Genomic DNA, 56,239 nt, shown 5'->3' with positions numbered 1-56,239 from the left:
TAATACTCATTAGCTTCCTTTAGGAGTTTAATCAGTCTTTCTTTCTGCTCTTGAGACAGATGATTTTTAGCTGGCATATCCTGGCGACCGCGCTCTTTACCTTGTCTTTATATTATACAATTAAGCTGCGTAGCAGCTTAGAGAGGACGATACAAGCGCGATCGCACGGGTGTCCGACTATTTAGGTCGAATGGCACCATCAGATGAGGCTGGTGGGCGGTGCCCACCCTACGGTAAAGGAAATTTTTCAGGGTTATCCGTCAATTGGGCAGAGGTTGTACGGGACAATCCTTTGAGCAGTACACTTCGACAAAACGAATCGTTGCTGTATCCTTATACTCCTTCGTCTGGTTAAATTCCTTTTGGGGTGAGGGATAGACTCCAGCCAAACTATCATCATTCGCTACACCCAGCCGGAAGGCAATGTCTGGAGACGGATGTTGGGAAAACTTGACGTATTCCCGCGACTCGTTAACAGTGTTATAGGTAAGAGTCGCCTCTGCGTAAACGTCTTCTGCTTGCTTCAGGGGGGTTCCAGGTCCAACACCCTCAGCCGTTTGATAATTGGGATTATCTGTAACTAACGCCTCGATGATATCGTCATCACTCATGGGTATTCCCGCCGGATACAAGATGTAGTATTGGGGTTTACCCTCTTGAACGATCGCGATCGCATCAAAATCGACCATAAAGGGTGACTTCACCTGAAACTCAGCTTGATCTGCCAATAATTTTTTCAGTTCACCCAGCGTCATCCCAACTTGCGCCACTCCAATCCCCTTTGCAGATATCCGTTGGGTTTGAGCCGATTGAGTGGATTTAGACGGATCAACTGGGGAACGTTCGCCCGGTGAGGTACGAGGGGATGATGGCTGCGCCGATGGTGCATCTTGAGAAGAGACAGATGATGTATCTGTCGGGTTTGGAGAGTTGTTCTCGCAACTGACGAGTAGGCAAAAAATAAACGTGATCAGAGGAATTTGTAGTTGGCGCATGATTGACTTAACCCGTTTTAACTCACATCTTGCACCATCCCAGGCTAAGCTGATTTTATTTCGGCTTCTTCCCTAATAGTGGAACACCTATTCCCACAGCACCGAATGCAAGCAAACCTAACACCGAAACGGGTTCAGGAACAACCGCCGCTACAGCGCTCTCGGCTTGAATTAAACCAAAACCACTATCAAAGTCAAAACCAGGACTCTCCATATCCAAAGCAGTTGTTTCCAATATACGATAAATTTCAGTTGGGCTAGTACCGGGCGCTGCTTGCAAGATTAGAGCCGCCACAGCCGCCGCATGGGGAGCCGCCGCAGACGTACCAAAGAAGTTGGGAAAACCATCACCTTCGGGATCTCTGGGATCTAAGAAAGGAAGTGGGAAAAATGTTGTATTTGTTCCATCAACAGCAATAATCTCTGGCTTTAAGCGAATTTCCGGATTTGCCAAGCGATTACCCGCCCGATCAAACAGAATCGGAGTCGGTCCTGCTGAGGAGAATGGCTGTAATTGAGGTGGAGCAACACCAAATTCGGGTGTGTCTTGATAAAACGCCGCGCCAACTGCCTCTGCTCCCCTAGCATTAGGATGCCCAAACACCGTTCCACTAGCCGTATCATACTCATTCAGCGTACCATTGCCAAACAATATGTACTTCATCAATCCAGGATCTAAACCCTCTACCTTTGATATAGCTAGGTTAAACCTATCTGTCCCTAATAACCCATCATTGAAGAACGAGAAAAATTCAACCGCATCATTGCCCACATTTTGATTGATGCTGCTCGCCAATATATTCGTTCCTGACTCATCAAACAGGAAAATATCCAAATCATTAGGAGAACCCGCACCACCACTCACCGAAAAGAAGGGTGAATCCCACTGAAATGAAATGCCAAATCCACGGTTCACAGGAATTGTCAAACTTTGGAAAATATCAACTCCTGCACCTGAATCAAAATCATGAAATTCACCGCCGACTAAAGGTTCAAACAGATTACTGCCATTAAACGCACTTTCGTAGGAGTTTCGAGCATCGTTACCCGCCGCCGAGAAATAGGCAACACCCTGAGCAACGACAGTATCAACGGCTTGAGCAATGATTCCATCCTGGAACATTGGCTCAGTCGGGTAAAAAGCATCGTCTACAATAATGTCAGCACCCGCATTGGCAAGTGCCAGAACCCCTTGAGCAAAATCCGCTTCATTAAAAGCCGCCGTGTGAAACGCTAAATTAGCACCTGGAGCCACATCATGAATCAGTTGCATCATGGCACGACCTTCATCAATACCAAAGATATCACCTAAACTCTCGTCATTGGGTAAATCTTTCAGCACGTTGATACCCGATGGCAAATCTCCACTCGCCACATCCTCTGCGGCTGTGCCTAAAAAATTAAAGCTATCTGATAATACCCCAATCGTAACCCCTTCTCCATCCACACCAAACCGATTACGCGCTACATCTGCACGTAAGGCGACATTCGCCTGACTGGTTGTTTTGCCAACATTGGTTATGGGTTTATAAGCTGGCTTAGCGAATTTTAAGCTTTCTAACTGTGCCATAGAAGCGAGAGCATCAATCGGCAGCATCCCTGACACAAAGGAACCAAACGTCGAAGCATTTTGCCATCCCAATCTTTGTAAATCAGATAAGAGCGAATTGACATCACTCGCGGCAACAGCATCAATAACCACGTTGTTATTGTAGGTCTGCAATAAAGATGAGGTATTCTGCCCATAAAACTTGCCTTTATTAACAGCCATCGGCGCTAAATCAAACATCAGCTTACTCAGGGAACCTTTTTTGCTGGCGCTAGTTTCAATAGAGTTTCCTCCACTATCAAATGTGATTGCCTCTGCTCTATTGGGTAGATAGCTATTCGTCGCCGTGGTCAGAATGGTAACTGATGCAACGATTTGAGCGAGACGTTTCATCTTTTCGTCCTGCCAATAAAATTATTACGTATCTATCCTAGAATAAATCTATTTAAATTAAATAGGTGAGATATAGCTTTCTCTTTATCAAGAATTTATTTTTTTAAGTTAATATAAATTTTTATCTCTATGAATATTTTGTAAAAAATTGAACACTTGGATGGCAGTTTGCTTATCCAAGTGTTAGAATGTATTAGTTGTTATAAAATCACGATAAATCGTTACTGATTGTTGCGATATCTCTCAGTAAGAGGCAAACAGTATAGTATTGATTCCTGACTCAGCTATTTTTATAGCAACCGCCATAGCGGTTAGGACACATCATTTGTTCACGTCGGGGATAGGGCGCACCTCGGTGCGCCCCTACGGTTTGGCTTGCCCTTGAATGGGGCAAGATGTGGGTTAAAAGCTAAAGGTGGTGCGGATACTGCCGATAACAATGTCCTTATTATCACTATCGTGATCAGGTGCAGTGAGCCAGATGATTCCTGGTGTGATGGCGATGTTATCGGTTAGCTGATACTGATAAAATGCTTCAATGTGGAAAGACGTATCCTTATCCTCGGTATTGATCCCGGCAATATTAACGCTAGAATCAGTAACTTTCGGTTCCATCCCCACCAAAATCGCGGCGACATTTCCTTCTTTGCCTAAATCCGGGAAGGCTAAGCTAACCGCCCAATTCCAAATATCTAAATCACCGCGATCAATTTGTCCACCTAACGTCGAAAGGGTTGTGGTTTTGGTGTAGCCTAGCCAACCGCCAAGGGCGAAGCGATCGCTTAACCGCCATGATAGTTCTACACCATAGGCATTGCTAGACGTGGGAACGGCATTATCGAGCAAATCTTCAGTAAAACTGCGAAAATTGGAGCGTCGGCTTCCAGTGTCGGTGTCTCGATTGTAGGCGTGAATATAGGTTAATCCAATATCAAGTCTATCGCTCGGCTTAAACACGATCTGGGCAAGCGCCCCATAGGGACCATTGAATATGCCATTATCCTCACCGGGATCAGCCGCCTCACTCGCTAAATAGCCGACACTGAATTCCAGTGTGTCACCGAAGGCGTGATTAATCCCAATGCCAGCACCATCCAGATAATAATAGATAGAATGCCTTGTCCCAAAGCGAGACAGCGCCCCACTACCCCCGTCACCATCCAGGAAAGGATTAACCGTACTGGCAAAGTCATCAGACGCACCAGCATTGGCTTCAATGACAACCCGGGTATTTTCACCCAAGGGGAAATCATAGAGTAACGCATCAACGACGACATCACTATCCGTTGCACCGGCAAAGAAAAGATTGCCTTCTTGTGTAATTGTCTGTTCTGTCAGAGCACCTAAACCTTCAGATTGCAGTCGGGTTCTGAGTACATCTTCCCCGGTGAAACTGGTATTTAATTCCAGGCGGGTGCGATGACCAAAAATGGTTACATTCTCGATATCATTTCCATTAGCATCCTCTCCCGCCGCTATACCTGCTAAACCAAAGATGACTTCGCCCGATAGTTTGGTGGTTGTGGAAAACTGATTATCCTCTAAAAACGCGACTCGTCCTTCTAAATTATCTACCCGCGCTCCTAGGGTGGCGAGTTCGGCTTCAAATTCTTGGATTAACCGTTGCAAGGTTTCCAAGTCACCCCCGTCAACACCGTTAGTCCCTGCTATTAAGCGTTCGATTTGCTGCAAACAGGCATTTAACCCTGCGGCAAATTCATAACGAGTCATGGCACGATTCCCCCGATAGGTGCCATCGGGATATCCAGCAATACAACCATAGCGTTCAACGAGCGATCGCAAGGCTTGATACGCCCAGTCTCCGGGAGATACATCCCGTAACTGAGAGACATTCGTTACTTGCTCCAAAGCGTTCGTCTCGTTGCTGTAATGGTTAATTTGTTCCCAAATTTTCTCACTGGAATCGCCACCTTCAACGAAGTAAGGTGGGGAGGATGTCAACTGAGGTGAATTCACTTCTGTTGCGATCGCACTAACCCCCACGCCGACTATTGCCACCAAAATTGTCGGGCTAACCACCCCATAGTTCCACAGTAGACTCGATTGTTTCATGTCCTCACACCCATGACGTAATAGTTGGGAATTGATGATCCCTGGACTTAATCACAATAATGATTTTCATTATTAAAACTAAGTGGGATTCCGTCAATCCCCGTACCGGGGACATGACCAGTTTCTGGGCAACAAAAGGGGCCACCCTTGCCGTATTGCCTCTAAGCAAACTGCATGAAGGGTTAGCTGGCAATCGAGTAGTTCAACGTCTTCATCCCTCGCTTGTTTTTGACTAATCTTTAAAATGGAAGGATCTTTAAACTCAATCGTTTGATGACACTGAAGACATACAAGATGATGGTGGTGTTTTAAACCTGAATAATTCAGCTCATAGTGCTTATGTCCTTCTGCCAGTTCTAGTTCTCGCAGTATACCGATGCGAACCATTAACTTAACGGTTCTGTATACGGTGGATAAACTGACATTTTTACCAAGACTCTCTAAACAATCATGCAAATCCTCGACACTAAGATGCTCACCGGGGGGAAGTTCTTGAAACACTTGCAGAATCGTCTCTCTCTGGGGAGTCATCCGCAAATTTCTTCGGTTGAGGGCTAACTTGAGTGAGTTTGCCGTTAAGACTTCACGCATTCAAAAATTCGTCTTATGTTTATATACTGTAGGGTGGGCATTGCCCACCCTTCTTAAGTCTGTGACATTCTACTTAAGATGGGGACGAGGAAATGGTTTGACTGGTATTCGCTGGTTAACCGTTAGCCTCTGGCGTTGAGGGATTGGGCGCTTGCGGGTTGCCACAGCTTGTCAGGGCAATCAGAGTCGCTGCTGCACCCGTGATCGACAAAAAACGAACCGATGACATTGTTAGGAATTTTTAGCAATAACTGGTTTATGCGATCGTTCTCAGTCTACAGCTATTGATAGTATTTTGCAATAAATAACAAAAAATAAACTGAAAAGCGTACAGTTTCTGATCGCCGAAACCCTTGATATACCGTAGGGTGGGCATTGCCCACCATCCTGGCAGAAGCGTGCTATTATATCCTAAGTGGGTGAGAAAATGCAAGGGCGGGGATCATCATTTGTCTTTTGTAAGGGTTTGAGGAATATTTCCACCAACCTACTTAAATATCTGCCAAAGGTTCACGATTCAAAATGTCTCGACATTGCCGCCACTGGGGTAAATACTGATCCATGTAGGCGTGGAAGCGTTCGTTATGATAGCGTTCCCAGAGATGAACTAACTCATGAACTAGCACATATTCTAGGCATTCTGTCGGTTTTTTAGCTAACTCTAAGTTTAACCAAATGCGGCGATCGCGGATATTACAACTACCCCATTTAGTTTTCATTCTCTTAATCCCCCAATCTGCCACTTGTTGACCAATAATCGGTTGCCATTGGTTGAGTAAATCGGGTATTCTGGCTTTGAGTTGTTCGCGATACCATTCGGTTAAAACTACGGCGCGATTTTGGGTAGAAGTACCGGGATTAACGAAGAGTTGTAGGGTGTTATTATTCGCGATCGCGACTTCGTGACGCCCCTGTCTTTCGATTACTTGGAGTTGATAGGAATCGCCAAAGATATAATGGTTTTCCCCGGATATCATTTCCCGTTTCGGTTGGCGGGGTTGGGCGGCAAATTTGGCTTGTTGTTTCTGAATCCAAGAGAGTTTAGAAATGACGGCGAGGCGGATGTTATCATCACTCAAGTGTAAGGGGGCTGCAACGCGAACGCGCCCATCGGGGGGATAAACAGCTAGGTGGAAGTTTTTGATCGGCTTGCGCTCAATTTGGATGGGAATGTTTCGGATGATTACGGTTAGTTCCGTCTCTGGGTTATTGATACTCATCTTGATTCTTGACTAATTCTAATATTTCCGCTATATTAATAGTAGTATCGCCGATCGCGGTGCGAATCGCTCCCTCGATTTCCCGTTCCTTAAACCGATTGCCGATCCACCCTTCTTTTTTGGTGCAGCGGACTGCGGTATCGATAGACAGCGCCAGGGCTTTATTTTGTCCTAAGTTATCGTAGAGCGATCGCTTGGCGGCGGTGTCGAGGGAGGGGGGATAATTTGACCTAGCTGTGCTTTCGGGTTGCACCAGTTGTTCTGCCAGTTGTTTGACGTTTTCTAGGTAGTCTTGATAAGTAGTGGCTTGCTGTCGCCGTTGTTCAATTAAATCATCCAGTAAGTTTGACATTTCCTGGTAGTATTTGGGATTGACGGGAGTCTCATCAATGATGATTCTCCGCATATTATTCTCGATGGTTTCCGCGACGGCGTCTTGATTCTGTTGTAGGGTATCGGGGAGGGTTTCCAAGGCGTTCACCCCGTTTTTAACAATCAGTTGAATTAAGCCTAAATTCTCAAAATTCGAGATAACTTGGCTGGATTCGGCGCGGATATAGGTGTCGAGGAGGTGGCGCATGGCGGGTTGGTAGAGTTTCATGTCTACAGAGTCTCCACTGGCGATTTTTACCTCATCGCGCATCTGGCTGTAATGGTTAACATCGGCTTTAATTTGGTTGGCTTCCTGGGGGGTATACCCAGCTTCTGTCATCTCATTGGCGAGGTGGGAATAGGCGCGAATTAAGGCGTTGACGGATTGGTAGAGGGCGACTCGTTTCGGTTCATTATTGGCGATCGCGTCTTGATCGCGGGTGTCGGCGGTGCAGAAGTAATGCAGGTAGTCGGAGGTGTGGCGGGGAGGGGAAACGGGTTCACATAGCGCCTTGACGGTTTCCAGGGTTTCTGAGAGGCGATCGCGCCCTTTTTCCAGGCGATTTTTCAGTAATCCGGCTACGTCGTCAGGATCGTAGCCGTCAAATGCGCCACTGGTGTAGTCGGTAACTGCGCCTTCGAGTTGTTTAAATAGGTCTTTATAATCGACGATATAGCCATAGTCTTTATCCTCCCCATCCAGGCGGTTGACGCGACAGATGGCTTGGAATAAGCCATGATCTCCCATGGTTTTGTCGATGTAGAGGTAAGTCGCAGGAGGCGCATCGAAGCCAGTCAGGAGTTTATCCACGACAATTAGCAGGCGCATTTGTCCAGGTTGTTTGATAAAACGTTCTTTAACTTTTTCCTCGAATTCTTCTACTTGAGACATGGCTTTGTCTTCGGGTTGGTTGAAAAAGTCTGCCAGCATTTTTCGGTATATTTCATACTGGTGCAGTTTCTCGGTGGAGCCTTCTCCGGTTTCTTGTCCTTTGATATCAGATGGGGCGGGTTTATAACTGGTAATAATCGCGCATTTTCCGGCTAAATCGGTTTGGCTGAAGAGGTGGTAAATTTTGCAGGCTTGGTAAATACTGGAACAGACTAACATGGCATTACCGCGCCCGTCCATGAGTCGGGGTTTGGTTTCCATGTCGAGGAGGATATCATCAACGATTTGTTCGAGGCGAGATTTGCTAGAGAGGAGGTTTTGCATGGTTCCCCACTTGCGTTTAAGTTGGGTTTTGGCGGATTCGGTTAAGCCGCGAGTTTTTACCTGAAACCACTGGTCGATTTTTTGGTGTGAGGTAATAGTTTGGTCAATATCGCGGGCTTCATAGCGCAAGTCGAGAACAATACCATCGGTGACGGCTTGATCGAATTTATAGGTGTGGATGTAATTGCCGAAAATATCGATACTTTTTTGTTTATCTTTTTTGAGGAGGGGTGTACCGGTAAAGCCGATAAAGATGGCATTGGGGAGGATGGATTTCATCGCCTTGTGGAGTTTCCCGGATTGGGTGCGGTGACATTCATCGACGAAGACAAATAGATTTCCTTTAATTTCGCGATCGCGGGAATAGGCGGCGGCTAATTCTGCTACAAATTTATCAGTAGGGTGTTCTGAATGGCTGCCAAATTTATGCATTAAGGCACAAATCAGCCAGTCTTCATTGGTTTCTAATGTAGCGATGAGGGCAGCGCCGCCGTTACTGTAGTGTTGTTGGCGAATTTGTCCTTTTTCTTTTATCGTACCATTAAGAATCCGGATAATGTTTTCATCAACGCCTAAAAAAACGCTTTCAATTTGGTCATCGAGTTCCGTGCGATCGGTGAGAATTAGAACTCGCGCATCGGTGATGTTTTCCCGTATCCATTTAGCTAGCCACACCATGGTTAGGCTTTTACCGGAACCTTGGGTATGCCAAATAATGCCACCTTTGCCGTCTTTTATTTGGGTTTGGGCGGCTTTGATGCCAAAGTATTGATGGGGGCGACAGGTTTTTTTGATGCCGGTGTCGAAGATGATGAAGTTGTGGAGAATTTCCAGAAAGCGGGTTTTGTTACACAGACGAATTAGGGCGCAATCGAGGGGATTATTGGCGGTATCACAGTCTGAGTTGGAGAGATATTGTCGAGTGTTGGTATCGGTTTGGGGATTGTAGTTAGGGTTTTCTTCTTTCCATTCCAGATAATATTTTTCTGGGGTTTCGATGGTGGCGTAGCGGATTCCTTGGGTATCGTTTCCCGCCATAATTAGTTGTAGGGTGGTGAAGAAGGGGCGGATAAATTCCTTTTTTTGGTTGTCTAGGTTTTGGCGGATGCCTTCACTTATGGAAACGATGGAACGTTTGAGTTCGAGGATACCCAGGGCGATTCCGTTGATGTAGAGGACGATATCGGGGCGTTTTTTATTGTGTCCTTTTATGGTGACTTCTTCGGCGATGGCAAAGGTATTCTGTTCGGGATGTTCCCAATCAATTAACCAGATGGTTTGGTTTTGTTCTCCTGCACCTGCTTTAACTTTGACGCCGTAGCGGAGGAGATGATAAACGGCTTTATTGGCATCATAGAGGGTTTTATCACCGAGGGCGGCGGCTTGTTCGAGTTCACGCAGGGTTTTGGTGATTAGGGTTTGGTTAATGCCTCGGTTGCTTAACCATTGGGTTAAATGTTCGGGTTCAATGTTGCGGTTGTTTTCTCGACGGTGCCAGTTACCTAGGTAAGTGTAACCGAGTTGGGTTTGGAAGAGTTGGATTACTCGGTTTTGGGTGATTCGTTCTTTTTGTCCGACATTGCTCACAATAGTTTTTCCCTCTAATGACTACTGTTTGATAACTGGATGAGGATACTTAAAATTTAGCCTATTTTTCTTATCGGTTTTGGGTAGAAAGTTTAGGATTATCGTCAACCCACCAGATCCAGATATGCGTGTCTAGGATAATCAGGCTAGGGATTCCCAGTCTTCTAAGTCTACGGGTTCATAGGGATTGTCATAGCGAACGACTTTCCCTCGCAGGGGGTATTCCTCAGAGGGAAGTGGTTGAGAGGAAGTTGAGCGCATATCGTTTTTAACGGTTTGCAGAATTGCTTCAATGATAAGTATACGCTCTTCGATAGATGTGCCTTGTAATTGGGTGAGTATTTGAGATTGATTCATTGTTTTACTCGGTTAATTCTTGTTAGGCAATATTTCATTTAGTGCGGATGTTGCACCTGCAATTTTTCAGTAAACCCGCCACGTCATCAGCATCGTAGCCGTCAAAGAAACTACTCAATAATTTCATCGTATTGATTGATACCGCTGTCTCGATACTGTTTCATGGAGAGTAGAATCTCCTCTAATGGCGTTTTGTCTTGCCACTGATGGCGTTCTTTGGTGTAATCGCCTTGACCTGGGCTAAAGTATTGAATAAACCGGATGGTATCAACGACTCCCAAGGAATCGATTAAGGCTTTATATCCTTTTTTAATAACTTCCTGCTGAGTATTAGTCATGGGGTTGCTCCTATTTGTCAGTAACGCTCATTAGCCATTGAACGGGATTATTAACGGGGACATTGATAAGCTGAATATGTCGAATTGTTCTCTTAATTAGACGGTCATCTGTGGATAAAAATATATCGGCACGGCTTCGTTCAGCACTGGCGATGTGGGTGGCATCATATCCAGAGAATCCTAATTGGACAAGTTCTCTAGAACGGTTTTCTATCAATTGGCTGCTGATTACCTTAATTTTAGCAATACTCAGGATTGCCTTGACGTTCTTGAGTTTTTCAAAATCGGGAGTTTGAGCAAGTTCTGCATCTAAGGCGGCGCTAGTGATGAGTTTCCATTGTCCTGATTGGCATTGGCTCAAGATAGAGAGGATGGCTTGAGTTTCTAAGGCGATTCTGGGCTGGGTTTGGTCGTCAAATGGGCGATTGAGGCAGCAAGCATCTAGATAAATTCTGTAACTTTCACTCATATTAACCGCGTTCTCCCAGTTAATAGTTCACTCCGAACCATCAATCGTTAATTGTCCATTAGCAACGATTAATTGCTTCACCTTCGTCTTCGTCACCTTCCCCCCATCCGTCTGAGCATCACTCAACGCCCCATCTTCCCCACTATGCTCCTCAATTAACCCCTCCAACTCCTGCGTCACCCCATCCAAATCCGCCTGTAACCCATCAATATACGCCTGCTTATCGGCAAAATACCGCGCCACAATCAATCCGGGGGGTATCAAATCCGCCTTATACTTCTTCTTCCCAATCAGCAAATCCGGCGTTTCCCTCAGCTTCTCCCCCTTCTTCACCACCAACTCCCGCAGCACCTTCCCCACTTCCCAGCCATCCTGCACCAGCACATAGACATCATCCTGCATCGTTTCCGCCCAGTAATCCATCAAAAGCTGGTAAATATCATACTTATCCAACAACTCCGCCTCAGCAAACCGCGCCAACAAATCCTCGGATAAAACCCTAATAACTTCTTTCGGTTTATCCCCAATCCCAATCTCCTTTAATCGCCCCTGATGATACTGTCGCCACTCCTGATAAAGTGCCAACGTACTATCAGCAAACGCCTTAAATTCCGGATGATTAAGAATCGTCGCTTTCACCTGACTCGCTGCCACCAAACCCTGACTATAGCCCGGACGGTGACTCGGCGCAAATAAAGCACTTCGCACCTGGGGAAATACCCGCCAATACTCCCCTAACGCATCAATATCCGCCTGGGGAATCCCCCCATTCAGATGAGCGCTCAAGTCATGAATATCTTCCGGTTCGCTAGCATCAATATAACGGGGAATATTCAAGTTATAGTCATTCGCGGCAATTTCCGCCAAACTCACCCGGCGACTATAACCTGACAACTCCATTTGATGAGTAAACACATCCACAATCTTATGGATATCCTGACTGCGGAGGCGATTCTTATTCCCATCCTTGATAAACCCCTGACTCGCATCCACCATAAACACCCCCTGGCGGCTATCGGCGTCAGCGTTATCAATCACCAGAATACAAGCCGGAATTCCTGTGCCATAAAACAAGTTTGGCGGTAAACCAATAATTCCCTTAATATACCCTTTCGTAAGCAAATTCTGGCGAATCCGCGCCTCGGCATTGCCGCGAAACAGTACCCCATGGGGCAGAATCACCGCCGCTTTCCCCCTAGGTTTCAAGGATTTAAGAATATGCAGCAAAAACGCATAATCCCCATTTTTATCCGGTGGCGCACCATATTCAAACCGATTAAACTCATCCTTAATAATATTGATGCCATGACTCCACGACTTATAGGAAAAAGGCGGATTCGCCACGGCAAAATCGAAGGTTTTCAGACTCCCATCGGGATTTTTCCAATAGGGCGACGCCAGTGTATTCCCCTTCCAAATATCTGCAGTCGGATAATCATGGAGAATCATATTCATCCGCGCCAACGCCACCGTCGCGTTATCCATTTCCTGCCCATAAATCGTCAACCCATTGGGTGCTTCATCTGCCACTTTCAACAACAGCGAACCCGAACCACAGGTAGGATCATATACCGTCGCATCCTGACGAGTTTCCGGCGTAATTCCCACCACCTTCGCCAACACCCGCGACACCTCCGCCGGCGTATAAAACTGCCCCTTACTCTTCCCCGACTCCGTAGCAAAATGGCGCATCAAATACTCATAAGCATCCCCCAGTAAATCATCCCCCTCGGCACGGTTAGCGCTCAAATTCAAGCCGGCAAAGATGCCCACCAACTTAGAGAGGCGATCAACCATTTCCTTCCCCTTGCCGAGTTTATCCTCATCATTAAAATCGGCAACATTAATCACCCCATCCAAGCCATTTTCTTTTGCCAAATTGCCGATAATTTGATTAATCTTATCGCCAATTTCCTTATCCCCTTTCAACGCCTCCAAATCCTGAAAAGAAGCCCCATCCGGGACAATAATAATCCCATCCGGATCACCGGCGTACTTATCCGAGACATACTTCAAAAACAACAACGTAAGGACATAATCCTTATACTGAGAGGCATCCATCCCCCCGCGCAATTCATCACATCCCGCCCATAACGAGCGATACAGTTCAGTCTTTTTAACTGCCATTACTCGACTCTCATTAACCTGCCATCACTGAGTAAACTTTAGCATTTTGCGTTTTGCGATCGCGTCAGACATTACCCAGGGTGCAAGCCTTCATTGGTGTCAATTTAAGGTAAAAACCAAGATAGGGGGAGCTTTTCACCCTCATCTCCTAACCCCCCTCTTTATCCCCATTTTCCCTTATAGATCCCCCTTGCTCCCCCTATAGATCCTTAGTTTTCACGGGAAACCTAGAAACCTGCATCGGGGCGGGTTTAGTCACTTATGGATGCAACCGAAAAGATAGTAGTGAAACCCGCCCCTACACCTTTTTGTTCCATGGGGGAAGCCAGAGGATGCGGGAGCTTTTTTGCACGGGGGGAACCAGAAATTAATCAAAGTCCCCCTTTAGATCCCCCTTCCGTCCCCCTTAAAAAGGGGGAGACCAGCGGATGCTTCGCTTTTTTTGCACGGGGGATTTAGGGGGATCTAAACTTTGAGCGCTAGTCATAAAAGTCTTAAGTTGACACGGATGCAAGGATGGTGCCCCTACAGTTTTATTGCTCGTCCAATACTTAGCTTCAAAGCATAATTATACCTACTTTTTAACCGCCCTGTCATCCCCAGAAGTTCGCCAGTTTTCTCGATAGAAATTCGGCTGAGATTCAACCCATAACCTTGCCCCCGATTCAATTAATTCTTGCTCAATTTGTACAGCATCCTCGACTATCGCCGCTGTCAAGTTCATCGCCTTAAGATAAACATTATAAGCCGCGACAGGCACATTTAAAACAGCACTCCAGGCTTCCTCTTGTTGGTGAAATGCCTGAAGTTCTGGCTGTTGTTCCGTGACTCCCTTTCCTATCTTCAATCCGCCTAACTCAATTTCTGACGCCGATGGTACTTCATCAATTAAACCATGATAGTAATCTCCCACATTCAGCAATAAATCATAAACCTCTCTAGATAGCCGTTTACCAATAGGATGAGACAAATTACACCTCAACATTGGCAGTACATGCCACGTTTGAGCCAGCAAATCTTGTCCAACGCCAGACAGATTAGTGGGAATCAGTAGATCAACAGAACTCAAAAAATCCGTATTTAGTGAAAGAACCATAACTGAAACAACTTGCCACTCCTCGGCGGCGACAGGAGATTCCGGTTCCTTAACAATCATCACATAGCGCGGTGGCGAATTTCCCGCCAGAAACTGTCGTGCTGAATCAGGAAATAGATTCTGTTGCTCCTGCCAAGAAAACTCCAGAGGGCTATCCACCGAGCGATTAACCTGCCAAATTTCTCCAGGTTGAGGGGGTTGCTGGTTTAATCTTGAACCCTGAGAAAACCTGTATTCACTATAATTTATACGCATTAGCTTATAGCTCCAGACAATACGATACTCTACTCAAATGAGAAAGCAAACAGCCTGAAACCTAGCCTACTCTAAATTACACCAAACTGCGTATATAAATCGAGCAATTTTACCAAAACTTCAAATCCTTAGTTAAGTTAAGGTAGATACACCTCATCGGCTGATAATTGTTTCAACCCGCCTCATACCGAGTTGCGCTCAAACATAGTAGATAGGGGAAGCAGGGGAAGCAGGGGAGGCAGGGGAAGCAGGGGAGGCAGGGGAAGCAGGGGAAGCAGGGGAGGCAGGGGAGGCAGGGGAAGCAGGGGGAGAGAAAGTTATATCTTTGAATGCAACTTGGTATCAAACCCTCACCCATGACAAATAACAAATGACGAGCCTTACCAACCTTGAGTTGAGCGCACTCGCTGAACCTTTTCACGGCTTGTCGCTTTGATTTCGGCTTGAATCGTTGCCGATTGCACCAATCCTAACTCCTCAGCAAGGCGCTCTAATAATTCGCCCCAACGTTTTGAGACAGCACTTTGAGTTTTTACGCCCAAATCAGCCGCCAGTTGCACTTGGGTTCTGCCCTCTACCTTACCATACCAGAGTTTTTGATAACCCCGATTCGGATGGCGTTTATCCAGCCTTGAAACCGCATCAATGGCGCGGCTGACTAAATCAGCACGCTCTACAGTATCCAATAAATCCAACTCATCCTGTATCGTTTCTAACAAAGGCAAATCCGTTCCGGGAATGGTTTGATCTAAACTGGTACAGTGTTGTTTTTTCTCTTTCCGAACCAAATCAATAATCGCAAAACGAGCCACCATTGCCGCCCAGTGATAGAAGTCTTGGACATCCCCTTGGTGGAACTTTCCAGCCATGACAGCTTGAAACACTTTAGCATGGGCAGTTTGGGCAGCATCTTCCCAGGAAACAGCCGTACCTCTGGTATTTTTCCGGGCAATTCTTTCAATTGTCCGTTGATGTTCCAAGTGGCTCAGAAGTTGTCCAAAAACCAGACAATCTCCCTTGAGACAGCGTTTTATTGGGGCTTCAGGAAGAAGAGCGTGATTAAATTGCTGAGTCATATCCAGTCTGGCTAAAGAGTATATTATGTGCCTTGTTTGGTCAAATGGGTTGACTGTGTAGAAAAATTCACGGGGAAAAGAGACTCCTACACATCTGTGTACAAGTCATAGATGAGCTGAAAGCATTACATCATAGCAAAGGTATGGAAAGGTTGATAGGGAAATAACCCCACCTGCGGCTAACTAGGTGGAAAAACCTATGACTACAGGCGGGGCGTTGTTGTTCCAGTTTTGGCGTAAGCACCGGGTTCTAATCGCAACGACTTAACTGACAACAAAAGTTTTTTCGGGGATTTCGGAATAGTTTGCTTTGAGGATTCGTTACAGATAAACTCAGAATAGCTTATTCAGCGACTCATAAACCCAAATCAACAAGAAGAAGACGGTTGGCTTAAGTCCACGCCCTAAAAAATGTATTATCTTCCCAAGCCTGTGCTGTGCGCTGTTCAATCGCCGCCAACTCCATCTCATCCAAGGGCTGAAAACGGCTGGCTACGTCCACATTTGACTCTAACTGTGGCACATCTTCCGCCGCAATCACGGCGCAGTGAACCCCAGATTGAGAAAGGGTATATCCTAGCGCCTGGTGCATCCCCTCTAAGACACCGGATTTAAACAACCGCCCATAGGCGGGAACTTTCATGGCAATCACACCCACCTTTCTCCTTTGAGCAACGGGTAAAACCGTGGGGATAAATGGACGGGGGTGGTGCTTATCCGCCGCATTAATACAAACCAGAGTAGTATCAAAGGGATAACGCTGCAATCCTGCCGCAATCACATCAGGTTCGTGGTGTCCGGTAATCCCACAGTATTTAATCAAGTTTTGGGCTTTGGCTTCTTCTATGGCTTGAGCCGCCCCAGTTGGGCTAAAAATAGTATCAAGTTCTTCGTGAAACGAGACGTGGTGCAATTGCCACAAGTCCAAATAATCGGTATTCAAGCGTTTAAGCGATCGCTCCAACTCCCGCCACGCCCCATCGCGATCGCGGGCGGCGGTTTTACTGGCGAGAAATACCTGCTGTCGGTAGTTTGGTAAGATTTTACCGAGATAGTCTTCACTCGGTCCATAACTCGCTGCTGTATCAAAGTAACGAATCCCCAATTCTAACGCCCGTTGAATAATCGCCAACGCATCCGCTTCCTGGTTGGGCTTGGATAAGGGTGTTTTCCCTGCCCCTCCTAAGCCTAAAATAGGTAAAGAAACCCCCGTATTCCCTAACATCCGTTCCGGCATTGTGGTGGTTCTAGAGACTGACATGGCGATGGTTGACCCTGACTGCACCTGGGAAGCTGAGGGTTGATTTTGTTTCCACACCGCACTCCCCACTATTCCTCCTGCTACCGCCATACCCGTGAGTAGAAATGTGCGTCGGTTTGTTTTTTCGGACATGCACTACACCTCCAGCCTTTCTTTCCATTGTGCTGACTTTGCTTAAGTTTGCAATAAGTAGCCGGACAAAATTCAAGTTGACGGTTGAGATTTGGGAACTCTTAACAGGGAACAGGGAATTCTAGAACTCAACACTCAGTCGGGGCGGGTTTAGTTACATCTAGGTGAGGTAAGAAACGATAGTAGTCAAACCCGCCCCTACAACTCAACTCTCAACACTTAATGTCCAAACCCCATCCCAATCCGGAGGTGGTGGAGAGTCTAGCCAATACAAACAGCGCTGGATATGTAGTCTCGCTGGCTTATCACCGCCATCAATTGCCAAAACCTGGGAAAATTCCCCGATCGCGAGGGCAAATTGCTGGTTTAGGTAATAGCGACGCCCTTGTTGATAATGGTCAATAATCTGTTCTTGTTGACTAGAAAGAGACTGAGAACGAAGTCCGAGAAGTTCATAGATAGCAATGGATTGGGCTTTACTCTTGAGGGGGAGGCGATCAAGTTCCCGCACCCAGACGCGATCGCGACAGTGTTTATAAATAGTTTCACTAATAATAATGTCACTGCCATAATCGCGACTCCCTTGTTCGAGTAATGAGGTAAAGTTAACAATATCACCCGACAATAGGGGTTGAGAACTATTCTGACTCAGATGGACTCTGTCGGCGTGAATGCCAATACCCAGGTGAGGCATTGGCTGATTGGGCGTCAAATGGCTACGATTAAACTCAGTTAGCTGTTGGCGCATGTCTAGAGCTGCTTGTACTGCATACCACGCGCGATCGCTTACAGGTAAGGATGTATCAAACACAGCAATTAGCGCATCACCAATATATTGATTTAAAGTACCTTGATACTTCAATACAGCCTGCACCATCAATTCACAATAGTGATTGAGCATTGAAACAACGGTTTCCGCTTCCATGTCTTCCATCAAGTTGGTATAGCCTTGAATATCAGCACATAAAATTGCCACATTGGGGTGAGCCAATAACTGGCTCTGATGTTTTTTTAGAAATTCCTGGCTTAGTTCCTGGCTGACTTGGTGATAGGCTGGTACTTGGGGGGAACTCGTCCCATTGATTTCTTTAAGAACGACGACAAGTCCGTAAAAATTATTCGAGCCGTTGTTCTCCGCGATCGATCGAATCGATAAATCAATCGAGTATTCCTGATCGTTGGCGATAACCGTATGAGGCGCGTGATAGTCCTGGCGTTCAGTTAAAGTCCCTTGGACTAAATGGGCAAAGTTCCTCTCTTTAACCTGAATAAAATCGCCAATCCAACTCCCTTCAACCCCATCTAACTCACCGATGTTGAGGAGCTGATGGGCTTTTTCATTTACGGTAATAATTCGACCCAATGCATCTGTATATATTACTCCATTATCTAGAGTCTTTAAAATAAGGCGTTGAATTTCTTCCTGCTGCTTCAGCGACGCGAATTGCCGTGAATTTTGCAAAGCGATGCCAACTTGCAAGGCAAATGCTCCCATCAGTTGTTGATCCGCTTGACTAAAACTTGCCTTAAATATGTCCGGGGGAATGGGCCAAGTATCGGGGTCATAGATGGGAAAACGTCCCCGTTTCTTTTTGTTAATTAATTCCAGTACACCCAATACTTCGTTATCGGGAGACACAACGGGCAGACAAAGTAAACTACAGGTACGATACCCAATACGGCAATCCCTTTTTTTTATCCGATCAACACCGGGGTGGATATAGAGGTCAAAGGGAATATTCAAGGCTTTGCCTGACTTAGCTACTTTACCGACAAAGCCGACGCCAATTGGGTGACGCTCCTCGTGAGGAGTACCCGCCTCAGTTTCTACCTTTGTCCATAGTTCCTGGCAGTCCCAATCTATCAGCCATAAACGACTGCGATCGGCATTCATTAATTCATTGGCTTCTTGAATAATAATCTGAAGGGTAGCATCAAAATTTAATCCGCCCTGACTAATTGTATGAATTGCTTTAATAAAGCTAATAAAAATATCTTGTTTATTGATTTCTGCATAAAGCGCCTGACATCGCTCAACCGTTGAGCGAATCCACGAAGTTGCTCTATTTAACCGCTTTTCATCCTCTTGAGTAAATCCCTCATTGTCAATCTTTTTATCTAAGGGATGATCGGGATTAGCCTCAGGTTTTAGCTTATTAATTAATTGGACAAAAGCAACAATATTATCTTGCTTATTATATAATGGCAGAGACAATAAATTATAAACAATATAGTCAAAACATTGGATTAAATCTAGGTCATTATCTTTACAGTAAAATTTGCCGTCAAAGGGTTTTTCTAAAAAAATCTTCAAATTGGCAATTCCACCAATTCCAGTCGCATTGGGAATTCTTAACTCTAGAGGTTGGGAACCGTTCAAACTTAAAACAAGGCATTGTTCTGGATCATATCGGTCTAACAAAAAAATATGAACCCGATCAACCTGAATAATTTTTTTGAAGCACTGAGCGATTTCTACTAACATTTCTGTTAATATAAAATTCAAGTCCTGGTGATTTGACATCCGTATAGCTCCTCCCTTTCTTCTAACCAGGCAATTGCCCATTTAAGCCGCTTATAGAGATTTATCAGGTAAGATGCTTCTGAAGCAGTGCGATTGGGCGCAACATCTCTACCTGCAATCTACAATTTTGACATGTCTGTGACCTATATTGGCGTCAATTTAAGCTCAAAGCAGAGAAAGCAATGTTCCAGATGTACCATTGCGCTCTGGGTAGCTGGGGGAGCTGGGGGGAAATGTTCCAGACTTAGCATTCTACGTCTAGGAGCTGGGGAAGAGTAAATTAAATTAAAGTTTATCCGAGTAATATTAGGAGCTAACTATCCCTATCCGTTGAGGAGGGAAAAATCGTTTCGTCACTTTTCCCAGAATATTTGGTCGGGGAAGAAAACCCCAATCTTCACTATCATAGCTGTGGTTACGGTTATCCCCCAAGACGAAATAAGAATTGGCAGGAACGGTAATAGGGATAAATGAGTATTGAGAAAGTCCTTGAGGATAGTTCTCTTCCAGAGGCTGAGAATTGATATAAACCCTTCCATTTTGAATCTCTACCCGTTCTCCGGGTAAACCAATAATCCGCTGAATAAATGCCTCTCTAAAATGATTATTTTGCAAGGGTTCCGGCGGTGAAAATAGTACAATATCTCCCCGCTGTGGTGATTTAAAGCGGTAGATTTGTTTATCGACAATAACGTGGTCACCTCTTTGTAACGTTGGCTTCATCTCGTTCGTGACAATGATATGAGTATCAGCAATATGGGTTTTAATAAAGAATATCTGCATGGAAATTATCAGCGAAAATAGAATAGATACAAGCGCCATGCATAAAATGGGTAGCTGATTTCGTTCACGACGAATAGTTGAGGCGATATAAACGTGATAAAAAATTAAAGATTTGAGCAATATCGGCACGAGTTGAACCAGCAGAGATATGACAAAAAAAGTAAAAAATAGAACGCTAAACCACAGACGATTAATATATAAATGACCCGCACCGGGAACTAGGCGCGACAGAAAGACAGCCAGCCATGGATCTTTTTGACTGGTTCTGAGTTTCTCAAAACTTGGAGAGTTGGCTGTCTTAGCACAGTCATAAGCATCAAAGATTCCCCAAATACTCAACGCGAAAGCCGTAATTAATAAAATTTCTCCGATAAAAATATTACCGATTTGACTTAAAATCAACCATCCACTTAAGGCATATAAGCCGACTTGAGTGATAATTAAACTATGCCCTCTGATAATTTTTCCGGCATAAAGCTGACCAATTCCAGGAAAAAATAGGGATAAGTTAACCGCTAACCAAGGTTCTTTTACTGAACTTGGCAAGGAAGGGTGCGGAAATTGAGACATCGGTCTTGCCTTCGATATAGGTATAGCCCAGTAGATACCCCCTGTTAAGATGCTGAATTTAATAAAAGTCTAAGAGATCGGCTTTAATATAACCAACAACAGAGGAGAGTGGCAAGTTAATTTGATGGTCTTCATGAAAACTTATAATCAGGGACTTAAAACACAGGGATATAACCGGGAAATCCAGTCAGTTCCTTATGAATTCCAAAGAGGAGGAAATCAAATGTTGCGGGTGGGAGAGTTTTTTGAATTGGGATAACATTCGACCCTACAGGCGGACATATTCTCCCATTATGAAGTAAGTCTAAGATAAAACTGTGGTATTTGTCAATACCTGCCCGATAAATTATTGCCCAAAAACTAACATTGAATGGGTTAATTTAAGCTCCAGAAACCGTAGGGACGCACCGACGTGCGCCCTTCAAAGTTTCCAAGAATAATCAGGTTTGCTTATCACCCTAGGTACGGGAGAGCCACCCTTGTACGGCTTAGGGGATGGACATGATTGGATATGGAACTTCTTCATTGGTAAGGGGAAAGGGAATTATTTACAGAACTTAATAGTGTTGAGCTTATTTCCCCCAACCTACTGATCAGGTGCTTGTACTTACTGTGTCGTCAAGCATCTATTTTAGAAAATATCCTCCTATTTTAACACTAAACTGAATTAAAGGAGTAGTATTTTTCCTACATTTCATGGAAAAACTCCCCAATCCTTGACAATTCAAAATTTTGGTCAAGTCAATGGATTGACTTCTCCAAAATTTGCTGATTTAATATCCATGGAGTTACGATAGAGATAGACAGTTAGAGAGAGCAGTAAACCCCCAAGCTCAATAAACCGCAAGGAATAGATTTAGCGAGGAGAAAGCTTACTGTTCTTCCTATAGATCCATGACTGGAGTCAAGAGTCTGAGGTAAAAATAAAACGCTGCGAGTTTTAAGTCCAGAACACGAATACCTGAGACGTTTGAGCCAAATATCAAAAAAAAGAACGGTCATGGCTACGTCTAATGTTCAAAAGTTTACACAAGAAACGAGGTAAATAATGCCTATGGTTGGGACATTTGCACCTAACACGTCTACGCAACAGCAAGAGACAGCCAGTGTTTTATGCGAACAATGGCAGGATTTTACTCCCGGTAAATGGACGAATGAAATTAATGTCCGGGATTTTATCCAAAAGAATTATACCCCCTATAAAGAAGACGACTCCTTCCTGGCAGGAGCAACTGAACGGACTAAAATACTCTGGCAAAAAGTCTGCGATTTGATGCAGCAAGAGCGGGAAAAGGGTATTTTAGATGTCGATACCAAAGTTCCCACGAGTATCACCGCCCATTCACCGGGTTATATTGACCAAGACCTCGAACAAATTGTCGGCGTACAAACCGATAAACCTCTGAAACGGGCAATTATGCCTTTGGGTGGTATCCGAGTTGTCAAGAAATCCTTAGAAGCTTACGGCTATCAACTTGATCCCCAAACGGAAGAGATATTCACCAAATATCGCAAAACCCATAACGATGGGGTATTTGATGCCTACACCCGGGAAATGCGGACGGCGCGGCGATCGGGTATTATCACTGGGTTACCGGATGCCTATGGTCGGGGTCGGATTATTGGCGACTATCGCCGGGTTGCATTGTATGGGATCACTCGTTTAATTGCTGATAAAAAACAGCAGCAAGATTCCCTGGAATTCGATGCGATTGACGAGTCGGTTATCCAGCAACGGGAAGAACTTGCTGAACAAATCCGGGCGCTAAAAGAACTGCAAGAAATGGCAGCTAGCTATGGCTATGATATTAGCCGTCCGGCGGCAAATGCCCAGGAAGCGGTGCAGTGGACGTACTTTGGCTATCTGGGTGCGGTGAAGGAACAAAATGGTGCCGCGATGTCTTTAGGACGAGTGTCTACGTTCCTGGATATTTACGTTGAACATGATTTAAATAACGGCACTCTCAACGAATCCGAGGCACAGGAATTAATTGACCATTTCGTGATGAAACTGCGGATGGTGCGCTTCCTGCGGGCACCGGCTTATAATGAACTGTTCTCAGGTGACCCGGTTTGGGTAACGGAAGCCATTGGCGGAATGGGTGAAGATGGTCGTCCGTTGGTGACGAAGACGAGTTTCCGTTTCTTGCATACTCTCAATAACCTAGGTCCTGCACCGGAACCGAATTTAACCGTCCTGTGGTCAGAACGGTTACCGATTAACTTTAAGCGGTTCTGCGCCAAGGTATCGGTGGAAACCAGTTCGATTCAGTACGAGAACGATGACCTGATGCGATCGCACTATGGTGATGATTATGGCATTGCCTGCTGTGTATCGGGAATGCCCATTGGCAAACAGATGCAGTTCTTTGGTGCACGAGTCAACTTGGCTAAAGCCCTACTCTATGCCATTAATGGTGGTAAAGATGAAAAAGCTGGCGATCAAGTCGGTCCAGAACTAGCACCAGTGACCTCGGATTACCTAGATTATGACGAGGTGACGGGAAAATTTGACCAAATGATGGAGTGGTTGGCGAAACTCTACGTCAATACCCTGAATGTGATCCACTATATGCACGATAAATATTGTTATGAGCGTTTGGAAATGGCGCTGCATGACCGGGATGTTTATCGGACGATGGCTTGTGGGATTGCGGGATTGTCAGTGGTTGGCGATGCGTTATCGGCGATTAAATATGCCAAGGTGAAAGTCATTCGCAATGACCAGGGTCTAGCCGTAGACTATGAGGTAGAAGGAGATTATCCTAAATTTGGCAATAACGATGATCAGGTGGATGAAATTACTGCCAACCTGGTGAAAGCGTTTATGGATAAAGTCCGCAAGAACAAGACCTATCGCGGTGCTGTTCCTACCCAATCGATTCTCACGATTACCTCAAATGTGGTGTACGGGAAGAAAACCGGCAGTACCCCCGATGGGCGCAAAGCTGGGGAACCCTTTGCCCCTGGTGCGAACCCAATGCATGGTCGTGATAGCAATGGCGCGATCGCAGCTTTAGCTTCAGTGGCGAAACTGCCCTATGAACATGCCCAAGATGGCATTTCTTATACGTTCTCCATTGTGCCGCAAGCATTGGGTAAGACGGATGATGCTAAGGTGAATAACTTGGTGGGAATGCTGGATGGGTATTTCCATGATGAAGGTCATCATATCAATGTCAATGTCTTCAATCGCGATACCCTGCTTGATGCGATGGATCATCCGGAAAAATACCCGCAGTTAACGATTCGGGTATCGGGTTATGCGGTGAACTTTATTAAATTAACCCGCGAACAGCAACTGGATGTGATTAACCGCACGTTCCACGAACGGATTTAGGTGCAATGACATTTTGGGTTCGCCGAAACCCGTAGGGTGGGCAATGCCCACCAACTAACACGGCAAAGCGAAGGATCACTCACCAGGTTTCCTCGAACCAAGCGAAGTCGGGGCGGGTTTAGTTACATCTGGGTGCTTTCGTAAACGATAGTCGTGAAACCCGCCCCTACACACGGGCGGGTTTAGTTACATTTGGGTGCTTTCGTAAACGATACTCATCAAACCCGCCCCTACACAAAACACGCGCCATGGCGCGTCTGGAACACTCAAAAATCGAACTATGGTAATGCAATCATCAATTTCTCAATCCCCAATCGCCACTCCCCAATCCACAGTAAAAGGACGCATTCATTCCATAGAAAGCTGCGGTACAGTCGATGGTCCGGGTATCCGCTTTGTTATTTTTACCCAGGGTTGTCCGCTGCGCTGTCTTTATTGTCACAATCCTGATAGCCGCTGTATCCGTGAAGGTCAGGAGGTTACTGTTGATGAACTGATCACCCAGATACAAAAGTATCGTTCTTATATGCGCTTTTCCGGCGGCGGCGTTACCATCTCAGGGGGTGAACCCTTGATGCAACCGGAGTTTGTCCGCGAAATTTACCGACGCTGCCAAGATTTGGGGATTCATACTGCCCTGGATACATCTGGTTATGTCAATTTGGATCTGGTCAAACCTGTGCTGGATCATGTAGATTTGGTCTTGTTGGACATCAAGTCCTTTGATCCCAAAATTTACTTTAAGATTACCAACGTTTCCCTAGAACCCACACTCGCATTTGCCCAGTATCTGAGTGAGATTAAAAAGCCAACCTGGATTCGCTTTGTCTTAGTCCCCAACTTATCCGATAATTTAGAGAGTATTGAGGGATTAGCCCGCTTTATCTCGACCTTAGGCAATGTGGAAAAAGTAGAAGTTCTCCCTTTTCACAAAATGGGAGAATATAAATGGGAGCAGTTGGGGTACGACTATCAGCTCAAAAACACGCCTTCGCCCTCGCCCCAACAGGTGCAGCAGGTGATGGAAATCTTCCAAAGACAGGGGCTGAACGTGCAGTAAAATTGAGGTGTAAAATATGGACGGTAAAGAAAATCTCTATTTATGTATGGGTTCAGCGTGCCATCAACTGGGTGTTTATGAAGTATTACCCAAAATTCAGCAGTTGATTAGCACATACAATTTGGGGGATAAAGTTGAATTAAAGGGTTCCTTTTGCCTAGAAACCTGTAGCGCTGGTATTGTGATGAAATTCAAGGATAAATTTTTTGTCAATATCAATGCTAACAATGTCGAGCAAAAGTTTAAACAAGAGATTTTGCCTTGTCTTCAATGATACAGCATCTTGAACAATAAATAATATGGCAAGTAACGATAAAAGTTTGTGGGAACTACTGTGGCAGTATGATCCCAATGGCTTGATTGTCGTGGATAAAAATATGACAATTAAGCTGGTCAATCCCGCCTTTTGCAAAATGTTTAAGGTGGAGCAGGAGGCGGCTGTTGGTCAGTCCGCCTCCCAAATTTTAACAGATGTCAGTGATTTTCAACGGGTCTGGGATAATAATGAGGTGATTCAGGGGAAGGAAAAAGAGTACGCCAATCACCAACTTTATGTCAGAGAAGTTATTTTTCCGATTAAAGAGGAAAATATAATTGCAGCTATTTTTGTGAATATGAGTTATGAGTTACAGCGGAAGCGAGAATTGATAAAGGTTAAGCGGGAAACGGTGGAGAAGGTTAATGAGGTGGTGGATAATCAAATGAAAGTTGTACAAGAAATTGCTGGAATATTGGGAGAAACGACGGCAACGACAAAGGTGAGTCTATTGAAAATTATTCAAATGGTGGAACAGGAGATGGGGTAGAAGGGTAGAAGGGTAGGCGTAGTGTCGTTTAAATGCACAACAGCTTATGAGCAGTGATAACTTTCTGGATATCTATGATTTGAGCTTAAATAAAAAGGGAGAGGAACTGTGTGGCGACAAGGTTAAGTTTATCAAGACGAAGGATAAGAGCACAATTGTTTTATCCGATGGGTTGGGAAGTGGTGTCAAAGCAAACATTCTGGCAACACTGACGACGGAAATATTGATCACCATGTTGAATGCTGACCTGTCCCTAACTGAGGTGATCAAAACGGTGATTGGTACTTTACCAATTTGTCGGGTACGAAAAATTGCTTACGCCACTTTTACGATTATTCGTATTAATCATCAAACCAATAAGTTTAAGGTTATAAACTTTGATAACCCACCAATTTTTCATTTTAGGAGAGGAAAACCTGTACCAGTTGAAACGCGCACGGAGAAAATTATGGAGAAAGACATTGTTATCTCAGAAGGGTATTTAGAACGGGGAGATTTCCTGGGTGCGATTAGTGATGGCGTCTTGTATGCGGGGCTGGGTGAGGTTTTAAATTTTGGCTGGGGCTGGGAAAATATTGCCAAATACATCGAAAGCTTATATATTCGGGATACCTACACTGCCCGTAATATTGTCCGCAAAGTGATTAGCGAAACGCACAGCCTGTATCAAGGGAAAATTGGGGATGATGCCACGTTTGTGGGCGTCTGTGTACGACAGCGTAATGAGTTAATGATTTTTACAGGTCCGCCTTTAGATCAACGGCAAGACAAAGTTTATGTGGAACGTTTATTAAACTTTGAGGGCAGAAAAGTGATCTGTGGCGGAACCACGGGGAATATTGTGGGCAAATATCTGGGCGAAGAGGTGGAAATGGATATTGCCACCATGCGACCGGATCTGCCGCCGATTGGTAAGTTAAGTCAAATTGACTTGGTAACCGAAGGGATATTAACCATCTCGAAAAGCCTAGAAATCTTAAAAAAATGTAAATGTGATATTGATCGCTTACCCACTGACAGCAATGGGGCGGTGCTTCTAGCCAAGGAAATCTTGATGGCGGATTCGGTACTCTTCTTAGTGGGACAGAAAATTAACGAATTTTACCAAAATCCGCTGTTACCCAAAAACATTTCCATCCGCCGAAATTTAGTAGAAGAGGTAGTGAAATATTTGCAAAACCATAAAAAAGAAGTCCAGTTAGAATACTGCTAACACCAATTGGGGTAATGAGAATGAATGCCACCCTTAGGACCGATTTAGGACAAGCCAATCCAAATCCTCAGTCATGGGTGGTGATTGGCTATGGGAATACGCTGCGGCGGGATGACGGTGTGGGTCAAGTTGTGGCAATGCAGGTGCAAGAGTGGGGATGGCTTGGGGTGCGATCGCTCCCCATACACCAACTGACCCCAGAACTGGCACAAACCTTAGCTACTGTGGATGGGGCTATCTTTGTCGATGCTTATCCCGTTACTGGAAAGAAAGCCTTGGTGCAAGTCTTTCCGCTGCGATCGGGGGAGGCTGATTCTGTCCCATTCGGGCATCATTGTGATCCGCGATCGCTCTTAGCTCTAGCCCAAGCCCTTTATAATCATTCTCCCCCCGCTTGGTTGGTTACCATTCCCGCTGTTGACTTCGAGTTTGGCGAAACCCTCTCACCCATTGCCCAACAGGGAGTTACCGATGCCCTCATTCATATTCATCGCTTGTTGGCAACACAAGGGGAGTCGCCGACTCAAGAATCATCAGGTTGCGCCGATATGAGGGAGATGAGGGAGTTGTGAGTTAAATCTCGCACTCAGTCTGGGCGGGCGCGAGTCCCATCTTTTGTGAGGTAAGAAACAATAGTAGTAAAACCCGCCCCTACACAATCAAAACCTCTTCCCCACCTTCTCCAACTCAGATGGCAGATTATCAGGGAGAACCCTAGGCTTGAGTCCTTGGGTGTTCAGCGTTAACCGTTCCGTTCAATTTTTCCCAGATTAATTAATAAGGAAAGGAAAAAACAATGGTTAAGCCACTTAAACCAACCACCGATCCAGCTTATGATATTCTGCGTTCCGAACGTCAACCCCTGCACTCCTTCTTCGCCCCCGATACAGTTGCAGTTATTGGGGCGACGGATAAAGAGGGAAGTGTAGGGCGAACCCTACTGTGGAACTTAATGAGTAATCCCTTCGGGGGAACCATTTTTCCCGTGAATCCCAAACGGCATAATGTCCTAGGGATTCCCGCCTATCCCAGCATTAAAGAAATACCCGATCGCGTGGATCTGGCGATCATTGCCATACCCGCCCCCTTGGTACCCGGAGTTATCCAAGAGTGCGTTGATGTTGGCGTCAAAAGCGCGATTATTATTTCGGCAGGATTTAAAGAAATTGGTCCCAAGGGAGTTGAGTTAGAACAAAAAATCCTGGAAACCGCCCGGGGCAAAATGCGAATTATTGGTCCCAATTGCCTGGGTTTAATGAGTCCGCGCACCGGGTTAAATGCTACCTTTGCCAGTACCATGGCGCGTCCGGGTAATTTGGCGTTTATTAGTCAGAGTGGGGCATTATGTACCGCTGTCCTCGATTGGAGTTTCTGGGAAAATGTCGGCTTTAGCGCCTTTATTTCCATTGGTTCCATGATTGATGTGAGTTGGGGGGATCTGATTTACTATCTCGGAGATGATCCCCACACCCATAGCATCGTCATTTATATGGAATCCATTGGTGATGCCCGCTCCTTCCTCTCAGCAGCGCGGGAAGTGGCATTAACTAAGCCGATTATCGTGATTAAAACTGGGCGAACTGAAGCCGCTGCCAAGGCATCAGCGTCCCATACCGGTTCCCTAGCAGGTAGCGATGATGTCCTTGATGCCGCATTCCGCCGCTGTGGGGTGGTGCGCGTGAATACCATCTCCGAACTGTTTGATATGGCAGAGGTATGGGCGAAACAACCCCGTCGTCCCAAAGGACCTCGCTTAACGATTATTACCAATGCCGGCGGACCCGGAGTTTTGGCGACAGACGCCCTGATTAGCGCTGGCGGTGAACTGGCAGAACTATCTGAGGGGACAATAACTGCCCTCAACGAAATCTTGCCGCGCCATTGGAGTCATGGCAACCCCATTGATATTCTCGGTGATGCTGATCCCGATCGCTATACCAAAGCCTTAGATATTGCCGTTGACGATCCCAACAGTGATGGCTTGCTGGTGATCCTGACGCCCCAAGCCATGACTGATCCCACCCAAATTGCCGAACAGTTAAAACCCTATGCCCAGAAAGCAGGTAAACCCGTGTTTGCCAGTTGGATGGGGGGATCAGAAACGAAAACCGGGGAAACCTTACTCAACCGTGCCAGTATTCCCACCTATCCCTACCCCGATGATGCGGCGCGGTTATTTAATTTAATGTGGCAGTACAGCTACAACCTGAGTGGGATCTATGAAACGCCGATTCTGCCCTCATCCGAAGAAATCGGACCCGATCGCGCTTGTGCCCAGCAGATGATTGAAACCGCACGCAAGGCGGGGCGGACGATTCTGACGGAGTTGGAATCGAAACAGCTTCTTGCCGCCTATAATATCCCAATTGTGCATACAGGGGTGGCGAAAACGGAAGAGGAAGCGGTGAATTGGGCGAATTCCCTGGGGTATCCCGTGGTGCTCAAACTCTTCTCCGAAACCATTACCCATAAAACTGATGTGGGTGGGGTGCAGTTGAATCTCACCGATGCGGATGCGGTACGCTGGGCGTTTCGGGGGATTCAATCCTCCGTGACAGAGAAAGTCGGTGCCCACCATTTCTTGGGCGTTACGGTTCAGGAAATGGTGCGTTTGGATGGTGCTTATGAATTGATTATTGGCAGCAGTGTCGATTTGCAATTTGGCCCGATTTTAGTCTTCGGATCGGGTGGGCAGTTAGTGGAGGTGTTTAAAGACAGCGCGATCGCACTACCTCCGTTGAATACCACCTTAGCGCGGCGGATGATGGAACAAACCAAAATCTACAAAGCGCTTAAAGGGGTGCGGGGACGTAAACCTGTGGATTTGACAGCACTAGAACAAATTCTGGTGCAATTTAGCCAGTTAGTCATCGAACAACGCTGGATTAAAGAAATTGACATTAATCCCCTGCTGGCGTCTTCTGACAAATTAATTGCGGTAGATGCACGGGTTGTGCTGCACGAACCGGATATGCAAGAAGATCAACTCCCCAAAACCGCGATTCGTTCTTATCCCAACCAATACACCTGTCCCTGGAAGCTTACTGATGAGACGCCAGTGAAGATTCGTGCCATCCGTCCGGAAGATGAACCCCTAATTGTCAAGTTTCACACCACCCTATCCGATGAAAGCGTATATTTGCGGTACTTCAATGCCATTAAGCTGAGTCGGCGGATTGCCCACGAACGCTTAACCCGCATCTGCTTTATCGACTATGACCGGGAAATGGCGCTGGTTGGGGATTATAAGAACCCTGAAACCGGAAAGCATGAAATTTTAGGTGTGGCGCGACTGAGTAAACTGCACGGGATTAACGAGGCGGAATTCGCCATGTTAATTAGTGATCCCTATCAGCGTCGGGGATTAGGCACAGAATTACTGCGGCGCATTGTGCAAATTGGGCGGGATGAGAAACTCAGCCGGATTACGGCAGAAATTCTCGCCGAAAATATCCCCATGCAGAAAGTGGCGGAAAAAGTGGGATTCCGTCTCTCCCGTGCGGGGAATGAATTAGTCAAAGCCGAGATTAATTTATCGTAACTCTGTTTCCCTCGTTTCCCTCGTTCCCAGGCTCTGCCTGGGAATGCTCTTGTGGAGGCTCTGCCTCCTTTAACAGCGGCACAGTTGCTTAGAGGGCATTTTTTTCTAGTTATTGAAAACGAGAATAAAAGGCTCTTTTACAGGTTGTAGAGACATTCCCTCGAAGTCTCTAGGATGTTTGGGCGGACTGTCCAAAAAAGGGGGAGTTACCCGGATTTGGCATTATCTGTAGGGGCATAGCACTGCTATGCCCTTGAAAGTGGGTAAAGTTAACCAATAAAATTGAAGACGTTACAGACAATATCTCCACAAGATAATGCAAAAATTATAAATATTAGAAACAAAGATTTAGACAGAAAAATTACGTCTTAGCCTCTATTTTTGCCCCGTTTTATTATTTTACTCATCAAAAAAGTACTAATCATTACTGTTCCTATAGTTAATGAAGGTTCTGGAACAGTTTTGGAATCTGTGGAAAAAGCGGCATTGAATGAATAGTCCCGATTATCTCCATTGTTGTACCAAAAAGCATTGTTTTTACTGTAATAAAGACCGTATCCTTCTGAATAAGAATCCTGATCAAAATTATATCCAATGGCTCCCGAACCCGGAGTTTCCACGTTCAAATAAGCTACGTACTGCTGTCCAGCAAGCAGAGAAATTGCTCCAGTGTTAAAAGTAATTTCAGCATAACTAGACGGTGTAGCTGTATATCTCGGCAAACCGGCTACTGACTGAGAATCGCTAGAGTAGATGTCTACAGCTGACTCGAAGGTAGTGGGATTCCATGGTGCAAGGTGGGCTGTGAACTCTGTAGGAGGGCTTTCTACTGAACTGAGAAAAAAGCTAAAGGAATTGATCACATTATCCTTTGGTACGGTGAAGACTTGTCCATAGCGACTGTTCTCGAATATATATCCTTCACCTAACCATCCGGCTGTCGTATCGATTTCAGCCGCCTGTGCTATCTCAACTGTTCCTAAACTGAGTAGTGTCACCCCGGCTGTAGCGGTTAATAAGTTTTTTACACCCAACATGAACTTTTCCCTCATCATACACATCCTCTAAGTACCTGTACTCATGATTTTAATTCATTCCCACCTCAGACGCTTAATATGAAGTGTTATAAAGCCAGCCCAGAATCTCGCCTTCTACAATGGAAGCATCAGCCCAATTCGAGGAGAAAGTCATGGCAGCAGAACGAGAATTTGATGAGGCTCTACATGAAGCTGGCGTAGAGGCGGCTAGGGTACTGATAGAGTTTCTCAAGAATCCATCGGAAGGAGAAGGCGAGACGAGATCCTCCTTCTCTGACAAAGACGCAACAATAGTCAAAGTTAAAGTTGCTCTTCAGGTACTGGCAATAGCCAATGATTTACCAACTCCCCCATTTTTTATCGACCAGAGCAATAAATCTTAAATGAAATACCCCTGGCTGTAGGCGATAATTTAGTCTTTGATAAGAGAAAGCCTACATTAAGCGCTAAGCTTGGTGCTAGGAGTACGCTACCTACATGATAACGATTTCTGAGAGTAGCAATGGTTCAAACCACGGAATATCTTTACATTGTTAGAGACGAGCAGATTTTGAGGGGTGAGCCAATTATTAAGGGAACTCGTACACCCGTAAGAGCAATTGTTGAAACTTGGCGTATGGGTGTTGCACCAGAAGAAATTCCCAAAGGGTTGCCTCATCTGACTTTGGCGCAGGTGTTTAGTGCATTGACTTATTACAGCGATCATCAAGATGAAATCAACAATTACATTGAACGTAATCGAATTCCTGATGAGTTGATTGACCCATTGGTTAAAGATTTGTGAGCAACCTTTTTATTTGTTTGTACTTAGATGAAGATGTCAATGTCTTGGTCGCAGACTTACTCAAAGCAAGAGGCTTTGATGCAATCACCGCACGAGATGTAAGAAAACTTCAAGCTACTGATGCAGAGCAATTTGCCTAAGCCGTGAACCAAGAAAGAACCTTAGTTACCCATAATAGAACTGACTTTGAAGAACTTGTACAAGCTTATTTTTTGGGGCATAAAGAAAAACTCCTTACTGAAATTTTCAATCGATAGTCTAGCGAAAGAGCCTAACGCCCTGTCTACTGCCACGACTGTATCTTAGTCGGCTGACATTGCGATCGCATAAAGGGTACGAAGGCAAAACGCCTCGATTGCGCGTTGGACACCTAACCCAAGCGAAAAAATTCGCGATCGCACAGTTACTTGATACTTATACCACGTTGCTTTCTCCAGCAGGGATAGGTGAAACAAAAGTAACTTATCACTCCATCTTATGACAGATGTGCCATGGCACGTCTGTACGTTACTTTTTTTATAGCTAACTGGGATTACCAAACCAAGACTTTAGTGATCGCTATCACGAGAAAAGCCATTTTTAACACACAGTAGTGGAAATTTAGATCACAACAATTATCACTAGAAATTTCTACTCTAGAAGTGAAGCCCACATTTCGATTTGAGTACGTGCTGTCAATCAGAATGTGGGCGGCTGTCAGGGTTTTAGGGGTGCATCTGCCCTTTCATATTCATTTAGGGTCTTTTACAAGGCAGGGTGCATTTGCTTTCTCTAGTTTCCGCCAATTATCAGTAAAATGGGTAGAGTTACGATGAAATCTGACCCGCTGAATATAAAAATTTAGTAAAGCTTTAGAGTTCCCGATCTGTTCGCCACGATCTGTAAGTCAACGATATCTCTCGTACAAGGCACAAGGCTACCCGGTTTATTTATTACATATTATGAACCCTTCATCTCTTCAAAACCTTGATGTTGAAGGGTTTCATATTTTTGCTGTAAGCCTAGGTAAATTTTTATATCAAAATTTCACCGTTCCAGATGAAAAGCTCTACAACTAGATGTATCTAGAGCAGTGCGGCTCCAAATACTAACCTGTTAACAATAAACGAAAAAGCAGATACCCTAAGCTTTACGGCATTGGAACCCTGCAGCCTTCGGATGTCTGCTTTCTTGTACTAGAAAGGAGATAATCACCCATGAGTTGGACCCAATTCATCGAAGCGGTAGCCCACACAGAGATTGAGTTCCCACAGCTAGCAACGGCGTGTCTAGCCCAGGCAATTCTGGAAAGTGGACGGGAAACAACAGAATTGGCAAAGCTATACAACAATCACCACGGAATGAAGTGGCGCGAGGAGATGAAAGGCTTCGCTGTACCAGTCTACTACGAAACAGACAGTGAACCGACAGGGGGGGCGGAGTTTTGCAAGTTTGCCACAAAAGCCGATGCGGTTCGCGGCTACTGGCGTTTTCTTGAGCGTTCACCCTACAAAGGATGGCGTAATCATGTCCAAAGTCCGGAGGCGTTTCTTGCCTTCATCGGGCGAATTTGGTGTCCTTCTGGCTACAAAGAAACTTGGAAATCCCGTCATGGTGGGTTAGTCTACCATGAGTATATCTTGAAGAAGTTATATGACGAAGCTGCTGAACTGCTAAACTCGGTGGATAAACCCCAAGACCGAGAACTGCGCCAAGGCGATCGCGGTGAAGCGGTTAAGGATTTACAACGAGAACTCAATGAAGGGATTAACGCAGGACTTGAAGTCGATGGTATTTTTGGCACTAAGACTAAACAGGCTGTCATGGAAGTGGAAAAGCGTGTGGGTTTGACACCAGACGGGATTGCCGATATGGATGTGTGGAAAGCCTTGCTAGAGCTAATTGTAAATCCCCCAATTACAGGGGGGCAAACTAATACAGGGGGACAAACCAGTACACAAGAACAAACCACTACAGGAGGTCACAAAAACCTCTGGATACCTTTTGCCAAACGATTATTACCTGAGATTCCTACGCGGTGGACTTATGAACAAAATTATCCCCGTGGTGCTGTTGTTCACTTCACGGCGGGACGAGATAATCCCATCGGTACGGTAAGGTATTTAGGCGAAAAACGCTTCCCCTGTCTGGTTATGGGTCGGGATGGCACAATTTACCAGGCATTTCCTTTAAATCGGGGTGGGTCTCATAGTGGAACAGATCACCACAAATACAGTGTCGGGATTGAAATCATTTCGGCTGGACTTTGCGAATTGGTTAAGGTGAATGGAGTGCCTAAATATAAGGCATGGTTTCATAAATCTCCCGATGAATATTTTGATGAAACACAAATGCGCTATGTGAAGCGAGAGGGTTCACGCCGGGAAGGATGGTATCAGAAGTTTACTTCGGAACAAGAATCGTCTCTGATTAAGTTACTGTTGTGGCTTAAGTCACAAGCACCTGATGTGTTTTCCTTTGATGATGTTAAAGGTCATGATGAATGTTGCGATGAAGGTGGACGTCCCGGCGCTAAAAATGACCCAGGTGGGGCTTTATCAATGACTATGCCGGAATTGCGGGCGTTGCTGAAGCAAAAATATACTGCATTAATTGGTTGATTGCTCAGGACTTACGCCACCAATCTATAGATAGTTGAGTAAAGGGCGATCCGAGGAAATCGAGTAGATACAGTTGTTGATTTATATAAGCGGGTCGCCTCTACTGGACTAATCCCAAATCCGGGGAACGCTACCCCCGTTATAAACAAGTCCGCGCAGGCGGACAAAAGTTTGTGTAGCAGCGATTTCAATCGCCGTGGCAAAAGGGGTAATAAAGGCTCTATTATATTAAACTATACAAACAATCTCACTGAGGCAATTGGTGTTTTGAGAACCCTTTACTTTTTAGTCCCTGGAACTTATGGCACATTTGCTTGTGGAGGTCTTTGGGCGGAGTTGAAAACCCTGAGTCTGGCAAAGCAGGTTTGCCCTGCTGAGGTGGTAACCTATCGTCAACGGGAAAAGGATATCCTGTTCCTAGATGATTTACTCAAGCAACAGGATTTAAATAATGTTATTTTTGTGATCAGTTGGGGATTTGATATTCCTAAACTTGTGGCAAAACTCAAGTCCTATCCGGTTATTTACCATGCCCATAGTGCTGGGTATCGATTTAAACTTCCAGCGCGTATTCCTATCATTACTGTTAGTCGCAATACCATGGGATATTGGGGACAGCGATCGCCTAATTCTCTAATTTACTATTTACCTAATCATATTTCGGAAGAATTCCAGAATTTTAACCTAGAACGGGATATTGATGTGTTAGTTCAGGCGCGGAAATCGTCTGAGTATTTACTCCAAGACTTGATACCAGAGTTACAGAAGTATTGTCGTGTTAAAGTTGTTGATTCCTACGTCGAGGATTTGCCGGGACTTTTTAATCGGGCTAAGGTTTATTTGTATGACTCGGCTGAGTATTGGGCGCAACAATGGGTGAGTGAAGGCTTTGGGCTGCAACCGATGGAAGCTCTTGCCTGTGGTTGTCAGGTTTTTTCTAGTGTGAATGGGGGCTTATCGGATTATTTAGATCCGGGGTTTAATTGCTATAAAATAGCGGGATACTCTAAAGAGTATGATAGTCAACGTATTCTTCGAGTTATAGAAAATCCGTATCTCAAGCCTTTGGATAAACAGTTTTTTGTCGAATACCGTTCTGAAAATATTATCCGTCGCATTCAAATAATTTTGTCTGATATAAATGAGTTTTTTGATTTAAGCCAAAATCTACCTGGTAATATTCCAAGCTTGACGAGAAGACGGCTAGCTAAGTTAAGTATCCAGAGATTTTCTAATAAGCTGTGGGGAAAAATATATCGTTAGCAACTAAGTTTTTCTAAATTGTCGTAAATTAGCTGCGGATGTAACCAATTCGCTTTTTCATTGTAATAATCATTTTACGAATAACAAAGGACAAAGGACAAAGGAAAAATAAGGATGAAAGTAGATTTACAGACTTTTTTTAAAGCAACGAATCCCAGCAGAACGCTGGTTGTGGACAATCCAGAAGACCAGAAATTTTATACCGACTTTTCCCCGGTACGCGGGGGTAAGATTATTGAAGAACTTAAAGATAATATTACCTTTTTCTCACCTGATGAACCAACCTGCGCCTTATTTACGGGACATATTGGCTGTGGCAAATCGACGGAGTTATTGCGACTGAAGGCAGAATTAGAAGAAGAGGGGTTTCATGTCGTTTACTTTGAGTCGAGTGAAGACTTGGAAATGGCGGATGTGGATATTGCTGATGTGCTACTAGCGATCGCACGTCGGATTTCTCAAAGTTTGGCAACCATCCAACTCGGTAAATTAACGGGGTTACAGACGCTGCTACAGGGGGCTGCAAGGGTATTAAATGCCGAGGTGCAGGGGGTGAAAATTAAAGTTCCGAATCTGGGAGATGTGGGTGTCGGATCTCAAGAGGATACCGTTTCCCTGGCGTTTGGGATTGGCGAAATCACGGCGAAGACAAAAAGTGATGCGACGCTGCGTCAGCGACTGAATCAGTACCTGGGACCTCAGAAAACCCAGCTACTGCAGGTGATTAATCAGGAGCTTATTGAACCTGCGATCGCGAAACTCAAACAGCAGGGTAAAAATGGTTTAGTCGTCATTGTCGATAATCTGGATCGGATCGATAATAGCGCAAAACCGTGGGGACGTCCACAACAGGATTATTTGTTTGTGGATCAGAGTGAATGTTTAACTAAGCTGCATTGCCATTTAGTTTATACCATGCCCTTGGGGTTGAAGTTCTCTAATGATTATGGCATGTTGACACAACGGTTTCCTGAACGACCAAAAATATTACCGATGGTTCCGGTACAGTTAAAAGATGGGAGTGATTGTCAAGCGGGAATCAGTTTACTGCGACAGATGGTTTTAGCACGAGCATTTCCGGATTTAGAGGAAAAAGAACGTCTGGAAAGTTGTACTGAAATTTTCGATAATTTGGAAAGTTTAGACTATCTATGTTACAGGAGCGGGGGTCATGTGCGAGATTTGTTGAAGTTACTCAATGATTGGATAAAAAAGGAACGGAAGTTTCCCCTGTGTCGGGAGACTCTGGAGAAGTTAGTTCGGCTATATCGGAATGAAATGACGCTGAGAATTTCGGATAGTCAGTGGGGGTTATTGCGACAAGTGCAGCAACGGAAATGGGTGAGTGATGATCAGGGATATGAAATGTTGATTCGCAGTCGGTTGGTGTTTGAATATTATTATGATGATGAGTCTTGGTTTGATTTGAATCCGATTTTGGTGGATGCTCAAGAGTTGCAGGGATGAAAAGGTAGGGGCACTATCCTTGCGCCCACTCTTTTATCTGTGTTATGTGAGTTAGAATAGTTTGATGGGGTAGGGGGGATACGGGTTTATTTTTTTAACGCTCCAGGTAGCAGAGGTTAACGCTCCAGGTAGCAGAGGGTTCGTGTACGTTATAGGTAGGAGGGAGTGCTTTAGAAGAATTGATAATCAGGAAGCCCTAGAGGAGTTGATTTGGGCAATTGAAGCCTCTGAGGGACGGTTTTACATCATGCAACAAAGCCTAACGTTTTGGCAGCAGGTAGGGGCGGGTTTGACAGATAACGTGTCTCGCCAAACAGATAACATAACTAAACCCGCCCCCATTGACCCCAATGTAGAGACAATCGATAACGAAACTAAACCCGTCCGGATTAATGCCAAATTAAAAGCCGGATTACTCCTATTTCATATTGGACTCTACTACTATCGCACAACTGACCGCAGAAAACATCAGGCGATTAACTGGCAAACATCCAAGATTCATCTCCAGCACTGTCTAGAACTATTTGACCAAGAAAACCGCCCCGATTTAGTGGCAAAATGCATTACTCAATTAGAACGAGTGCTGCGACGGATGCAAGCGTGGAATGAACTAGAACAAGTAGCGCAAAAGGCTTTATCCTTACATCAAACCTATGGCAGTACAAGTAAATTAGCCCAAGATTATAGCTTTTTAGCTGAAGCAGCATTACAGCAACAGCGTTGGGATGATGCTTGTCAAGCGGCACAGCTAAAGACTCGCGCTGAATTAGAACGGGATTTAGAGGGATTAGCGGCAGATTTGACAACGGAAGCGAATAAGTTGGATTTGGTATTAAGGATTTTTGTTGATCTGGTTGGCTCTCCCGTACTTGTGGTGGAAAACCCTATATTAGTGATAGCTTCATTAAAAACATTGTTTTGAAAGCCTTGCCCCACAAAGTTTCCAAGAATAATCAGGTTTGCTTATCACCCTGACTACTGGAGAGCCGCATCCTTTGAGTATAAGGGTTTAAGCCGCTGAGGGAACCGGATGCGATCGCGCGTCTGTGGCAGATTCTCAGCCAAGGGTAACCCGATAGTCTGTAGGGGCGGGTTTTACCGATATCATGCTCTTCAAAACGGGTAATATCAAATCCGGGTTAGCCACCCCCTTTATAATCTAGTCCGCGCAGGCGGACGAAAGGCAAGTGTAGCAGCGATTTCAATCGCCTCCTCTTGCTACAAACCCAGGGCGATCGCACTGATCCCTCTATCTCTCCACACTGGCGCCAAAATGCCACGAATTCAAGGATTCGTCATTGTAAACGCCCCTCTGAAGGATACTATTACTACTTGAGACTTCATCGTACACAACTATCAATATGAATATTCTTTTTGTTGCCGCAGAGGTAGCGCCCCTGGCAAAAGTCGGCGGTATGGGGGATGTCGTGGGCGCATTGCCCAAGTTTCTGAAGCGCTTGGGACATGATGTGCGGATTTTTATGCCCTATTACGGCTTTTTAGCCCACAAGATGGAGATTCCCAAAGAACCCGTCTGGTGGGGGTATGCCATGTTTGAGTCATTCGCCGTCTATGAAACGGTTTTACCCGGAACCGATGTCCCCCTCTATCTGTTTGGACATCTCGCCTTCTCCGGGCGAAATGTCTACGGAGGAGAGGATGAAGACTGGCGCTTTACCCTGTTTGCCAATGGTGCATCTGAGTTTGCCTGGAATTACTGGAAACCCCAAATTATTCATTGCCACGATTGGCACACCGGCATGATTCCCGTGTGGATGAACCAATCCCCGGATATTTCCACCGTCTTCACCATTCACAACTTGGCGTATCAAGGTCCCTGGCGCTGGCGCTTACAGCAGATAACCTGGTGTCCTTGGTACATGCAAGGTCATAACACAATGGCGGCAGCGGTACAATTTGCTGACCGAGTTACTGTCGTCTCGCCAACCTACGCTGATCAAATCCGCACGGCTGAATACGGCGAAACTCTAGAAGGGTTAATGTCTTTCATTAGTGGTAAAACCGTCGGGATTCTCAATGGCATTGATACAGATAGTTATGACCCAGAAATCGACAAATACCTAGAGCAAAATTTCACCGCCGATACAATTGAATTACGTCGAAAAAATAAAGTGACCCTGCAAGAAGAGGTGGGCTTAGAAGTCAACACCAATGTCTTTCTCATGGGTATGGTCACGCGCCTAGTTGAGCAAAAGGGGATTGACCTATTATTACAAGTCCTCGACCGCTTCATGGCTTACACCGATGCCCAATTTATATTACTGGCTGCCGGTGAACGTTACTACGAAACCCAAATGTGGCAATTGGCATCCCGCTATCGGGGTCGTATGTCTGTCCAACTCCTCTATAATGATGCTCTGTCCCGACGCATTTATGCCGGTTGTGATACATTCTTGATGCCATCCCGGTTTGAACCTTGTGGGATTAGTCAACTGCTAGCCATGCGCTACGGCTGTGTCCCTATTGTCCGGCGTACAGGGGGTCTGGTGGATACCGTTTCTCACCATGAACCTGTTAGCCAAACCGGCACTGGCTACTGCTTTGACCGCTATGAACCCTTAGACTTTTATACCTGCATGGTGCGGACTTGGGAAGGCTTCCGCTTTAAAGATCAATGGACAACGCTACAGCAGCGGGGGATGCGTCAGAATTTTAGTTGGGATAAATCAGCCAAACAGTATATCCGTGTATACCGAGAGGTGTTAGGATTACCGCCAGAGGACGAAACTGTCCAACCGCAAGAGGCAGATTCACCCCTTACAGGGGTTATCAGTTAGACTCACTCCCCTACCCAATCCCTGATTTAATTAAGGCGTCGGGAATCTAAGGGGAACAAGTGATTCGTGATACTTGTAGGGGCGGGTTTGGGTACTGGCTGTTGGCTATTGATGGTAACATTTGTGCAAAACCCGCCCTTACTCAGTTTGCAGGTGAGCTACCAGACTTCGCTCCGCCCTGCATTTCTACTAAACCCCCGATCGCATTTATGGTAAGGTTATAACTATTGCCCAATAAAAAATCGGAATTGAAGCTTTTTGTCTGAGTCGGATTTTTCACCTATCAATCCCACCAACAGTATAGAAATCGACTTGGATCGCTTAGAGGAAGTGAGTCTAGGCGAAGTCGAGTTAAAACGCGAACTGCTCGTCGCCCTATTGCAGGTCATTCACGTTAACCTAGAAGCGATTCAGCAAGCTGAAGCCGCCAATGATTATCTCACTGTTGCACGATGCGCCCATCAGATCAAAGGAGCTGCGGCTAATGTGGGCGTTTCCTCACTTAGGGCGATCGCGACTGAATTGGAGCGTCAGGCAAAAGCTGAGAAGTTTTCCAGTGCTACCGATCTGCTTGTTGCATTAGAAAGCCAGGAGTTAGGGGTACAATCTTATATTTCTAACCAACTCCCCGAATAAAGCATTGCGGTTAATCGGCTATGGCGAAAATTTTAGTGGTTGATGACGATTTGACGGTTCAGCTTGTGCTGAAAAATCTACTCACCAGTCAAAGTCACGAAGTCGCGATCGCTCAAAATGGAGAAGAAGCCCTACGCTATGTCAAATCACTCCATCCGGATTTGATTATATGTGATTGGATTATGCCGCGCCTAGATGGACTAGAAGTCTGTCGGCAAGTGAAAGCTGATCCGGAATTGGCAACCACGTTTATAATTTTACTCACCATGCGCGATCAAATTACCGATCGCGTTCAAGGCTTGGATGCTGGTGCTGATGAGTTTATCTCCAAACCCATTGATGTCGAAGAGTTATTAGCGCGGGTTAGGGCGGGGCTGCGATCGCGTCAATTAACCCAACAGTTAAGTCAAGCCCTGCGACAGTTACAACAAACTCAGGCACAATGGGTGCAAACGGAAAAAATGGCAAGCTTATGGCAGCTTGTCGCCGGCTTAGCTCATGAACTCAATAACCCCGTTACATTTATCTACAGTAACATCAGTTACGTTGAACGCTACACCCAAGACCTCATTGAACTCATCAATCTCTACCAAGGAATCACACCGAATCCTCCCCCGGATGTTATTGACAAAATTGAAACCATTGATCTGAACTTTCTCATTGATGATTTGCCTAAAGTTTTATCATCGATGCGTCGAGGAACCCAACGTATTCATAAAATGGTTCTTTCTCTGCAAGAGTTTTCCCAGCAAAACCGTTCTGGCTTGCAAGCGGTTGATATTCATCAGGAACTTGACAACACATTATTAATGTTGCATTATCGCTTACAATCTCCAGAACTAGATATCGAGGTCGTCAAAGACTACGGAAACTTACCCTTAGTCGAATGTTATGTCTGTCAGTTAAATCAAGTGTTTCTGAATATTATTAACAACGCCATTGATGCCATCAAAGAAGAAACTCGTACAATACCCCCTCGGATTATTCTCCGGACGGAACAATTACAGAACGAGCGTGTGGTTATTCGCATTGCCAATAACGGGTCTCATATCCCCTCAGACATTAAAGATCGCATATTTGATCCCTTTTTCACCACTAAACCCATTGGTACGGGTACTGGCTTAGGACTAGCAATTAGTTACCAAATTATTGTCGGACAACACAAAGGTTCAATCCAATGTCTATCAGAACCCGGTACAGATACAGAGTTTCGGATTGAGCTGCCTATCTCTATCAAAGCTAAAACCATTTCCACTTAGGCAACAGGGGAGCATATAACCTTTTGTCCTCCCGTAGGGGCGACCCCCTGGCAAAAATCAACAACTGTATCCATTCAATTGGATCGGGTCGCCCTTTACTCCCTCCGTGTCATTTTAGCCGAAGCCAGCTATTATTGTTAAATTAACATTTAATAAGCCTGAAGGTGTCCCACGATATAAAAGCAAAATTGGTAAGCCCGTTAGATAATGCTTGACATTTTAACAACTATTGTGTATTTGGAAGATCCCGTTAAACCCGGTCGGGCTATAACAGAAGTATCCACGCCAATTTTTTAGATAAATTAAGGCATGAATCGGCAAAACTCATGTACCTTTGAGGTAACAACGAGAGCTTCGGGAGCATAGCAAAAGTGATGAGGAGATATAGGTTTAAGGGTTGTTTCGAGCCAATTGGCAAAACTATGCACCATTGGGGGTATCAGGTTCTTGGTTCAGTGTTGGGCAGCACGTTACTTAGTGTAGCAGCCAACATAGCCAGTCCTCAGAATATTGCCCAAGCCCAAACTAACCCACAAACTAATCAAAAAGGCTCACTAGGAGAATCACTCCTAAATAACATGCTGGGTGCTGATGCCCTGCGCCCCCAAAACTCTGCCCCAAATACAACTCAACCTGCCCAAGTTGCACCGAAATCGCCGCCTAGTCGTGGGGTGCAAATCGTGCAAGCCACAACTTTTCCAGATATTCAAGGCAATTGGGCGCAAGCCTTTATCGAAGCCCTAGCCGCACGGGGAATCATCCAAGGATTTCCCGATGGGACATTTAGACCAAATGCCCCAGTCACCCGCGCTCAGTTTGCGGCGATGATTCGTCAGGCGTTTGACCAACCCCTGGAACGTCCAGGAACTCAGTTTGCGGATATCCGGGCTAATTTCTGGGCATTGGATGCCATTCAAGAAGCGTATCGTATGGGATTCTTGGAAGGATATCCTAATAATATATTTCTTCCCGATCAAAATATCCCCCGTGTGCAAGTGCTAGTGGCATTAGTCAGTGGGTTGGATTTATCGGCTCCCGCTCAACCTGTAGCCTTATTAAATCAAATCTTTCAGGATGCCGCTCAAATTCCTGGCTGGGCGCAGAATAGCATTGCCGCCGCCACAGTGAACCAGATGGTGGTGAATTACCCCAATGTGGCGTTATTAAATCCGAATCAGACTGCCACTCGTGCCGATGTAGCCGCCTTTATCTACCAAGCATTAGTCAGCCAAGGTCAATTACCCCCACTCCCGCCCTCCACTGTGGCAACCCGTTACATTGTGGGTTACGAACCCATTGCCCAAGAACCCCCAACACCGACACCGGAACAAGTTGCTGCCTTGCGACGGCAGTATCTCCTTCCCGCACCGCCTGTGGAGGAACGATTGCGTCGGATTGTGCGCGGGGGTTCTAGTATTAATAGCCCTACAGCCTTTGGCGCTCAAACGGGGGATATATTTTTAGGTGCTACCTATCAAGAGCAAGTACGGTTTTTCAATGAAGACGATGGTGCTGTTGTTGTCGGTTTTGGCGTCGGTGATGCTAGGAGAATTGTTGCCCTAGAAACCGCTGTTTCAATTTATGACTTATTTGGCGATACCTTTGAAGATGGCGGAGTTAGTTTCAAACTTCACCGCTTAATTGGTGATGATCTCGCTGTGGCAATTGGTGTGGAGAATGCCATTGTTTGGGGTAATACTGATGGCGACCAAAGTGTTTATGGGGTTGTCAGTAAAGTTTTCCGTTTGCGAGAAAATTCCAGTGAACCTTTGAGTCGGCTAACTGCCTCGGTTGGTCTCGGTGGGGGGCGTTTCCGCTCATTAGATGATATTGAGGATAAAGAGGGTTCGACTAATGTCTTTGGTAGTGTTGGTCTACAAGTTGTAGAACCTGTTACGTTAATCGCCGATTGGACGGGTCAAGACTTGTATGTAGGGGCTTCAATTGTGCCAATTCAAGGGGTTCCATTGGTGATTACCCCGGCTGTGGCTGATGTGACGGGTAATGCTGGTGATGAACCTCGGTTCATTTTGGGGATTGGTTATGGGCTATCGTTCTAAAAAGTAGAGATTGAGCCACCTTCAATTATCGGCGTAGGGGTATAGCATCGCTATGCCCATTACTCAAGTCAGTTATATTAAGGAGTAGAAAAATGAGACATTTTGCGTTTCAGTTAGGACTGAGTTTAACGGTAGGCGTGGCAGGAATTTTATCGATGACCGCATCGAGCCATGCCCAGCCTGTCCTGTCTGATGTTACGGGGAATATTATCACCACGAGCGATATTGTGGGTGATTATTTTGGTCGAGGTAGGGGTGGTGAACTCGTTTTGGTGTTTGAAACATCTGAGATTAGGGCAAATGTTTTTGAAGCAGCGGGTATCGTGAATGAACGACTTGCCCAACGAAATTTGCCAAGTGTGGGGAATGACACGTCTCCTATTCCCGGATTCGTCCAGGAAAACTTAGCCCTGATTTTGACGGGAACAGGTAACGTTGAGGCTGGGGTGAGTCAAATTCAAAACGCCCTCGTGAATGCTGGGGCAAATCCAACCCTTGCCCAGAATCTCGCCACTAGCCTATCCGGATTGACCGCAGGTGGTGACGTTAATGCCGCTCAGTTTGCGGCTGTAGTTGAAGCGTACAATGCTTTAATTAATGCCAGTAGTTTCGAGTTTTTACGGGAACCGCCGGAAGAACTGCGGGCAATTCGCTCTGTCCTGGCTATTTTATTAAATGCGGCGTTGGCTAGCAATTAGGCTAGGTAACATACCATTAGTAGGTTGGGTTGAGGAATGCAACCCAACTCCACTAACGTGGCACATCTAATTGAATTTAGTATTCTGAACCTTTAGGTACGTAATCATCTTCATCATCATCCTCCAAGGGATCAATGGGTTTATAATCCACATAATCACTGGGAGGCGGTTCTACCTCTTGATCTGCCAAAGATACCGTTGATTCTTGGGTAGGACGACGTCTTCTGGGTGGAGATTCTATGTCGGGTTCGGGGTTGCGACTCGGTGGACGCGAAGGGCGAGGACGACGAGTGGGAGTCGGTTTATCGTCCCAGTCATTCTCTACATCAGCTTCCCATCGTTCCGCAGGTGGTCTTGAGGAACGAGTTGCAGGACGTGGACGGCGTTTACGGGAGCGTTCTTCTGGAGGGAAATCATCGGAGACGCTTCGACTTCTAGGACGGCGAACCTCGGCTTCGTACCTGTCGCTGCGGTTATAACGAGAATCGGCTGTTCCCCGGAGGCGACGACCAATGTAGGGATCTTCATCTTCCATTGGTTCTAGTTCATCTAACTCAGCCACCTGGCGATAAACATTGCTCACCGGGCGTTCTTCATCCACAATTTTTGTATTGCGCTTGGCTTGTTCAGTGGTGATACCCCGTAAACGAATGGTTTCAACCGCAAAGAAAATGGCAGAACCCGTCAGCAGAAACTGACCAAACTGGAGAATGGGATCAAGTCGCCATCCCTGGAATAACAGAATAAAGCCGCATAAGAGTCCGACAGCGGCAAAGAATATATCATGATCTCGTGCTAATTCCGGACGTACTGAGCGCAGGAAATAAAGCCCTGCTCCGGCAACTGCCAAGAAAATACCCAGAATACTGGCTGAGTTCAGCCCAAAATTTACCATTCCTGCTCTCCTAAGTCAGTTCTTTGACATCCTCCACCCACTAACCAATCGAGCGGTATAGTAGGGGATTTCCCAGAAAGGTCATTGAAAAGTGAAGGGCTTCACCTATTCTTCCTTTCTAGTTCGGTTCCTAGGCTCCCCGCTATGGCGGCAGCGATATCTCCTTCCTTTTGGGATTCCCTGTTGATTCAGGGACAGGCATAACTTTCAGGCTGACCACCCGTAGAGAAGCTATTCCAAGATTTTGTGCGGCTCCTTCAATTCACGCTTACGCGGTGAAGCTGACCAGGCTTACATGCTCATGGTAGCGAGTTTTGCCAATAAATCTCTACCTTAACGTTACTATGCCCAAATTTGTTTACTCAGTTGGGATAGTATCCAATACGGCTTGGATAAGGACTACACCGTCTTAGAAAGTTCTCTAGATAGGGACAACAGGGTAGCGACGAGGCTACCCTGTTCCTTGACGAGGGTTTGACAAATGACGCTCCCAAGCTTAAGAGCGTTGGATTTTATCCTTCTGGCTGATAAAGATTAGGGCAATGGTCGCGGGAACAACCACAATCACCCCACCCAAAAGGAGACTCCATAAAAAGTTGGCTAATGAGGGCGTCATAGAACTTTAATCCTTGTAACTAATGTTTATACTAATTTTAACTTAACAATGTCGCGGAAGTCCTCACTCTCAACGATAGTAGGGTGAGGATGGACAGGGGGAAATTGAGGCACGAAATTTCCCATCTTCCCGATAAGATTACCCTAAATAGTATATAGTGGTAAGAGAGGGAAAAGGAGGTGAAAGCGATGGGACATCAAGCCGTCAAAGTTAGACTATATCCGACAACTGAACAACAAGTGATACTAGCTCAACACTTTGGCTGTAGTCGCTGGTGGTGGAATTATGCACTCAATTTGTGCATTGAAACTTACCAGTTAACGGGTAAAGGCTTGACACGTTCAGCATTAAACGCATTTTTGCCTAAGCTCAAGAAACAGGAGGAAACCGAATGGTTGTCTGAATGCTACTCTCAGGTATTACAAGCTACTACACTCAACCTAGTGACTGCCTATAAGAACTTTTTTGAGGGTAGGGCTAGATACCCTAGGTTTAAGGCAAAAAGAAATAAGCAGTCCATTCAGTATCCCCAGTCGGTAACAGTTGTAGATGGTTGCCTCAAATTTCCTGGTCGCGTGGCAAAAGTCAAAGCTAAAATACACCGACCCATTGAAGGAACAATCAAGACGGTAACGGTGAGCATGACCCCATCGGGAAAGTATTTTGCATCCGTCTTGACCGAGACACAAGAGGATAGCCCACCTGTTAGCACCGATGGCAAAGTAGCTGGGATTGACTTAGGATTGAAGGACTTTGCGATTGTCAATGATGGGGTCAAGACCTCTAAGTTTGCTAACCCTAGGCATTTAGCCAAGCATGAGCGTAACCTCAAGCGGAAGCAACGAAAATTAGACAGAAAGGAGAAGGGGAGCAATTCAACAGATAAAGCCAGAAAACTGGTAGCTAGGGTTCACGAACGAGTTAGTAATGTCCGTCAAGACTACCTGCATAAGCTGTCCAGAAAGCTTGTTGACGAAAACCAAGTCATCGTAGTCGAAAGTCTAAATACTAAGGGCATGGTGACGCTCGAAGACTCGCTAACGCTTCGCTATCGTAACCATAAACTAGCTGCATCTATTTCTGATGTAGGCTGGGGAATGTTTGTCAATTTTCTATCGTACAAGCTCGAAAAAGAGGGCAAGGTATTGGTAGAAATTAACCGATGGTTTCCCAGTTCAAAACTCTGCTCAAACTGCCATTATCAGGTGGACGAGATGCCCTTAGAGGTTAGGAGTTGGACTTGTCCTAGCTGTGGTACTCATCATGATAGAGATGGTAACGCTTCAGCAAATATCAGAGCGGAAGGCATCAGAATCCTATCGGTCTCAGGGACTGGGACTGCTGCTGATGGAGGGGATGTGAGACCGAAACTTGGGCGCAAGTCTAAGTTGACGCAATACCCTGTGAGATCAGAAGCTCAGGCTTCAACGAAGTAAGCCTGAGTAGTTCACCTCGCTCCATCCCCATCCATCTAGACGGTGGGGCTGTTGAGTGTTATCCAAGATAATACCCAAAAAGCTAACTACGGCGTTATTTGTGGGGCAGTTGTTTCCCAGCAGCTACACAAAGCGCAGGTTGGGAGTCATTCGCCATAAGATCAGAAGCGTATTGACTCGATTTAGCCACATAGATGCCTAGTAAAACCACAGCAAACGCGAATCCGTTAAACAGGCTTAAGTGTTCTGAAAACAGAACCCACGCCACCATTGCTGCCAGTACCGGATCAAGTAGCAGGAACACACCCACTAATCCAGAAGACAAGCGTTTGAGGCTATATGCCTGAAGTCCTTGACCGACGACTTGACAGACAATAGCTAAACCGATAACGGATAACCATCCTGAACCCGAAATCGGGAATAGTCTGTCTTCGGTTAGCAGTACCACGGGAAACGTTACCACCAATCCGACTAAACAGCACCACATAATAATGGTTGTGGCATCCCACTTGGCACGCAATTTTTCAATCAGCATTAAGTTGGCGGCTGAAAAGAGTGCTGATAAGAAAGCAGCAATATCCCCGGCAAAGTTATCCGTCGCTACTTGTAAATCATCAAATCCTAGCGCTGTTGCTCCCACCATTGCCATCATCAAACCAATCAGGAATTGATTGTCAAAGCGTTGACCGAATATCAGCCATACTCCTAAGGTTGTGAATAAGGGAGTCAAGTTGTGTAAGATAGTTGAATTGGCAACACCTGTTTGGGTGAGAGACCATGCCCAAAGTGCCAAACAACCCCAGAACATCACTCCAGCCGCGATCAACATGAGCCAATCGCGAATTGTATAAGCTGACTGAGGTACAGACAATTTTTCATGCCCTTGCGATCGCGCCTTCGACTGGTTCAACAGCCATAAGACTAAAAAGGCAATCCAGAATCGGTTAAAGATTGTGGCAAACGGACCGAGTTCCCGTTCACTCAATCGGATAAATATAGCCGCAAGGGATAAAGCGACGATGGCAGTAAATATGGCAAATAGAGCCATCATCGTTGGACTGGGATTTATCTGGGATTGGGATAATTGTAACTGTTGAGTTTTCTGTATCATTTAAAGTCCCTAGAAAATAACTTTATCTTTTAATTTCGATAAAAATTCTTGAGCAATTTTGAGGAGAATACCCTTTGAGAGTTTGGATTGTATAAGCTTTGACTTTGCAGCTAACGCTACTAGTTATCTTAAGGTTTGATAGGGATCTAAACTTCTATTATTTTGTATTTTGTTACTGAAAGTAATATTTTGATACATTACCTAATCCGCCCAGAAGTCTGCCGCCATAATCTATGATTTGGCGGTGAGCACAAGGCTGCACTTGCTTATATGAGCTGCTTTTTAGCAAGCTTGTGAACTGGTGGGTATTTAAAGCCGCGCTGAACTAGCTACTGAGCTGGATTATGTGCCTGGATCATCACACCCTCTGGTGTATAAACCTCTACTCGCAGTTTGGCATTATCGCTAATCACTTCCAACGCTTCTCCCAAGGTCAAAATATGATTCACAATACCCGCATGAGCTTCTGAGTCTCCTTGGCTTCTGGCACTTAGCGCTCGTTGTTGCACCATCTGGACATAAGCAGGTGTCAACTGAACCTTAATCATCTTGTTGTCAATCGTATAGCTACAAATGCTGGGTTTCCCAAAACAGGTTTGATTGAGATCCCGACGAGCTTGTTGCATCTTAACGGCTAACTGAAGCTGGTTTTGAGCCTGCTTGAGCGCACCTCGATAGGGTTCCACTAAGGATTGTGACTTGGTATAGTAATAAGTATCTTTGGGTACCTGATTAACATAAGTTAACGCATTCCGCCAATGAATCAGGGCGGTTGACCATTGTTTGTCCGTTTGAGAATCCGTTGCCAGTTGAGCCAAGCGCACGCCTTGATTATAGGCATTGGCAGCAATTTGCTCACTCGTTTTGCGATCGCGGGCATTAGCGAGTTTCGGTAAATACAGCGCCAATAACTCTTGGGCTTCCTCATAGGGGGTTGTCCCTTGGGGAATCTGTTTGAGACGCTGCATCGACGCTTGCCAAGTCGCATAAACCAATTGCCAGTCTGACAAGGATTGGGCAATTCCTTGACGCGCCTGTGCCATCCGCGCTGCTTCTTGAGCTGCTTTTATATGTTCCTGTGCTTTTCGTTCTTTGAGCAGTCGCTGATTAATTTCTTCTAAATTCGTCTTATACGCCTTAATTTTGGCTTTGGCTAAGGGTTGGAGATTGCTATCGGTGGGGAGCTGTTCCAGTTTAGCGATCGCGTCTCGCCAGAGGTTCTGAACCTCCCGCCACTTCGACTCCGGATGGGGCGGGTTTTGGCTCTCATACCCGGCTCTAGCCGCCGTTTTCAGCGCCTCTACCATATCTGCCACTGTTTCCGAGTGCGATTGATAGATTTGCAGTTTTTGTTGAGCTTGGCTGTGGTAACGTGACCAAGGCGGAATCGCCGCAACCAATTGAATCGCCTCTTGTAGCTGTTCCTGTGCTTCCAAAACTGCTTTTCCCGATTCTGGGTTTTGCAGAGTTTTGGTTGATTTTTGGCTTAACTGTTCCGCTTCTGGCAAAACCGCACATTCACCCATGACACAAGGACGAGTTAGGACATAAAGCGTGCTAAAGAAAACCAGCAAACTCAACCCAGCACCCGCTACCACCAACGGCAGTAGGGATGATTTTAACCTAACCTTGACTGACGGGGGTTTTTCTGATTCTGACTTATCGGCTTCATCTTCATCGCTTACCTCAGGAATCGGTTGATCCCACGGATGGGATGATTCAGCTTGTGTTTCGTCCGAGTCTGAGTTTTGTGGAGTTTCCGTTTCAGACGGGGGGTTAGTCTCCTCTGTGGCGTTCGTTTCTACCGAATCCGCATCAGAGGAGGTTGTGGTTTCGGGTTCAGGTTCAGGCAAATCTAGGAAGAGCGATCGCGAGACGTAAGGTTTCTTTTCTCCAGCTCGCAGCAGGTTAACTCTTGCTTGTTGAGCCACCAATGGATATTGGCTGCGGATCGTTTGTTCTAAAAACGCGAGAATCTGGTCTTGATCCAGCGTCGCTTCGGCGGGATGCTGTACCCAAATCGCTAACCGTTCATCACTTCGCCGACACCGAACTTGAACAGGAATGCTCTCATGCAGGTATGACTGCAAGTCCTCCTGTAAGCAGTTGCCTAAATCCGTTAATTCCTCTGGGCGCGTCGCTGTTTTCATTTGCTCAAAGTTTGAGCGCTACTCTCAAAATTTACACCCCATTATGACGTATTAGTAGTGGAGCTGGGGAAGAAGCGAGATCAGGGCACGATACTATCGTGCCCCTACGAATCAATTATCCCTAAGCTTTGGTAGGGAAACGGCATTGCCTTGTCCGATTATCACCATGGCTTTCCCATCTCCCCTATCTTCCTCATCTCCCTCATCTTCCAGACGTTCCACGCCTTACGTCTCTACTTCCACAACCTTAAGATGAAGCCTTTTCTCCCCAGCCTGGAGCCTTTTGAGCGGCTCTCAGGACAAATGCGGCTAGCTTTTCAATTTGCTCCTGTGGCATCCAAGTATCTGGAACTTGGCGACACCAAAAACTTGAGGCACTGCCATCATAGGTCATGGGTTCTCGGAGAAAAGAGATAATCCCATCGACATTATCGCGAGGTGGGGTAGCTCCCGCCAATGTTTCCAGTCCCAGGGAAACTCTCGGATCTTGTAGGGTGGTTCCGCCAACATGACAATTAATGCAATGGGCTTTAAACAGTTCTTTCCCCTCAGCCAAATCGTCTGGGGTGAATTCCTTTGTCTGTCCCTGTTCATTGACATCTAAGGCAATGGGTTCAGTCACCTTTAAAAAACGTTTAACGTAGTCATCGATCGCATAAGCGGGTGAGCTGACCATAAAGACGACACACAGAGCCATCAACGTAGCGAACAGACTGCGAACTGAAAAAAACTTATATCGGAATGAATGGCTAAAGTGAAAGCTTTTAATCCTATTATTCAGCATTAGTTTCTAGTTTTTCATCTTTTGCTTTTGCTTATTGAAGGGTTGAGCCGTAGCCAATTAAACGTTGAATGTTTTTACCTCCAAGCTTTTAATCGCCTCCTTTCAACCCTCCAATGAATCATTCAAAAAAATTCGGACTTAGCTGACAGCCTTACCACCTCCCCACATGATACCTTGAACTTTTGGTTGGATCAGAATATAACCCGAGATCGCCTCAAGGTCATCTTCTGTGAGATTTCTCATCTCAGGGAAGATATCGGCGCTGCGAGTACTGGGGTGGAACTCATAAATCTCTGTAAATCCATCGTAGGTTGTGGGGTTTTTGATGTAGTCTACGAGAGCGGCGATGTTATCGCGAGGGGGGAATGCCCCTTGCAGATCCTCTATCTTTAAGGTGACGTTGGGGTTTGTCTTAGTTCTGCCGCCGAGATGACATTGGCTACAGCTATCGATAAACAGGCGTTGACCTGTCTTGAACTCGGCTAGGCTGACAACCTTAGTATCACCCTGTTCATTCACGGGAACAGTACGAACGTCCTGACTCAGTTCCAGAGCGGTGGCGCTACTCACCGCTATTTGAAACACAAAGAATACCATTGCCACAGCCAGCAATATCAATCGTTTCATTCGGGGTTCTCCTTGAAAAATTTGGCTCATTCGTCTTTAATGCATGAAAATTGCTCAACCTGTAGCTTATCCTCTACCTGAAGGGCATCGCCGTCAACCACTCATGGGGATCAAACCGACAGTCGGCACGTCTGAAGGTGTCACACTAAGGATTTTAAGGGAACTTTTAACAGAAAACAGGGAATGCACAAGCCGCCCATTTTCAGTCTTTGAACGGAACACCGACTAAATCAAATATTCTAGTCGGGGATTCTCCCCTGCTGTTACCACGAAGAGCCGCCGTTCTCGGTGGGTATCAGGAACTTTTGCCTTTATACCCCTCCCTGCCATTTCTGCTAGGAAGTTAACACCAAAAAGGATGGTGTACGCACTAAGATTTTTACCCAGCAGATGCGTTATCGTAACAAATAATCTCTGCTGGAACCCCCTAATCTTAAGTTTTCTAGGTTCTGTAGGTCGTGCCGAACAAGTTAACAAACTGCCGCCGTACCTATTAGTATTATATCAAAGCGGCTGCGTCTGGCTAACCCCAACTAAATCGGAGATTTTAGTTGGGGACTGCGCTCGACAACTGTTCAATGTATCCAGTCTCAGATATATATCGGTAAAAATTCCGAAAATACTGATTGTGACAGCAGAGGGTGCGACAAGTGGAAGCAAAAGACGATGACAAAACACCATAATCTGAGAAAAACTCTCTCTTCAGCCTAAAGGCATTAGGGCTGTTCTCCTCCGTGTTCTCGAACAGCTTGGGAGAATACCCAAACAAGAATAGGTCGCTTGAGTGTTGTCAGTGATTCCCAAAGGTTTACCTGGATCGGGTATCTTTTTTGTGGGAACCGTGTATTCGGCAGTAATGTCTACCTTTGATCGGTCTGCAAACCCCATAATAATTGACTGACGAAATTGAGATTGAGTCACTTCACTATGAATATGATGCCATCCTGGGGGCGTCTTTCTCTCAAGAAGTTTTTTACGTCAAAGATTTATAGGTAAAAACTCACAAAACTCTCCCCCCTTAAAACTCAGTTTTGAGATCAGCGCCTTTCGCCATCAACGTCATCGGTTCAGAATGGGAAACCACAGTAGGTGAGGTGGGGAAGGGTTGATGAAGACGAATAAGCTGCGCCAGCGTCTTTTTCAACTGAGTGCGAGGAACAATCGCATCAACAAAGCCGTACTGGAGTAGATATTCAGAGGTTTGAAAGTCGTCGGGGAGTTTTTCGCGCAAGGTTTGCTCAATCACTCGGCGTCCCGCAAAACCGATGGTAGCTTTGGGTTCGGCTAAAATAATGTCTCCTAACATAGCAAAACTAGCAGTAACGCCTCCCGTAGTGGGATGGGTTAACACGGGGATATAGAGTAAACTAGCTTGACGATGCTGTTCCAGCGCCCCAGAGATTTTCGCCATCTGCATCAGGCTTAACATGCCCTCTTGCATTCTCGCCCCCCCAGAGGCGCATATAATTACCACAGGTAAGCGTTGGCGGGTGGCTTGTTCGATGAGGCGGGTCAGTTTTTCGCCCACCACCGAACCCATACTACCGCCCATGAATCGGAAATCCATGACGCCTAGGGCGATGGGTAATCCATGAAGCTGTCCGATTCCCGTTTGCACGGCGTCAGTGAGTTGAGTCTTGTCTTGGTAATCTTGTAGGCGATCGCTATAGGATTTGCGATCGCGGAATTTTAGCGGATCAGTGGGGCGAATTTGCTCATCCAGGGGTATCCAGGTATTCCCATCAATAAGCTGGCGAATCCGTTCGTCGCTATATACCCGGATATGATGACCACATTCAGAGCAGACCATTTGATTCGCTCTCAGGTCTTTAGTATAGGTGAGAACCGCGCACGCCTCACATTTTGTCCACAATCCATCAGCAATCTCCCGTTCCCGTCGTTGTTGGGGAATCGGTTCTGATTTTCGTCGATTGGCAAACCAGTCAAATAAAGACATGAAATGTTTTAATTCCTTAATAATTATCCCAGATGTCTGCTTATTCCTCGTCTGGAGAACTGAGTAATAGCAAAGCTGTCCATTGATCGTAGGAGCGAACTTGCAACGCAGCCGGACTCCCCGCCCCAAAATAGGACGGGATACCCTGGTCAATAATCCGACTAGGGATGTCGTGAGCTGCCAGAACCTGCTGCATCAGCTCGGCTTCCCAGCGGGTATGAGTTGTTTTCAGGGTGATCCAGGTGGTCAAAATAAAGCAGGATGATCACAAGACAAGAGTTATTTTACTCGTTATTTGCGACTTCCTAGCTGATGTAGAGACGTGCAGTAGCACATCTGGGGGCGGGGGTGTCGATTTGTCGGGGTTGAACCTCCAACAGACGCGATCGTGTTTGTCGTTGCGCTGTCTTTGCCGGTGTCCAATTCCAACGGTATCACCAAATAACAAACCTAAAACTTTATTATACTTTTCTTTCACTTTATTATTTATTGATTAAACTACCGAAACAGGGAGTGGCGGAAATTCCTCGTTGATTAATGGCTTAATTCAGGTGACAGGAGGAAATGCCAATCTATATTTAATGAACCCAGCGGGGATAGTGTTTTGGCAAAATGCTCAGTTAAATGTTCCGGCTGATTTTATGGCGAGATTAAGATTTCTCAAGCCGGACAATTGCTGTCTTTAGAAGTTGAACTATTAGTCAATAGTTCTGAAAAATTGAACCTCTTTACGCCGCTATATTTAGCCGCATTATTGACAGGTACGCAGGAGAATCTGGAGACAGACGTTGAGGTGGATTCAAAGGAAACAGTGAAATTATAGGAGAGGGGAAGTTGAGACGAGGAAACGCAGAGGTTCGCAGAGGGAAGCGCAGAGGTTCGCAGAGGGGGTTGGCGGTTGGGAGTCTATATTTTTGGCTCAGGAGGTGTGGGAACATGGGGCGCAATTGGAGTTGATTTTGGTTACGGCTGAAGGGGAACCGATGCGATTTATTGTTCCGGGGGCGACTCGGAAAAGGGTGATGGAAATGGTACAAGGATTCCGTCGTGCGGTTACGGATACTCGTATTCCTCGTCCTTTTCTTCCTAGCGCACAACAATTATATCGGTGGTTAAT

At 45.7% G+C, this 56,239-nt stretch carries 45 protein-coding genes and 2 pseudogenes (1 of these 47 running past the window's edge); 23 read left to right on the top strand and 24 right to left on the bottom strand.

Annotation, left to right across the window (positions count from 1 at the left end):
- Positions 1-260 precede the first annotated feature (260 nt).
- The 15 genes from RLO19_RS07185 to lepB all read right to left on the bottom strand — a co-directional run bounded on the left by RLO19_RS07185 (position 261) and on the right by lepB (position 20,984).
- Entirely contained in the window at positions 261-995 is a 735-nt protein-coding gene (locus tag RLO19_RS07185; RefSeq protein ID WP_446355090.1) for a hypothetical protein, read from the bottom strand.
- A 55-nt stretch (positions 996-1,050) separates the two neighbouring features.
- Positions 1,051-2,937, bottom strand: coding sequence for a S8 family peptidase (locus tag RLO19_RS07180; protein ID WP_446355088.1), 1,887 nt, complete (start codon positions 2,935-2,937; stop codon positions 1,051-1,053).
- 402 nt (positions 2,938-3,339) lie between these two features.
- The gene (locus RLO19_RS07175; RefSeq protein WP_446355086.1) at positions 3,340-5,010 is read right to left on the bottom strand and encodes an iron uptake porin; all 1,671 of its coding nucleotides are present in this window, start codon (positions 5,008-5,010) and stop codon (positions 3,340-3,342) included.
- A gap of 93 nt (positions 5,011-5,103) precedes the next feature.
- A complete protein-coding gene (locus tag RLO19_RS07170; protein WP_446339534.1) occupies positions 5,104-5,601 on the bottom strand; it encodes a transcriptional repressor in 498 nt (165 codons plus the stop codon).
- A 491-nt stretch (positions 5,602-6,092) separates the two neighbouring features.
- Positions 6,093-6,821: a M48 family metallopeptidase gene (locus RLO19_RS07165; protein ID WP_446355084.1), complete on the bottom strand. Its 729-nt coding sequence runs from the start codon at positions 6,819-6,821 to the stop codon at positions 6,093-6,095.
- A complete protein-coding gene (locus RLO19_RS07160) occupies positions 6,808-9,996 on the bottom strand; it encodes a type I restriction endonuclease subunit R (protein WP_446355082.1) in 3,189 nt (1,062 codons plus the stop codon). The genes RLO19_RS07165 and RLO19_RS07160 overlap by 14 nt, the downstream gene beginning before the upstream one ends.
- 141 nt (positions 9,997-10,137) lie before the next feature.
- On the bottom strand, positions 10,138-10,353 hold the full coding sequence (locus tag RLO19_RS07155; RefSeq protein ID WP_446355080.1) for a hypothetical protein: 216 nt from the start codon (positions 10,351-10,353) through the stop codon (positions 10,138-10,140).
- Between the two features lie 110 nt (positions 10,354-10,463).
- A complete protein-coding gene (locus RLO19_RS07150) occupies positions 10,464-10,691 on the bottom strand; it encodes a hypothetical protein (RefSeq protein ID WP_446355078.1) in 228 nt (75 codons plus the stop codon).
- A 10-nt stretch (positions 10,692-10,701) separates the two neighbouring features.
- On the bottom strand, positions 10,702-11,160 hold the full coding sequence (locus RLO19_RS07145; RefSeq protein WP_446355076.1) for a PIN domain-containing protein: 459 nt from the start codon (positions 11,158-11,160) through the stop codon (positions 10,702-10,704).
- Positions 11,161-11,187: 27 nt separating this feature from the next.
- Entirely contained in the window at positions 11,188-13,287 is a 2,100-nt protein-coding gene (locus RLO19_RS07140; protein ID WP_446355074.1) for a type I restriction-modification system subunit M, read from the bottom strand.
- Between the two features lie 574 nt (positions 13,288-13,861).
- Complete coding sequence (locus RLO19_RS07135) at positions 13,862-14,638, bottom strand: hypothetical protein (RefSeq protein ID WP_446355073.1); 777 nt, start codon at positions 14,636-14,638, stop codon at positions 13,862-13,864.
- A gap of 380 nt (positions 14,639-15,018) precedes the next feature.
- The gene (locus RLO19_RS07130) at positions 15,019-15,714 is read right to left on the bottom strand and encodes a sigma-70 family RNA polymerase sigma factor (RefSeq protein WP_446355071.1); all 696 of its coding nucleotides are present in this window, start codon (positions 15,712-15,714) and stop codon (positions 15,019-15,021) included.
- A gap of 391 nt (positions 15,715-16,105) precedes the next feature.
- Positions 16,106-17,107 (bottom strand): aldo/keto reductase, encoded by a 1,002-nt coding sequence (locus RLO19_RS07125; protein WP_446355069.1) that lies wholly within the window; start codon positions 17,105-17,107, stop codon positions 16,106-16,108.
- 205 nt (positions 17,108-17,312) lie between these two features.
- A complete protein-coding gene (locus RLO19_RS07120; protein ID WP_446355067.1) occupies positions 17,313-19,631 on the bottom strand; it encodes a GAF domain-containing protein in 2,319 nt (772 codons plus the stop codon).
- Positions 19,632-19,937: 306 nt separating this feature from the next.
- Positions 19,938-20,984: a signal peptidase I gene (lepB, locus tag RLO19_RS07115; protein WP_446355065.1), complete on the bottom strand. Its 1,047-nt coding sequence runs from the start codon at positions 20,982-20,984 to the stop codon at positions 19,938-19,940.
- A gap of 1,054 nt (positions 20,985-22,038) precedes the next feature.
- Here lepB and pflB point away from each other — a divergent pair.
- The 7 genes from pflB to RLO19_RS07080 all read left to right on the top strand — a co-directional run bounded on the left by pflB (position 22,039) and on the right by RLO19_RS07080 (position 30,944).
- Entirely contained in the window at positions 22,039-24,324 is a 2,286-nt protein-coding gene (gene pflB, locus RLO19_RS07110) for a formate C-acetyltransferase (protein ID WP_446355063.1), read from the top strand.
- Positions 24,325-24,610: 286 nt separating this feature from the next.
- Positions 24,611-25,384, top strand: coding sequence for a pyruvate formate-lyase-activating protein (pflA, locus tag RLO19_RS07105; RefSeq protein WP_446355096.1), 774 nt, complete (start codon positions 24,611-24,613; stop codon positions 25,382-25,384).
- A 16-nt stretch (positions 25,385-25,400) separates the two neighbouring features.
- Positions 25,401-25,658 carry a (2Fe-2S) ferredoxin domain-containing protein gene (locus tag RLO19_RS07100; protein WP_446355061.1) on the top strand — a complete coding sequence of 86 codons (258 nt, stop codon included), beginning with the start codon at positions 25,401-25,403 and terminating at the stop codon, positions 25,656-25,658.
- A 25-nt stretch (positions 25,659-25,683) separates the two neighbouring features.
- Entirely contained in the window at positions 25,684-26,190 is a 507-nt protein-coding gene (locus RLO19_RS07095; RefSeq protein ID WP_446355060.1) for a PAS domain S-box protein, read from the top strand.
- A gap of 46 nt (positions 26,191-26,236) precedes the next feature.
- A complete protein-coding gene (locus tag RLO19_RS07090; RefSeq protein WP_446355058.1) occupies positions 26,237-27,403 on the top strand; it encodes a SpoIIE family protein phosphatase in 1,167 nt (388 codons plus the stop codon).
- A 20-nt stretch (positions 27,404-27,423) separates the two neighbouring features.
- Complete coding sequence (locus RLO19_RS07085) at positions 27,424-27,975, top strand: hydrogenase maturation protease (RefSeq protein WP_446355056.1); 552 nt, start codon at positions 27,424-27,426, stop codon at positions 27,973-27,975.
- 224 nt (positions 27,976-28,199) lie between these two features.
- Positions 28,200-30,944, top strand: a complete 2,745-nt coding sequence (locus RLO19_RS07080) for a bifunctional acetate--CoA ligase family protein/GNAT family N-acetyltransferase (RefSeq protein ID WP_446355054.1) — start codon at positions 28,200-28,202, stop codon at positions 30,942-30,944.
- 368 nt (positions 30,945-31,312) lie between these two features.
- Here the strand turns inward: RLO19_RS07080 and RLO19_RS07075 are convergent, their stop codons facing one another.
- Positions 31,313-31,981, bottom strand: a complete 669-nt coding sequence (locus RLO19_RS07075; protein ID WP_446355053.1) for a hypothetical protein — start codon at positions 31,979-31,981, stop codon at positions 31,313-31,315.
- 119 nt (positions 31,982-32,100) lie between these two features.
- Here RLO19_RS07075 and RLO19_RS07070 point away from each other — a divergent pair, with 119 nt between their 5' ends.
- From RLO19_RS07070 to RLO19_RS07010, 13 genes and pseudogenes are all read left to right on the top strand, one after another.
- Entirely contained in the window at positions 32,101-32,364 is a 264-nt protein-coding gene (locus RLO19_RS07070; RefSeq protein WP_446355051.1) for a hypothetical protein, read from the top strand.
- A gap of 119 nt (positions 32,365-32,483) precedes the next feature.
- Positions 32,484-32,765, top strand: a complete 282-nt coding sequence (locus tag RLO19_RS07065) for a DUF433 domain-containing protein (RefSeq protein ID WP_446355050.1) — start codon at positions 32,484-32,486, stop codon at positions 32,763-32,765.
- Positions 32,762-32,977 (top strand): annotated as a pseudogene (locus tag RLO19_RS07060) (DUF5615 family PIN-like protein); the annotation flags it as partial. The gene RLO19_RS07065 and the pseudogene RLO19_RS07060, both read left to right, overlap by 4 nt.
- A gap of 104 nt (positions 32,978-33,081) precedes the next feature.
- Entirely contained in the window at positions 33,082-33,246 is a 165-nt protein-coding gene (locus tag RLO19_RS07055; RefSeq protein ID WP_446355048.1) for a hypothetical protein, read from the top strand.
- 715 nt (positions 33,247-33,961) lie between these two features.
- On the top strand, positions 33,962-35,365 hold the full coding sequence (locus RLO19_RS07050; RefSeq protein ID WP_446355046.1) for a peptidoglycan-binding protein: 1,404 nt from the start codon (positions 33,962-33,964) through the stop codon (positions 35,363-35,365).
- Positions 35,366-35,632: 267 nt separating this feature from the next.
- Positions 35,633-36,628: a glycosyltransferase gene (locus RLO19_RS07045; protein ID WP_446355044.1), complete on the top strand. Its 996-nt coding sequence runs from the start codon at positions 35,633-35,635 to the stop codon at positions 36,626-36,628.
- Between the two features lie 114 nt (positions 36,629-36,742).
- On the top strand, positions 36,743-38,095 hold the full coding sequence (locus RLO19_RS07040) for a P-loop NTPase fold protein (RefSeq protein ID WP_446355043.1): 1,353 nt from the start codon (positions 36,743-36,745) through the stop codon (positions 38,093-38,095).
- Between the two features lie 142 nt (positions 38,096-38,237).
- Entirely contained in the window at positions 38,238-39,017 is a 780-nt protein-coding gene (locus tag RLO19_RS07035; protein ID WP_446355042.1) for a hypothetical protein, read from the top strand.
- Between the two features lie 439 nt (positions 39,018-39,456).
- Complete coding sequence (glgA, locus tag RLO19_RS07030; protein ID WP_446355040.1) at positions 39,457-40,893, top strand: glycogen synthase GlgA; 1,437 nt, start codon at positions 39,457-39,459, stop codon at positions 40,891-40,893.
- 258 nt (positions 40,894-41,151) lie between these two features.
- Entirely contained in the window at positions 41,152-41,529 is a 378-nt protein-coding gene (locus RLO19_RS07025) for an Hpt domain-containing protein (RefSeq protein WP_446355038.1), read from the top strand.
- A gap of 20 nt (positions 41,530-41,549) precedes the next feature.
- Positions 41,550-42,788, top strand: a complete 1,239-nt coding sequence (locus tag RLO19_RS07020; RefSeq protein ID WP_446355036.1) for a sensor histidine kinase — start codon at positions 41,550-41,552, stop codon at positions 42,786-42,788.
- A 422-nt stretch (positions 42,789-43,210) separates the two neighbouring features.
- Positions 43,211-44,848: an S-layer homology domain-containing protein gene (locus RLO19_RS07015; protein ID WP_446355034.1), complete on the top strand. Its 1,638-nt coding sequence runs from the start codon at positions 43,211-43,213 to the stop codon at positions 44,846-44,848.
- Between the two features lie 92 nt (positions 44,849-44,940).
- Complete coding sequence (locus tag RLO19_RS07010) at positions 44,941-45,546, top strand: hypothetical protein (RefSeq protein ID WP_446355033.1); 606 nt, start codon at positions 44,941-44,943, stop codon at positions 45,544-45,546.
- A 76-nt stretch (positions 45,547-45,622) separates the two neighbouring features.
- Here the strand turns inward: RLO19_RS07010 and RLO19_RS07005 are convergent, their stop codons facing one another.
- On the bottom strand, positions 45,623-46,441 hold the full coding sequence (locus RLO19_RS07005) for a Ycf66 family protein (protein WP_446355031.1): 819 nt from the start codon (positions 46,439-46,441) through the stop codon (positions 45,623-45,625).
- A gap of 496 nt (positions 46,442-46,937) precedes the next feature.
- Positions 46,938-47,057, bottom strand: coding sequence for a photosystem II reaction center protein PsbX (gene psbX, locus RLO19_RS07000; protein WP_446337189.1), 120 nt, complete (start codon positions 47,055-47,057; stop codon positions 46,938-46,940).
- Between the two features lie 188 nt (positions 47,058-47,245).
- On the opposite strand from psbX, the gene RLO19_RS06995 reads away from it, so the two are divergent.
- Positions 47,246-48,493 carry an RNA-guided endonuclease InsQ/TnpB family protein gene (locus tag RLO19_RS06995; protein ID WP_446355029.1) on the top strand — a complete coding sequence of 416 codons (1,248 nt, stop codon included), beginning with the start codon at positions 47,246-47,248 and terminating at the stop codon, positions 48,491-48,493.
- Between the two features lie 94 nt (positions 48,494-48,587).
- Here RLO19_RS06995 and RLO19_RS06990 read toward each other — a convergent pair whose 3' ends face one another.
- From RLO19_RS06990 to RLO19_RS06965, 6 genes are all read right to left on the bottom strand, one after another.
- A complete protein-coding gene (locus RLO19_RS06990) occupies positions 48,588-49,604 on the bottom strand; it encodes a DMT family transporter (RefSeq protein ID WP_446355027.1) in 1,017 nt (338 codons plus the stop codon).
- 329 nt (positions 49,605-49,933) lie between these two features.
- Entirely contained in the window at positions 49,934-51,754 is a 1,821-nt protein-coding gene (locus RLO19_RS06985; RefSeq protein ID WP_446355026.1) for a hypothetical protein, read from the bottom strand.
- Between the two features lie 247 nt (positions 51,755-52,001).
- Positions 52,002-52,451: a photosystem II cytochrome PsbV2 gene (gene psbV2, locus RLO19_RS06980; protein WP_446355094.1), complete on the bottom strand. Its 450-nt coding sequence runs from the start codon at positions 52,449-52,451 to the stop codon at positions 52,002-52,004.
- 225 nt (positions 52,452-52,676) lie between these two features.
- Positions 52,677-53,165, bottom strand: coding sequence for a photosystem II cytochrome c-550 (gene psbV, locus RLO19_RS06975; protein WP_446355024.1), 489 nt, complete (start codon positions 53,163-53,165; stop codon positions 52,677-52,679).
- A 1,018-nt stretch (positions 53,166-54,183) separates the two neighbouring features.
- Positions 54,184-55,122, bottom strand: coding sequence for an acetyl-CoA carboxylase, carboxyltransferase subunit beta (gene accD / locus RLO19_RS06970; protein ID WP_446355023.1), 939 nt, complete (start codon positions 55,120-55,122; stop codon positions 54,184-54,186).
- A 40-nt stretch (positions 55,123-55,162) separates the two neighbouring features.
- On the bottom strand, positions 55,163-55,372 hold the full coding sequence (locus RLO19_RS06965; RefSeq protein ID WP_006100380.1) for a hypothetical protein: 210 nt from the start codon (positions 55,370-55,372) through the stop codon (positions 55,163-55,165).
- 262 nt (positions 55,373-55,634) lie between these two features.
- Here RLO19_RS06965 and RLO19_RS06960 point away from each other — a divergent pair.
- Positions 55,635-55,769 (top strand): annotated as a pseudogene (locus tag RLO19_RS06960) (two-partner secretion domain-containing protein); the annotation flags it as partial.
- A gap of 267 nt (positions 55,770-56,036) precedes the next feature.
- Positions 56,037-56,239, top strand: the 5' portion of a protein-coding gene (locus tag RLO19_RS06955; RefSeq protein WP_446355021.1) for a hypothetical protein. Its footprint extends 73 nt past the window's final position; 203 of the gene's 276 nt are visible here — the first part of the coding sequence; its start codon is at positions 56,037-56,039; its stop codon lies beyond the right edge, outside the window.

Source organism: Coleofasciculus sp. G2-EDA-02 (assembly GCF_040226375.1).
Taxonomy (GTDB): Bacteria; Cyanobacteriota; Cyanobacteriia; order Cyanobacteriales; family Coleofasciculaceae; genus Coleofasciculus.
Note: the sequence above shows the minus strand (reverse complement) of the source record. Positions and strands in the feature narration are given on the sequence as shown.

Coding starts and splice junctions, on each gene's coding strand:
- RLO19_RS07150 (WP_446355078.1), bottom strand. CDS start 10,691: ATGACTAATACTCAGCAGGAAGTTATTAAAAAAGGATATAAAGCCTTA.
- RLO19_RS07085 (WP_446355056.1), top strand. CDS start 27,424: ATGAATGCCACCCTTAGGACCGATTTAGGACAAGCCAATCCAAATCCT.
- RLO19_RS06990 (WP_446355027.1), bottom strand. CDS start 49,604: ATGATACAGAAAACTCAACAGTTACAATTATCCCAATCCCAGATAAAT.
- RLO19_RS07075 (WP_446355053.1), bottom strand. CDS start 31,981: ATGTTGGGTGTAAAAAACTTATTAACCGCTACAGCCGGGGTGACACTA.
- psbX (WP_446337189.1), bottom strand. CDS start 47,057: ATGACGCCCTCATTAGCCAACTTTTTATGGAGTCTCCTTTTGGGTGGG.
- RLO19_RS07145 (WP_446355076.1), bottom strand. CDS start 11,160: ATGAGTGAAAGTTACAGAATTTATCTAGATGCTTGCTGCCTCAATCGC.
- RLO19_RS07050 (WP_446355046.1), top strand. CDS start 33,962: ATGAGTTGGACCCAATTCATCGAAGCGGTAGCCCACACAGAGATTGAG.
- psbV2 (WP_446355094.1), bottom strand. CDS start 52,451: ATGGCTCTGTGTGTCGTCTTTATGGTCAGCTCACCCGCTTATGCGATC.
- RLO19_RS07100 (WP_446355061.1), top strand. CDS start 25,401: ATGGACGGTAAAGAAAATCTCTATTTATGTATGGGTTCAGCGTGCCAT.
- RLO19_RS07185 (WP_446355090.1), bottom strand. CDS start 995: ATGCGCCAACTACAAATTCCTCTGATCACGTTTATTTTTTGCCTACTC.
- RLO19_RS07180 (WP_446355088.1), bottom strand. CDS start 2,937: ATGAAACGTCTCGCTCAAATCGTTGCATCAGTTACCATTCTGACCACG.
- RLO19_RS07125 (WP_446355069.1), bottom strand. CDS start 17,107: ATGTCCGAAAAAACAAACCGACGCACATTTCTACTCACGGGTATGGCG.
- accD (WP_446355023.1), bottom strand. CDS start 55,122: ATGTCTTTATTTGACTGGTTTGCCAATCGACGAAAATCAGAACCGATT.
- glgA (WP_446355040.1), top strand. CDS start 39,457: ATGAATATTCTTTTTGTTGCCGCAGAGGTAGCGCCCCTGGCAAAAGTC.
- RLO19_RS07140 (WP_446355074.1), bottom strand. CDS start 13,287: ATGGCAGTTAAAAAGACTGAACTGTATCGCTCGTTATGGGCGGGATGT.
- RLO19_RS07070 (WP_446355051.1), top strand. CDS start 32,101: ATGGAAGCATCAGCCCAATTCGAGGAGAAAGTCATGGCAGCAGAACGA.
- RLO19_RS07080 (WP_446355054.1), top strand. CDS start 28,200: ATGGTTAAGCCACTTAAACCAACCACCGATCCAGCTTATGATATTCTG.
- RLO19_RS07155 (WP_446355080.1), bottom strand. CDS start 10,353: ATGAATCAATCTCAAATACTCACCCAATTACAAGGCACATCTATCGAA.
- RLO19_RS07165 (WP_446355084.1), bottom strand. CDS start 6,821: ATGAGTATCAATAACCCAGAGACGGAACTAACCGTAATCATCCGAAAC.
- RLO19_RS06985 (WP_446355026.1), bottom strand. CDS start 51,754: ATGAAAACAGCGACGCGCCCAGAGGAATTAACGGATTTAGGCAACTGC.
- RLO19_RS07135 (WP_446355073.1), bottom strand. CDS start 14,638: ATGCGTATAAATTATAGTGAATACAGGTTTTCTCAGGGTTCAAGATTA.
- RLO19_RS07010 (WP_446355033.1), top strand. CDS start 44,941: ATGAGACATTTTGCGTTTCAGTTAGGACTGAGTTTAACGGTAGGCGTG.
- RLO19_RS06995 (WP_446355029.1), top strand. CDS start 47,246: ATGGGACATCAAGCCGTCAAAGTTAGACTATATCCGACAACTGAACAA.
- RLO19_RS07065 (WP_446355050.1), top strand. CDS start 32,484: ATGGTTCAAACCACGGAATATCTTTACATTGTTAGAGACGAGCAGATT.
- pflA (WP_446355096.1), top strand. CDS start 24,611: ATGCAATCATCAATTTCTCAATCCCCAATCGCCACTCCCCAATCCACA.
- RLO19_RS07090 (WP_446355058.1), top strand. CDS start 26,237: ATGAGCAGTGATAACTTTCTGGATATCTATGATTTGAGCTTAAATAAA.
- pflB (WP_446355063.1), top strand. CDS start 22,039: ATGGTTGGGACATTTGCACCTAACACGTCTACGCAACAGCAAGAGACA.
- RLO19_RS07095 (WP_446355060.1), top strand. CDS start 25,684: ATGGCAAGTAACGATAAAAGTTTGTGGGAACTACTGTGGCAGTATGAT.
- RLO19_RS07130 (WP_446355071.1), bottom strand. CDS start 15,714: ATGACTCAGCAATTTAATCACGCTCTTCTTCCTGAAGCCCCAATAAAA.
- RLO19_RS07040 (WP_446355043.1), top strand. CDS start 36,743: ATGAAAGTAGATTTACAGACTTTTTTTAAAGCAACGAATCCCAGCAGA.
- RLO19_RS07005 (WP_446355031.1), bottom strand. CDS start 46,441: ATGGTAAATTTTGGGCTGAACTCAGCCAGTATTCTGGGTATTTTCTTG.
- RLO19_RS07175 (WP_446355086.1), bottom strand. CDS start 5,010: ATGAAACAATCGAGTCTACTGTGGAACTATGGGGTGGTTAGCCCGACA.
- RLO19_RS07015 (WP_446355034.1), top strand. CDS start 43,211: ATGCACCATTGGGGGTATCAGGTTCTTGGTTCAGTGTTGGGCAGCACG.
- psbV (WP_446355024.1), bottom strand. CDS start 53,165: ATGAAACGATTGATATTGCTGGCTGTGGCAATGGTATTCTTTGTGTTT.
- RLO19_RS07120 (WP_446355067.1), bottom strand. CDS start 19,631: ATGTCAAATCACCAGGACTTGAATTTTATATTAACAGAAATGTTAGTA.
- lepB (WP_446355065.1), bottom strand. CDS start 20,984: ATGTCTCAATTTCCGCACCCTTCCTTGCCAAGTTCAGTAAAAGAACCT.
- RLO19_RS07020 (WP_446355036.1), top strand. CDS start 41,550: ATGGCGAAAATTTTAGTGGTTGATGACGATTTGACGGTTCAGCTTGTG.
- RLO19_RS07170 (WP_446339534.1), bottom strand. CDS start 5,601: ATGCGTGAAGTCTTAACGGCAAACTCACTCAAGTTAGCCCTCAACCGA.